This window comes from Thioclava sp. ISO4, from assembly GCF_058105145.1.
Genome location: NZ_CM176571.1, coordinates 383,381 through 438,677, shown reverse-complemented (window position 1 = coordinate 438,677; position 55,297 = coordinate 383,381). Strand labels below are relative to the sequence as shown.

Here is a 55,297-nt window from a genome sequence, read left to right as displayed (position 1 = left end):
AGCCGCGAGAGCGTGTGGACGCTGCTAGTCTACCTGACGGGCGCGGGCGCGCTGCTGAGTGCGCTGATCGTGCCCTTCGTCTGGATTCCGGTCCGGTCCGAAGACCTCTGGCTTTTCGTCGGGCTCGCGATTTTCGGCACCGCGGGGATGACGATGATGACGCAGGCATTCCGCCTCGCCCCGGCGGTCGTGGTGGCGCCGCTGGACTACACCGGCCTGCTCTGGGCCACGCTCTTTGGCTGGCTCATCTGGCGCGAGAGCCCGGATGCGATGACGATCGTCGGTGCGGCGATCATCATCGCGAGCGGCGTATTCACGATCTTTCGCGAGCAGAGGCAGGCGCGCGCCTGACTCTCGATGGGGGCACGAAGACGCAGGGCGTTCCGGATGGTCTGATGGTCCGAAACGCCAATGCCGGCCGAGAGTCAGCGTGCGATGGCCCTTAATCGTCGGGGTGGAACAGATGCGTCCGTGCGGGGTCGAACGCCAGATCGATCCGTTCGCCGCGTTCGAATTGCTTGTCCTCGCTGAAGGCGGCGATCAGGCTCGTGCCGTCCGCCATCGCCAGATCGACGACCGTTTCACTGCCCAGCCGTTCGACCAGAGACACCTGACCGTGCAGGACGCCCTCATCGGGCGTGCTGGGGGTGACGTATTGCGGGCGCAGACCCAGCAGGGCGGTGTCGCCGGGGGCGAATTTACGACCGCGCACGGGCACGACGATCGGGTCCATCGAGTGCCGCGCGACCTTGGCGTTTTCGCTGTCGGCTTCCAGGACTTCGACCTCGAGGAAATTCATCGACGGCGCGCCGAGGAAGCCTGCGACGAAGCGGTTGGCCGGGTTGTGATAGAGCTCCATCGGCGAGCCCGACTGCATCACCAGCCCGTCACGCAGCACGACGATCTTGTCGGCGAGCGTCATCGCCTCGACCTGATCGTGGGTGACGTAGATCATCGTCGCGCCCAGCTGCTTGTGGAGCTTGCCGATCTCCATGCGCATGTCCATCCGAAGCGCCGCGTCGAGGTTCGAGAGCGGCTCGTCGAAGAGGAAGACCGAGGGGTTGCGGGTGATCGCGCGCCCGATCGCGACGCGCTGGCGCTGGCCGCCCGAGAGCTGGCTGGGGCGACGGTCGAGCAGATGCTCCATCTGCAGGATCTCGGCGGCGCGCTGCACTTTCTCCGCCTTCTCGGCTTTTGAGGCGCCCGAGATGGTGAGGCCGAAGGCCATGTTGTCGCGCACGCTCATATGCGGGAAGATCGCGTAGCTCTGGAACACCATCGCCACGCCGCGTTCGCGGGGCTGCACGTCATTGACGCGCTCGCCGTCGATCTCCAGCGTGCCGCCCGAGATGTCCTCGAGCCCTGCAATCATCCGCAGCAGCGTGGATTTCCCGCAGCCCGAGGGGCCCACGAAGACGCAGAACTCGCCATCGGCCACGTCGATATCGACGCCGCGGATGACCTCATGCGCACCATAGTTCTTGCGCAGTCCGCGCAGCTTGATGTCTGCCATGTCACTTCCCTCCCTGCTCGGCATCCGGGTCGATGTGCAGATAGCCCTCCGCATCCACGAGAACGGGTTCCGGGTCGCGAATCTGGCCGACGAAATGATCGTGGCCATTGTCGTCGAACCCCATGATCACCAGACCCTCGGCGGTCTTGAGGATGCGTGCGGCATAGCGCCGGCACGGGTTCGCGCCATCGAGGAAGCCGGGGGCGATCCGCCACGGCCCGCGCGGGTCGTCTGCGATCAGGTAGTGGTTGCCGGTCACCGGGGTCATGCCGGTTTCCGCGATGCGCGCGCGGCTCCAGTGCTCGGCGGCGGTGCAGAACAGGCAATACCAGCGCCCGTTCTCCTCGAAGACCTGCGGCACTTCGAGCTGACCGAACCCGCCGACGAAGACCGGCGGCTGCAATTCCCAGTGGATCAGGTCGGGCGAAGTGGCGAAGCCGATGGCCCCGGCCGCGTTCGCCTCTTCGATGCCGGGGGCGCGGGCGGTGAAATACATCAGCCAGCCGTCGCCTGCCGGGTCGCGCATCACCCAAGGGTCGCGCATCGCCCGGTCGTGCCAGTGGCCGACCATGTGTTCGGCCTCGTAATGCGCAGCATTGGGGCCGGTCAGGTCGAGGCAGAGCCCGTCGCCCACGCGGTCCCAGTTGTGCAAGTCGTGCGAGGTCGCGTGACCGATGCGCTGATAGAGCCCGTCTTCGGACTGCCGCCCGCCCGTGTAGAACAGGTGCCACAGCCCGTCATCGTCGCGCAGCACCGAGCCGGTCCAGGTGACCAGATCGTCCCAAGCCGGGGCCGGGGCGGGCGTCAGCGACGTTCCCAGATGGTGCCAGCTTATCAGGTCGTCCGAGACCGCGTGGCCCTGGCTCACGTTGAAGTGGCGCAGGTCCGGATCGCCGAGCGACTTGTCGGCCTTGAGGAACCAGGCATGCCAGCGTTCGCCGTCATGGGCATACCAGCTGTCCCAGACCCATTGCTTGTCGAGTGCGAGAACCATGTCGGATTATCCTTTCACGCCGGTGGAGGCGATGGAGGCGATGAACGCCTTTTGAAGCACGAGATAGAAGGCGAGAACCGGCACCGTGATCAGCGTCAGGTAAGCCATGATCTCCCCCCATGCGGGGTTGAGTTGGAAGAAATACTGCAGGCCGACCATCACCGGGCGATACTGCTCTTGCTGGACCACGATCAGCGGCCAGAGATACTGGTTGTACATGATCAGGAATTTCAGGATCGCAGCGGTCGCGATGACGGGCCCCGAGAGCGGGATCACCACGCGGCGATAGATCTGGAACCAGCTTGCGCCCTCGACGCGGGCCGCTTCGATCAGCTCGCCGGGCAGGCCTTTGAAATACTGCACGAAGAGGAAGATCGTCAGCCCGTCCGCGATCCACGGGATGATCTGCACGCGGTAGCTGTCGAGCCAGCCCCAGCTGAGCCCGTCCAGCCCCAGCCAGGGAAGTTTCGACACTTCCAGCAGAAGCGGGATCGCGATGGTCTCGAACGGCACGATGAAGGTCGCGAGAATGATCGAGAGCATCACGTCGCGCCCGCGCCATTGCAGGAAGACGAAGGAGAACCCCGCGAGCGAACAGATCACCAGCGACAGCAGCACGGTCGTCCCGGTCACGAAGATCGAGTTGAAGACGAAAAGCCCGACCGGGGCGCGCTCGAAGGCGCCGGTGTAATTGTCGAGGCTGAGCTGGCCCACCGGCAGGAAGGCGCGCAGGCTCGACGTGTCGCGCAGCAGCTCGTCGCTGGGCTTGAAGCTGGACATCACCATGAACAGCAGCGGCAGCACGAAGATCAGCGCGATCAGGATCAGGACGAGATAGCGCACACCCAGCCGCAGATTGCGGTTATCGGAACCAATGACACTCATTTCAGCGCTCCCTCGTCAGCCAGCGTTGGATCATCGAAATCACCAGAACGATCAGGAACAGGATCACCGAGATCGCCGAGCCGCCCGCGATGTTCTGCATCCCGTAGCCGCGTTGTACGGCCTGGAAGACCAGCGTCTGGGTGGAGTCCAGCGGACCGCCCTTCGTCATGACGTCGATCTGGGCGAAGATCGCGAAGGCCTGCATGGTGATCACGATCAGCACGAGCACCGCGGTGTGGCGCAGCCCCGGCCAGGTGACATAGCGGAAGGTCTGCCATTTCGACGAGCCTTCGATCGCGGCGGCCTCGTAAAGCGTGGGCGGGATCGTCTGCAGCCCGGAGAGCCAGATCACCATGTGGAAGCCCACCGCCTGCCAGATCGACATCGTGATGATCGCGCCAAGCGCGGTATGTGGGTTGCCCAGCCAGTCGACGGGCTGGAAATGCCCGAAGCTCAGGAAGGACAGCATGTTGTTCAAGAGCCCGTTCTGCCCCGAATAGATGAAACGCCAGAGCAGCGAGACGACGACGATCGAGACCACCACGGGCATGAAATAGATCGTGCGGAAGATCGTGATCCCGCGCAGTTTCTGATTGATCAGCAACGCGAGACCCAGCGCGATCGCGGCCTGGATCGGTGCGACCATCAGCACGAAGATGCAGGTGTTGAGCAGCGCTTTCCAGAACACGACGTCGCTTGCGATCACCACATGCGCCGTGTCGCCCGAGACCCAGCGGAACCATTCCTGCATGCCGTGATATTGCGGCGTGTCGGGGTTGCGCGTGATGGAGCGCAAGCGGGGAAATTCGGCCTGCCCAGCGGCATCGGTGACGGTCTTGCCCGCGCTATCGGTCTTGGCCTGCAGGTCGACCACCGCGATGTTGAGCATTTCCCGGTAGTTCTCGAGACCGACGAAACGCGTGGCATTGGGCGAGATCAGCCGCTGGTTGGTCAGCGAGAAGCCGACGCCCAGAAAGAAAGGCGTGATGATGAAGGCGAGGATCAGCACGATGCCCGGCAGGGCAAAGGCCCATCCCGCCCGATTGGCGGAAGTCAGTGACGAGCGCATGGCGCGGTCTCCCGGTCTGAAGTTGGAGGTGGGGGCGCGGCAATCGCGCGCCCCCGCGGCACAGCGGCTCAGTTCTTCTTGTAGCCGTCGTTGCGCTTGATATCGGCGTTGATCTGGTCGGTGGCGGAATCGAGCGTGTCGATCACGTCAGCCCCGTCCGCGATATCCGCGGCGGCCTTCTGGAACACCTTGGAGTCGACGACGTAGCCGGGCGTCACCGGACGTTTCTCGGCTTGCGCCTCGGACAGGCCGTAGAACACTGCGAGCGGACCGCCCGTCTTGTAGTTCTTGGTCATCTGCGCGGCCGACTTGGTGGCCGGGATCAGGCCGAGCGCATCCGAGAACTCTGCCAGATACTTGTCCTGCGTCGCGAACTTGATGAACTCCGCCGCACCTTCGGGAGCCTTGGAGCTGGCCGAGATGCCGAACTGCCAGGATGCGCCGCCGATCTTGGAGCCGTTGCCGAAGTCAGGCGCGGGCAGGAACTCGACATCGTCGACCTTGTCCATCGTCTTGACCGCATTCCAGTTGCCGTTCCACGAGAAGGCGTATTTGCCGTCGATGAAGCCGGTTTCATGGGCTGCCGGGTCCTGGCTGGTGCCGGGCGCCAGCTTGTCGGCAAACAGCGACTGCCACCAGTTGCCCCAGGCGATCGCGGCATCGCCGTTGAGCACACCCTCTGCGGTGTCATAGGTCTTGCGGTTGACCAGCCCGCCGCCGAAGCTCTGCAGGAAGGGCAGGAACGCATAGGGATACCACTCGCCCTTGTCCGACATGCCCAGATCGATCGCGTAGTCGAACTTGCCGCTCTTCTTCGCGGCCTCGAGCGCGTTCACGAACTCGTCTTTGGTCCAGGGCTTGTCGAGCGTGGGCGTGCGCAGCCCCAGCTCTTTCATCGTGGACTTGCGCGCATAAAGCGCGACCGCCGCGTCCCAGAGCCCGATCGAGTAGAGCTTGCCGTCATAGACACCCTTGGTGCCGGGCAGGAAATCCTTGAAGTGATCTTCCGGGATCGGCAGCGGCTGCAGATAGCCCGACCAGGCCCAGTTCGGCATGATCGGCCCGTCCATGTCGAGAATGTCGGGCAAGTTCCCCGCCAGCGCGGCTGCCGTCACCGAGTCATTGTAGCTGTTTTGCGGGAAGCTCTGCAGCGCGACCTTGTAGTCCGACTGGCTCTTGTTGAAGTCGTCGATGATCTGGTTGACGATCTTGCCTTCCACCTTGTTGCCCGCGCCGTGATACCACATCGTCAGATCGGTGGTCGCGAAGGCAGCACTGCAGAACCCGGTGGCGGCAATGACCGCCCCGGCTGTCACGTTCAATAGTTTCATGTCATCCTCCCTTGGATGTCTGGCTTTCGAGTTCGAGGTCGGTCACGGAAGAGCGCCAGAATACGCGTCCCGCCACCCGCACGGGGTCGTGCGGACGGGATGCCTCCTCCGAGATCATGGAAAGCAAAAGCTCGGCCGCCTGCCTGCCCATCTCGGCATAGGGCAGTTCGACCGTGCTCAGCGGCGGGTAGAGGGTCTCTGCGATCGCGCGGTAATTGTCGAAACCGGCGATGGAGATATCCTCCGGGACACGGATGCCGCGGGTGCGCAGCAATCCGTAAAGCTGCATCGCCATCTCGTCATTGCCGCAGCAGATCACGGTTGGCGGTTCCGGCAGGGCGAGGATCCGATCAAGCGCCTCGTCGAGCCACTGGTGCAGAAATTCGGTGTTGATCGGGTAACCTGTCGATACGAGCGCGGGGTCGTAGGCGACCCCTGCAGCCTCAAGCGCTTCGCGATACCCCTCGATGCGCAGCGGCACCGCATCCATCGCGGGATCGAATGTCAGATAGGCAATGCGCCTGTGGCCATGCGCGGTCAGACGCTCGACGAGACGTTTCTCACAGGCCTTGTCGTCGGGCACGATCGCCGGGGTGCCATGGGCGTCGTAGCAGTTTGCGAGCACCAGCGGGCACGCCGGTGTCGCGGTCTCGAAGGCCACCCGCTTGTGATAGTCGGCGACATAGATCAGCCCCTCGACCCGATGCTCCTGAAACGTGCGCAGGAGTGCGGGAACCTTGTCGATCTGTCCGGCCGTATCCGCGATCATCAAGGTCAGATCGCGCTCGGCGACGACCTGCTGAATGCCCTGAAGGATGAACAGGTCGGGCAGGCCCTTGGGGTCGGACAGCTCGGCCGTGCGCGAAATCGCCCCCGTCACGACGCCGATCAGCCCCGACCGGTTCGAGCGCATCATGCGTGCCGCGCTCGAGGGGACATATTTCAACTCGCGAATGGCGGTTTCTACCTTCTCGCGGGTCTTTTTGCCGACCGGCGCATCCCCGTTCACGACGCGCGAGACCGTTTTCGGCGAAACGCCGGCCAGCTTTGCTACATCGTAAATCGTCGACACGACGGCCCCTCCAACGCGGAAAATACTCCGCGACTCCCAAAAGACATCGATGTCATAATCAGAAATGTCATCGATGTCAAATTGCGTTGAGCAGCGCCGATCGGATGCTCGCCGCGCCACCCTTCATTTAGAGAAATCGGCCCTCAGCGACCACGGGCCGCGTTGTTTCGAGCCGCACGGCAGCGCGCACCAGCCAGCGCGCATCGGGGGAAGGCGTTAGGCCTCAGTCCTGTCGACGACCCCGATCCGCCTATAGGGATCGCTGCGCTTCGGGATAATAGGTCCAGGCTATGAACCGGCTCGTCTTCTGCCCTTGTCCCATTTCGACGACCTTGAACTCGGCCACCCGCGCTTTCCGGAGCAGTCTGGAGAGTGGCTGCAGATTGTCCTTCTTGGACACCAGAGAGGTAAACCACAGGCATTGATCGGCGAAGTCCATGCTCTGCTCGATCATTCTGGCGATGAAGCCGATCTCGCCACCTGGGCACCAAAGTTCGGCGTTCTGGCCTCCGAAATTGAGCTTCTTCGAATGGCCCTTTCCCAAGTTCCGCCACTTGCGCTGGGTGCCTTTGTTCGCCTGTTCGCGAGACGCATGAAACGGCGGATTGCACATGGTGACGTGAAAGAGGTCACGAGGCCCGATCACGCCTTCGAAGATATCCTCGGGGTTGGTCTGGCGTATGAGACCGATGTTCAACCCGTTGCGCTGGCAAATCTGCTGCGCGGATTCGATCGAGACCGGATCGATATCGACACCGGTGAAACTCCAGCCATATTCACGCTGCCCCGTCAGAGGGTACACGAGGCTGGCGCCGGTCCCGATGTCCAACACCTGAATGTCGGGCCCACGCGGAATCTCTTGGCCGTTACTCTCGGCCAGCAGATCCGCAAGATAGTGGATGTAATCGACGCGTCCGGGAATCGGGGGGCAGAGGTATGCTGGGGGAATATCCCAGAAATCGATGTCGTAATGCGTCAGCAAGAGCGCCCGGTTGAGCATCCGGACCGCGTCCACGTCCGAAAAATCGATCGACATCCGACCGCGCGGATTTCTTATCGTGAATGCTTCCAGCTCTGGTGACTGCAAGATCAGACGTTCGAAGTCATACCCCTCCCGGTGTTGATTGCGCGGGTGCAGCATGGGTTTGATGGCCATGGAAAAACCTTCGTGCATTTCGGTGAAGACCGCTCGTCCGACAGGTCCGACCTTAGAACTTCATGGCGGCTTGAGGAATGGCTGAACGGCCCGGAGCGGACATCTCTACTACCCGCACCAGTGGCCATCGCTCCAGCCAACCTTTGCTCTGAACTCTGCTCCGGAAGGCTTCGCGTTTATGTGGCAGGCTCGATGTTGGGCGCAAAATCAGTGAACAGAGGTCGTTGAGCGTGAAGGGTGCAAGGATCCGACAATCTGACCCTGACCTTTGGGCCGCGACTGCCGTCGCCGTTTCTGGCCAGTAGCGCATTGCATCTGCCACTGAACGATACGGTGAATCTCCGTTTCGAAGGTGCATTCTCGCCTGGTTTTTTACCGACCATTGATACCCCGGCGCTGCTTGCTGAAGCCAATGCTCAAAAGCTTCGTCCGACGCTGGATCGAGGTCTTTATCGTCGAAGTAGAGAACGTCTATGTCCTCATCTTTGCAATCCGAAGCCCGACCGTGAAGGGCGTCCCACACGAAGTTTCGGACAAAGCCCGCACCGATGCTTCCCTGACGCAGATTGAGCGATTCAACCAACTCAAGAAGCTCCCATCGCTGCCGGTTCTCGCGCAGGAGAGAAGCGATGTCGTCGGACTGAAGCACTGATGCCCTCGCGGTATTCCGGCCCACTCGGCCAAGTTAGGCCAAGATTGATGACGCTCCAACCTTCGCAACAGGATGCGATGTCCGTAGTGGGCTCGAACCGGACTCGCAACACTGGGGCGCGAGACCTCTGACAGCAGCCGAACACAAGATATGTCAGGTATCTCAATTCCGCGCCCACGGTCATCGCGCGGCGGGGCAGCGGGGGACCAGGCCCCTGCGCCCCTCATTCCATTGCGGGGGTGCCACGAGGCAACGCATCACGGACATACCAGACGTCGTCGGCGTATATGTCCACAACGCGCTCAGCCCACTCGAACTCAGCAGCCCGGGCGGAGGACCAGTCGATTCTGGCCCTGCCGGTCAGCATGATTGCTTCGCCAGTGGCGAAATCAGGAATGAACAATCCGGCGCGGCCGCAAACCTCAATGTTGCCGAGCGTGTTGAAGTATCGATTGCCGGCATAATCCGGAAAGGAAAGCGAGCCGTCCGCATTCTGGCGGAGGACGCCAGGCAAACCGCCGCGGTGGGAGACATCTGCACCACCTTCCGCATAGGTCGCGATGAAGAACGTGTCCGCCGAAGAGAGGAGTCGCTGTGCTGCTGCGTCGCCGATTGCGACGCGCTGGCCCTCGGCGGGCGGGAACGGCGCGGGGGGCGTCCGGATATCGCGCGTCCGGATGTATTTCGGACAGTTGCCGTAGCTTTGCTCGACCGCGATCGACAGAACATCCTCCGCTGCGGCAGTAACCGCGCCATTCATGCGGTTGCGCCGCCGGGTCGCGAAGTCCAGCCCAAGCACCGCCGCCTTGCTGCCCGGCCGCAGATCCAGGCCGAGCGATTGCGAAAGCAGCGGGCGCGTGCGGGCCGTCAGCCGGGTACGCGTTGCCTGTGCGCCCGTCGGGAGCGGGCAGACCGTGGCCCAAGGTCGGCCCTGCATATCCCGCAACCCGACAAACAGCACCGGAAGGCTTTCGAAGAAGGCCTGCTGCTGCGCGGACATCTCCGCCCGGATGGCGCGGGCGGCGCGTTGACGCCAGTTTGCCGGAACACCGACGCGATCCTGCACCGCGCGTTCACCGGCGTGGAATATCTGGTCGGAACAGGGCATGGGACTGTCCGTCATGGCTCAGAGACCAAGATCAGACAGGCCCGGGTGAGCGTCAGGTCGCCGGCCCAATGGCCAATGAAGCCTGCGCTCCTCGGCGCCGATCGGGTGTTCGTTGATGCTCGCGTGACGGTGCGCCATCAAACCGTCCTTGGCGAACTCCCAGTTCTCGTTTCCATAGGCCCGGAACCATTGCCCGCTGTCGTCGTGGTATTCATAGGCGTAGCGCACGGCGATCCGGTTGCCCGCAAAGGCCCAGAGCTCCTTGACCAGCCGATACTCCAGCTCGCGGGCCCATTTGCGGGTCAGGAAGGCCTCGATTTCGGCGCGACCCACCGGGAATTCGACGCGGTTGCGCCAGCGGCTGTCGGGCGTATAGGCCAGCGCCACCTTGGCCGGATCGCGGGAATTCCAGCCGTCCTCGGCCAGGCGGACCTTTTCATGAGCGCTGTCTTCGGTGAATGGGGGAAGCGGGGGGCGGATCATCGGTGCGTCCTTTGCGGCCGAGGGCAGGGATCGGAGGCGGACGGCCGGGAAAGGGGGACAAGACCCGGCCGCCGCTCCGGGGTCATGCGGCGAGAGCGCCGGCATCGACCATGGGGAAGTCGATCTCGGTCTGGGCGAGTTCGTTGAGGTAGTTGGTCCAGACATTCAGGGCGACGTGCTGCACGATCTCGATGATCTGGCCGTCGTCGTAGCCGGCGTCGCGAATATCACGAAGATCTTCGCCCGCGACGCGACCACGCGCTTCGACGACCTTGACCGCGAACCGCACGGCGGCGTCGGCCTTGGCGTCGTTCGAACGCCCGCCCCGGTTCGCGGCGATCTCGGCGTCGTCGAGCTTGGCGAGGTTCTTGCCGAGATAGGTGTGGGCCGAAAGGCAGTAGTTGCAGCCGTTCGCTTGCGCCACGGCCAGGGCGACGCGTTCGCGGGTCGCCGCCGGCAGGCGGCCTTTGCCCAGGGCGCCGGAAAGACCGAGATACCCTTCGAGCGCGGCCGGGCTGACGCTGGCGAGACGGAACAGGTTGGGGACGGTGCCCAGCTGCTTCTCGACGGCTTGCAACAGCGGTTGCGACGCCGCGGGCGCGCTCTCGATAGTGGCGGGGTAGGTGATGCGGGACATGTGAAAGCTCCTCTGCTTGCTGTGTGAGGCAGAGTTAGGGCTTTCTATAAATCGGGAGTAGATTGTATATTCGAGATGTAGTCTCTCAAAAATTGGAAAGAGCTTGACCGACCGCCTAGAGACCATGTCCCTTTTCGTGCGCGTCGTGGACGAAGGCAGCCTGACCGCCGGCGCCCGAGCGTTGGGGATGCCGATCGCCACGGTCAGCCGCCGGATTTCCGAACTGGAGGATAAGCTCGGGGCCGAGCTGTTGCTGCGGTCTCCCCGGGGGCTGAAACTGACGGATACCGGCCAGACCTATCTCATGGCCTGCCGCAGGATCCTCGAAGAAGTGGCGGAAGCAGAGCGCAACGCCCGCGGTGAATTTGCTGCGCCGCGGGGAACGCTGACAATGACCGCCCCCATCGTCTTTGGCCGGATGCACGTCCTGCCCGCGGTGAGCGCGTTCCTGAGAGCCTTCCCAGATGTGGACATACGGATGGAGCTGACGGACCGTCCGGTCAATCTGCACGAGGAACATCTCGATCTGGCGGTGCGCATCGGCCCGCTATCGGACAGTGTGTTCATTGCGCGCAAAACCGGCGAGGTGCGCCGTATCGTCTGCGCCAGCCCCTCCTATCTCGAGAAACACCAAATGCCCGAGAAGCCTGAAGATCTGGCGAAGCTGGATGCCATTACCTTCGAAAGCCTCATGTCGCCATCGAACTGGCAGTTCGGATCCGAGCGGCCGCAGAAAGTGATGCCGATGCGCTCGCGCCTGATCGTCAATACGGCCGAAGCGGCGATCGATGCCGCCATCGACGGGCTGGGGTTCACACGCGTTCTGTCTTACCAAGCCGCCGCGGCGATCAAGGCTGGGAAGCTCGTGCCGCTTTTGCAGGCGTTCGAGCCGCCCCCCTGGCCGGTCCACCTTCTATATGAGCCGCGCGTCTTGATCCCCCAGAAGCTCCGCGCCTTCCTCGATTTTGCAGCACCGAGGATCGTCGCCAGTATGGCCTGAGACTCCGTGAATAAGCTGCCACCACGCTGTCGCTTCTGTCTTCCAGAAAACGGATGCGTTTATTTCTTGTACCGCATCGATTTAATCGCTTCTTCTGCCGTTCTCTGGAAAATTTTGGGTGGGGTCGATGTGGTCGAAACAAATGCAGTCGCTTGAATTGCGACTTCTTCGATAGCTTTGCCGCTTTTTGACAAACGGGCGCATCTCATTCCAATTGCTTCCGCCTTGAGCGCGTATTGGGAATGTTTCGAAACATGTGTGTACCGCGCGCAGACGTAGGGCCCTCTACTGAGAGAGCCTTTGAAGATATTTTGCAGCTTTGCCCTTGCAGTAGACCAATTTGCAGTTCTCTGGCGTTCGCTCAAATTCGATTTGAGCCAGTTAGAAAGAAGTTCCTGCAGCTGACTATCTGTGAGGCCGCCAACTTCAGCAATCGACAGGGATCGGAATGTGGGAACCGAGGTGATGGGCGCGATGCCTTCCGTCAGCTGAATCCCGATATCCCAACCCTCGCCCGCAATAAGACAGTTACTTTCTGATCTACGAAAGCTACCGAATTGCTTGATAGGATTGACCTTCGCTTTGCCGCATTTTTCGACGGTCACCACGGAGAGCCCCAGCTTTGTCTCAAGTCTGACTTGCTGGGCCGCCGCTTCGTTGCCGAGCAGACACGTCACTGCAGCTATCGAAAACAGAACGGTTCGAAATCCCATAGATACCTCCACGCGTGAGTGTCGCTGTTCTTGAGCCTTCAGTCTCGCAACTATGCAGACCGGCGGTTTGCTGCATATTTCGCTCTCCCCTCGATACAGTCCCAACGGATAGGCTCGAAGTCAGCGGCACTCGCTGCTCGCTTAATTCGGCGCGCTGTCTGGGCCCGAGATCGGGCTGGCTCGGAAGGGGTAGTTCTTGAGACGCGTGTCACTACGGCCATGCGGTTCGCCAACCACTTTCGCGGGGTTGATCCACTCCCCCCATTCGAAATCTTCCAACACTTGCGCTTGATAGCTGTCTGCAAGAGGGCGGGACAGAATATCGTTCACATGCTTCCACTGCAGGAAGCGCAGACGATCCACCTGATAGGGGGTCGGGGTTCCTCCGGCAGCCTTCACGTCGGCCTTCAACGCCATGACGCTTTCGGGATCGACAGCGGGCGTCCAGTCAATCGCCTCCGGCAGCATCACCGGCTCCCCGGGAATGTTGTTGATGCCGTTTTTCCATGTGGCGAGAACTGCAACCTCCGTGTCTTCGCGGTAGAGGATGATCGCGTGTGAGTATCGCGCGTCGTTGAAGAAACCGAGGTTGCCGTATTGCATCCGCGCGCCCGTCAGGAATGCAACCGCATCCGACCAGCAGGGCGACGTCCCGGAAATCCCCCAGAGAACGCTGCGATCGATTATGCCATCTGGGAACAGGATATCGAACGCCACTCGCGCACTTGCCGCCGCGTGGATCGTTCCCTCGCAATCGTGGCCGTGGAAGCGGATCATGTCCTTCAGGCTCACCGGATAGGTATAGGGATAATAGCGCCCCTGCGTTCCCCGCGTGGCGAGCATCTCAAAAACTGGGGCGTAAGGCTGAGCTGCCATCGGTGCATACCAGGTCGGAGCCCGATCCGGAGCTTCAACACCGGTTTCGATGAAGATGTTCTCTCCTTGGAGATAGGTTGGGTCGCCAGCCTCGGCTTCCCTCCAACCAACCGTCGCGAAAAGCAACAAGAAGAGTGTCATTTGCAACTTCTGTGAAAACGACTTCATTTCTCGTCCTCCGGAAAGCGCCGGGCGGCGCGGGGCTCGGCTCTGGCAGGGTGATCTGCCGCTCCTACTGGCTATGAGTGGTAACATTTTCGGGAGCATGCAGAATTGACGCAGGTCAAGCGCGGACGCGAGGGTCAACCTGAACAGCCCCACGGCGCGCGGTCGCCGCAATGACCCGTTTGCTGAGTGACCATGACCTTCCGTGCGGGAGGAAACCTTTGATCGAAAGGCGTCAGGGACCACACACGAGCCACGTCGCGATCCACAATGGCATGCCTGTCTCTCAAGGCTGACCGCGGGCGACCTGTCGCAGGATGTTGCAGCTCAATCTCGAGACGTCCTCGCCAAGGCGTCGGCGGAATGCCTGCTTGCAGACCCTGATATTCTCGTAGAGGTCTTCTCTACCGCATCCATCGCGGCGCGGTGACGACTGGCGGAGCAGGAGACAGCCATGCAGCAATTGACAGCCTTTGGACCGGATTTCCCCTTCTCCTACGAGGACTGGATCAGTCACTCTGCGGGTCTCGGCACGATTCCCAAAGACATGCTTGGCGCGCCAGTCGCCATCATCGGGGCCGGAGCGGCCGGGGTGATCGCAGCCTACGAATTGATGAAGCTCGGGCTGCGGCCGGTGGTTTACGAGTCCTCTCAGTTCGGCGGGCGGTTGCGCTCGCAGAGCTTCGAAGGAACGGATGGGGTCGTGGCGGAGCTTGGCGGGATGCGCTTCCCCGTCTCCTCGCGCGGGTTTTATCACTATGTCGATCTTGTCGGATGCGAGAGCCTGCCCTTTCCGAACCCGCTGACCCCCGCCGCCGGGTCGACTGTCATCGAACTCGAAGGTCAACGGCATTTCGCCCGCAGCCTCGAAGACCTGCCCGAGCAATACCATCAGATCGCAGAGGCCTACGATGAGGCACTGCGCTGTCAGGCGGCTTTCCCCGATCTGCAAGCCGCGGTGCGTGCCAAGGATGTGGAGGCCATCAAGGCGATCTGGGATCCGCTTGTCCAAGACTGGGACGAGCGCACCTTCTACGATTTCGTGGCCCATTCCGACGCGTTCCAGAAGCTCGATTTCTCGCACCGGGAGATTTTCGGTCAGGTCGGCTTCGGCACCGGCGGTTGGGATTCGGATTTCCCGAACTCGATGCTGGAGATCCTGCGGGTGAACCTGCTCGGGCTCGACGACGATCAGCGCTACATCGTGGGCGGGGTGGAGGCTGTCCTGCATCGTCTCTGGAACGCGGCGCCTGCCTGCGCGCATTGGCCTGAGGGCACGACGCTCGCGAGCCTGCATGGCGGTGCGACGCGCAGCCGGGCGACCGCCCTGAGCCGCGCAGGCGAGATGATCCGGCTTAGGGACCAATGGGGCAACGAGGACGACTATGCCGCGGTCCTCGCGACCTGCCAGACGCACCTGCTGACGACGGCGATCGAGACCGAAGAGGATCTGTTCGATCAGAAGATGTGGATGGCGCTCGACCGGACCCGCTACATGCAGGCCGCGAAAACCTTCGTCATGACCGACCGGCCGTTCTGGAACGACATCGACCCGGAAACCGGCGAGCCGCTGATGTCGATGACGCTCACCGACCGGCTGACTCGGGGCACCTATTTCTTCGATAACGGACCCGACCGGCCTGGTGTGATCTGTCTCAGCTACGCTTGGATGAGCGATGCGCTCAAGGTGCTGCCGCTCAGTGCGGAGCGCCGGGTCGAGCTGTCGCTGCAGGCGCTGGGAAAAATCTACCCCGGCGTCGACATTGCCTCGCATATCCGCGGCCAGCCGATCTGCGTGAGCTGGGAGGCGGACGAAAACTTCCTCGGGGCCTTCAAGGGCGCCCTGCCGGGTCACTATCGCTACAACCACCGCATCTACGGCCACTTCATGCAGCAAGGCATGGCCGCAAGCCAGAAGGGCGTTTTCCTCGCCGGGGACGGTGTGAGCTGGACCCCCGCCTGGGTCGAAGGTGCGGTGCAGACGTCGCTCAATGCGGTGTGGGGGATCATGACGCATCTCGGCGGACGCAGCCCCGAGGCAAACCCCGGTCCCGGCGACCTCTATCCCGAACGCGGGCCGATCAGGCTGGCCGATTGATCCAAACGGCACGCGCGGCAGGAGTGTCATGCCGCGCGTGGGTCAGGTTTCCTGTTCTCGGCATAATAATGTCGTCGGACCGCACGCCTCGAGCGCAACATGTCGTTGACCTCCCAGCCCGCATCTCTCAGCAGAGCCGCGATCCGACGATAGCCGTAGCGACCAAACTGGCGAGCAAGCTCGATCATGTCAGCGACCAGGCACTCTTCAACAGCGTGACCCCTCGGTGGTCTGCACTGCGTCGAGCGATGCTGGTGTCGCACTCGGCAAGCCCGACGTTCCGAGATGCCCAACTCGTTGCGAACATGGTCGACACAGGCACGACGACGAGCGGGGTTCAGTAGTCTCGCTGACACGGACCTTCGGTTCCCTTTGCGGCCTCCGCCAGGATCAACTTGTCCAGCGTCAGATCCGATATGGCTTGCCGCAGCTTCGTGACAATCTCTTCCGGCTTGTGTCGCTTCGCAGCCATTCTGATCCTCCGTTTTCCCAAACATACCGGCGGACCACTTCATTGGGGGAGGATCACAGGACGCATTCGCGCTGTTCCAAACCGCCCCGCCCATGCGATGCTGATGCCAAGATGCGGATCGCGAGCCTCAACACCCAAAACATGCGCCTGCTGCCGAACCGGGAGCTGGGGCGGCTGCATGGGGCTTGGGACAGCGACGACCCCGAAGACCCGCGCCTCGATCCGATCGACCGGCGGCTGACGGCGGAACTGCTCGCCGGGATCGACGCCGATCTGGTCGCGTTGCAGGAGGTGTTCGACCTCGCGACGCTGGAGCATTTCCACGCGCGCTACCTGCTGCCCACCGGCACGCGGCCCTATCCCGAGCGGGTCTGCCTGCCGGGCAATGACGGGCGCGGGCTCGATTTGGCGGTGCTGTCGCGCCGCGCGCTGGGAGCGGTGCGCAGCCATGCCGCGCTGACGCCGGGCGATCTGGGGCTGGAGTTGCCCGAGGGCGTCGACCCCGAGATGCCGGTCTTCCGGCGCGATTGCCTGATGGTCGAAGTGGGCGCACTGACGCTGTTCGTGACGCATTTCAAATCGCCCTACCCCGACGAGGCCGCCGCCTGGCGCACCCGGCACCTTGAGGCACTGGCGACGCGGGCGCTGATCGAGCGGCACTTCGACGATCCGGCCGAAGCGCTCTGGCTGATCCTTGGCGATCTGAACGAGCCCGACGACCCCGAGCTGCCGCTGCCCCGCGCGACGGCGCCGCTTGAACACGGGTTCAGCGTGAATCTGATGGCGCGGATGCCGCGCCCCGAGCGCTGGACCTATTACGATCCGCATTCGGGGCGCTACCATTGCCCCGATGTGCTGCTCGCCTCGCCCGCGCTCGCCGCGCGCTATCCCGATGCGGTGCCGCGCATCCTGCGCAAGGGTCTGGGCACCGAGGCCGCCCGCTACGCCGGCGAGCACCTGCCCGGCATCGGCCGCCACCGCCCCCATGCAAGCGATCACGCGGCCGTCGCGATCGACCTGCCGGGGCTGTGAAGCGCGGCTAGAGCTCGAAGCTCTGATGCAGCTCGGGCATCACGACCTTCGCCGGATCGAGCCCTTTCGCGAAAGCCTCCATCGACTTTTTCTCGCCATGCACGAGGAAGATCTTTTCCGGGTGGCGGGTGCGGGCCAGCCAGCGTTTCAGATCGCTCTGATCGGCATGGGCGGAGAAGCCGTTGATCGTGTGGATCTGCGCGCGCACCGGGATTTCCTCGCCGAAAAGCTTCACGTGCTTCGCCCCGTCCACGATGATCCGCGCCAGCGTCCCTTCGGCGGCATAGCCCACGAAGATCACAGCGCTTTCTTGCCGCGCGAGGTGGTGGCGCAGGTGATGGCGCACCCGCCCGCCCGTGCACATCCCCGAGCCCGCCATGATCACCGCCCCCGAGCGGATCTCGTTGAGCGCGATCGAGTCCTGCGTCTCGCGGGTGAAATGCAGCTCGGGCAACTGGAACGGATCGTGCCCCTTGCGAATGATCTTGGCCAGTTCCGGGCGCAGCGCCTCGTCATGGCGCGCGAAGATCCGGGTCGCGGAGATCGCCATCGGGGAGTCGAGGAACACCCGCAGCGTTTTCTCGATCTCGCCCGAGGCCATCCCCTCGCGCAGGAACCACAGCAACTCCTGCGCGCGCTCCAGCGCGAAGGTCGGGATGATGACATTGCCACCCCGCCCCGTGGTCGCGCGGATCGCGGCGAGGAATTCCGAGATCGAGGCCTCGAGCCCGCGATGGTCGCGCTCGCCATAGGTGGTTTCCATCACCACGACATCCGCATCCTCGGGCGGGTCGGCATCGTTGAGAAGCGGGCGATTGTCGGGGCCCAGATCGCCCGAGAACAGAACCTTTCGGGTGCGGCCATGCTCGGTCAGGTCAAGCCGGATCGAAGCCGAGCCGAGGATATGGCCCGCGTCGAAAAAGGTCGCCTCGATCCCGTCGAAGAGCGAGAGCGTCTTGCGATAGGTGGCGTTGCGCCCGAACCGATCGACCGCGTCGAGCGCATCCATCGTGTCGTAAAGCGCCTCACGCGACCCGCCGCGCCGCCCATGGCGGTGATGATGGCGCGCCTCTTCCTCTTGCAGATGCGCCGCGTCGAGCATCACCAGTCGCGCCAGATCGCGCGTGGCCGAGGTCGTGATGATCTCGCCCTTGAAGCCGCGCTTGACCAGAAGCGGCAGCCGCCCGCAGTGATCGAGATGGGCATGGGTCAGCAGCACCATGTCGATCTCGGAGGGCTCGAAGCCGAATTTCGCGGCATTGTCCTCGGTCAGTTCCGAGCGGCCCTGGAACATGCCGCAATCGATCAGGATCTTGCGCCCCGCGCATTCGACGAGATGGCAGGACCCCGTCACCTCATGCGCGGCACCGTGAAATGAAATCTTCATCCTCTCCTCCCATTGGTTCGTCGATGTCGCGCCCGAACTGCGCATACCAACGCCCGATATCCTCCCAGATCTCTTCGGCAGTTTCGGCATACCAGAACAGGTCGCGGTCCTCGGGGTCGATCACCCCTTCCTCCACAAGGAATTCCGGATCGAAGACCCGGCTCCAATACTCACGCCCGACCAAGATCACCGGCAGTGGGCGGATCTTGCGGGTCTGGATCAGCGTGAGCGTCTCGAACAGCTCGTCGAGCGTGCCATAGCCGCCCGGAAACACCACCAGCGCCCGCGCGCGCATCAGGAAGTGCAGCTTGCGCAGGGCGAAATAGCGGAAGCGGAAACACAGGCCGGGCGTGATGTAGGGGTTGGGGAATTGCTCGTGCGGGAGCGTGATATTGAGCCCCACCGTGCGCGCACCCGCATCATGGGCGCCGCGATTGGCGGCCTCCATCATCCCCGGCCCGCCGCCGGTGACAATCACCAGCCGGTTGCCATGCGTGCCCTCGCGTGCGCCGACGATCCGGCCGAAGGCGCGGGCGACGTCGTAATAGGCGCTTTTCGCGACGACGCGCTTCGCGATCTCGATGCGGCGGGTCAGATCGTCATTGCTCGGATCAGCGGCGCTGCGCGCTTCCAGCTCGGCCAGCTTTTCGCGCGCGGCCTGCGGCTCGGGGATGCGGGTGCCGCCGAAGACCACGATGGAATGGGCGATACCCTGTTCGCGCAGCAGCGTCTCGGCCTTCTGGTAATCGAGCTGCAGGCGCGGGCCGCGCATGTCGTCGCGGTTGAGGAAATCGATATCCTCATCGGCCTGCAGGTAGTTCGGATGCGCCATGATCTCGCGGATCAGATCGGGGGCGCGGACATCCTCGTGGCCGGGCTTGGGCTGGCACCACGGCAGATCGACCTCGCGCGCCACGTCATCGGCGGGCTGGGGCTTGGCGCTTTCCTCTTCGATTGTCTCCGACATCGGCTCCTCCTCGATTACCGAACCGGCAGGCTTGCGGTGGCAAGTTCCACGATCTCCTCGGTGATTTCCTCCTGCCGCAGGCTGCGCGGGGTTTGGATCAGCTCGGTCAGCGTGTCGGCGGTATTGTCCTGGGCGGCGATCATCGCGCGCATCTGGGCCTTGTCAACGGCGGAGCAATAGTCGGCCACGGTAGCGGCGGGATGCTCCTGCTACGGGCGGCGTAAAAGTGTTCCTTCAGCCATGTCCGCGTCCTGCGCATAGCTGCCGTTCATCCAAGACGCAGCGATCGTCGGCTCTCTGCCCGAACCACCTGACTCGTCGGTTTCGGCCCTTTGCGGTCATTCATCCTGCCGAGTGCCCGTTGCAGTGCGGCCCGCCCAAACGGACATTCGCCGCTCGCGCATGATCCAAATTGATTTGAACTCGCTGCCGCTGATCGCGCTGTAAGTGGCGGCGGTTTTATCGACCGAGCATCGGCGCGTTTCCCAGCAACACCTCGCCTCGCTTGAGGAATACATCAAACCCGCGACGAAACCGGGCCGTATGCAGTCAAGAAACCTACTTCGTCGTGCTCAGGATTTCTCCAATTTTGAGCGCTTTCATAGGATTCCCGTCAACTTTTAGCTGGCGCATCATAAACGCCTTTGCGGGATTCTTTACTCCCATTGCTATGTCGTAGAACACGCTAGCGTCCGCCGTCAGAGTTATGTCAGCGGCCTGATCACTCTCAGTTGCTCCAGTTTCGTCCACATAGAGCGTCGCAGTGCCCGGCATCTCTAGCCGCACGCTACCCTTTATCCGATTTTTTGCGCGTTCGCTCACGAGGTATATGATTTCAGCCTTACTTGGTTTGGTCACGTTGGTCTCCTTCGCCCTGCATGGACACCGTTTTCGATTGCTCTGTCCAGTTTGACGCTGGGTCGGGGCTGGAGAATTGCGCTCTCGGCCCAATCCCGACCTTCGTCAGGTTTGGCCTTGCCGCGGCGCAGCTTCCCAAACCGGCCATCAGCGGCATTGTGCAGCATGATCTGGCAGGTCAAGTGAGCTACCCCCTGAAATTCGGACACTGACATAAGCTACGATTTGCAGTCTGCTGATCTTCGACGAGAAGGAGATCAGAGATGTCGAAACGCAAGCAGCACGCGCCCGAGTTCAAGGCAAAGGTCGCGCTGGAAGCCCTGAAGGGTGAAGAGACAGCGGCCGAACTGGCGAGCCGGTTCGGGGTGCATCCGACGATGATCCATCAATGGAAGCGGGCCCTGCTCGAAGGCGCGTCCGGCGTGTTCGAGCGCGGGGGCCGCAAGAAGCCCGAGATCGACGAGGAGCAGGTGAAGGAGCTCCACGCCAAGATCGGGGAGCTGGCGGTGGCCAACTCTTTTTTGGAACGAAAGCTGAAGCCCTGGGGCGGGAAGTGAGGCGCGGCATGATCGAGCCTCACCACCCGGACCTGTCGATCGGCCAGCAGTGCAAGCTGCTGTCGATCGCGCGCTCGTCTTTCTACTACACCCCCAAGGGCGAGACCGAACAGAACCTCGGCCTGATGCGACGGATCGACGAGCAGTTCCTGGAGACCCCGTTCTTCGGCGTCCGGCAAATGACCTGGCATCTGCGTAACGACGGACACTTGGTGAACGAGAAGCGGATACGGCGACTGATGCGCCTGATGGGGCTGATGCCGATTTACCAGAAGCCCAACACCAGCAGGCCCGCAAAGGGCCACAAGACCTATCCCTACCTGCTGCGAGGTCTGCGAGTGGATCGCCCGAACCAAGTCTGGTGCTCGGATATCACCTACCTGCCCATGAGGCGCGGATTTCTATACCTCGTTGCGATCATGGACTGGCACACGCGAAAGGTCTTGGCCTGGCGGATCTCGAACACGCTGGAGGCCGACTTCTGCGTCGAAGCGCTGAACGAAGCCGTCCACAAGTTCGGCCCGCCCGAGATCATGAATACCGATCAAGGGTCTCAGTTCACGTCCTTCGCCTGGACGGACACGCTGCGTCGATCCGGCGTGCGCATATCGATGGATGGGAAAGGCCGCTTCCTGGACAACATCTTCATCGAGAGGCTGTGGCGCACCCTGAAATACGAGTGCGTCTACCTGCACGCTTGGGAGACAGGATCGGAGACGAAGGCGGCCATCCGGAAATGGATGACCTTCTACAACCACCAGCGCCCTCACTCAGCCCTCGGCGGCAAGCCACCGGCGCTGGTGTATTGGCAGAGAAATGATATCAACCAACCCGGTCAGCAGGTGCAACGAGTAGCTTAATTTACGTCAGATCCTGTCCAAGAGATGGGGAGTAGCTCACCAGACGCGCCATCTGCGCATCGCTCAGCCAGAATAGATCAGACATGTCACCGCTCTGTTTTCGTGCGGTGAATCATGCCCTTCTGCTGAAATCAATGGGTCCTGACCCTAGTGAAGGCATGGCCTATCTCTCCATAACCCAGTCTATCGCCTTCCCAAACTTCTTCCGGGGATGCAAATACTTCATTCAAAGCAGATTTCCTCAGCCGTCTTTAGGAGACAAAAGCAAATCAGGTGATACTCGTAAACCTTGAACCTTGTGCGAGATGACGGATTTGTGTCTCTGTACGTGCTCGCCGGCCCGGCTGAAACGGCGGTGTTCAACGGGGAAATTCTGCAAGCGGCCCTTCGAAGAGCCTTGAGTGGAAGTCGGCTCTGGGGCGAATAGCGACAAACTTCCGGGGCCAACAATGTGACAGCGTCCCCATCACGCTTGATGAACGACCGGAATCGACGCGAGCTCTGCCGCTTGAGCTTTGGGCTATGCCGGGAGGAAAAATTCTCCGACCGCCAACCGGAAACATCGAAAAAATTCCGACTGACGCTTCACAGCGTTTTTTGCGACCGCGCAAACTTATGCGCAAATCGCGCAAACCTTTGGGTGGAATGCAAAGCTTTGCGCAAACCTACAGAGCCTCAGAAGTCGAGGTTTTCCACCGTCAGGGCGTTTTGCTGGATGAATTCGCGGCGCGGTTCGACGACGTCGCCCATCAGCTTCGAGAAGATATCCTCGGCCTCGGCCACGTCTTCGATGCGGACCTGCAAGAGCGTGCGCGCAGACGGGTCGAGCGTGGTTTCCCAAAGTTGCTCGGGGTTCATCTCGCCCAGACCCTTGTAGCGCTGCAGGCTCAGGCCCTTTTCGCCTTCCTTGAGGATCGCGTCGAGCAGTTCCAGCGGACCGTGAATGAGGATTTCACGCTCTTTGCGCACCAGTTTCGCCGGGCGGTCATAGACCTCCTGCAGCTGTTCGGTCTGGCTGCCCAGACGACGTGCCTCGCCCGAGCGCAGCACAGCGCCGTCGAGCGTGCGGACCTCTTCCACGCCGCGCAGAACGCGGGCGAGGCGGATGCCGTGATCCTGCGTCGGACGGCCCTGCCAGCCGCGCTCGTATTCCAGCGCGACGAGGTCGAGACGTTCGGCCACCGAGTTCGCGACGCCCTGCGCATCGCCGTCGATCTTGCCCGGCACCATCGCGCCTGCGATCGCCGCCTGCTCGAGGATGTGATGCGGATAATGGGTCGGGAAGGTCGCGAGGATGCGCTTGATCAGGCGCGCCTCTTCGACGACGCGCTTGAGATCCTGACCGGAGATTTCCTCGCCGGTGTTGAGCCGCAGAATGGCGCCTTCGACACCCATGTCGATCAGGTAATCCTCCAGCGCGGTCTGGTCCTTAAGGTAAACCTCGGACTTGCCGCGCGCGACTTTGTAGAGCGGCGGCTGCGCGATGTAGAGGTAACCATGCTCGATGATCTCGGGCATCTGGCGGAAGAAGAAAGTCAGCAGCAGCGTCCGGATGTGCGCACCGTCGACATCCGCATCGGTCATGATGACGATCTTGTGGTAGCGCAGCTTGTCGATGTTGAACTCGTCGCGGCCGATGCCGGTGCCGAGCGCGGTGATCAGCGTGCCGATCTGATCCGAGCTGAGCATCCGGTCGAAACGCGCGCGCTCGACGTTGAGGATCTTACCGCGCAGCGGCAGCACCGCCTGGTTCTTACGCTCGCGGCCCTGTTTGGCCGAACCGCCTGCGGAGTCGCCCTCGACGAGGAAGACTTCCGACAGCGACGGATCTTTCTCCTGACAGTCGGCGAGCTTGCCGGGCAGGGAGGCCACATCCATCACCGTCTTGCGGCGCGTCAGTTCGCGCGCCTTGCGGGCAGCCTCACGCGCCAGTGCGGCCTCGATGATCTTGCCGACGATTTGCTTGGCCTCGTTCGGGTTTTCCTCGAACCATTCGGCGAGCTTCTCGTTCACGAGGTTCTCGACCGCCGGGCGGACCTCGGAGGAGACCAGCTTGTCTTTGGTTTGGCTGGAGAATTTCGGATCGGGCACTTTCACCGAGAGCACGCAGGTCAGGCCTTCGCGCGCGTCGTCACCGGTGAAGTCGACTTTCTCGCGCTTGGCGATACCGCTCTCCTGCGCGTATTTCGTGATCGTGCGGGTCAGCGCGCCACGCAGGCCCGCCATATGCGTGCCGCCGTCGCGCTGCGGGATGTTGTTGGTGAAGGGCAGCACGGTTTCATGGTAGCTGTCGTTCCACCACATCGCGCATTCGACGCCGATGCCGCGGACCTCGCCGACCATGTAGATCGGGTCCTCCATCACGGCGTTTTTCGAGCGATCCAGATATTTCACAAATTCCCGAACGCCGCCTTCGTAGTGCAGCTCGGTCTTGATCGGCTCGGCGGGTCGCTCGTCTTCGATGATGACACGGACGCCGGAGTTCAGGAAGGCCAGTTCGCGCAGACGCTTTTCCAGCGTGGCGAAGACGAACTCGCGGTTCGAGAAGGTGCCTTCGGGATCGTCTTCCTTGCTCGACGCGAGGAAGCGCACCTCGGTGCCGCTCTCGTTCGGGGCCTCGCCCACAACATGCACATGCTCGACGCATTCGCCATGCTCGAAGCGCGCCTTGTGGATCTTGCCGTCACGCCAGACCGTCAGTTCCAGCCAATCCGACAGCGCGTTCACCACCGAGACGCCCACGCCGTGCAGACCGCCCGACACCTTATAGGCGTTGCCGTCATCGTCGGTGTTGTTGAACTTCCCGCCAGCGTGCAGCTGGGTCATGATGACCTCGGCTGCGGAGACGCCTTCCTCGGCGTGGATATCGACCGGAATCCCGCGCCCGTTATCGCGCACGGAGACCGAAGAATCCGCGTGAATTTTCACGGCGACGTAGTCGGCGTGACCCGCGAGAGCCTCGTCGATCCCGTTATCGACGACCTCATAGACCATGTGGTGCAGGCCCGAGCCGTCATCGGTATCGCCGATATACATGCCGGGCCGTTTTCTCACGGCTTCCAAGCCTTTGAGAACCTTGATGGAATCGGCGCCGTATGCGTTCTTCTTCGGGGTGTCGTCGGTCATGCCTGCCCGTCCTTTATCTGTTGCCGGTTTTATATCGGCTGGGCAGAGGAATGTCACGTGTCAGACACAAGATTTAGGGGGTCACGTCACGGCGATAAGAAGGCCTACAAGGATCATCAGCCCGCCCGCGATCCGGTTCAGCTTTGCGAGCTTGCCGCGGCTTTGCACGAAGTTGCGGATGCGGTCGACGAAGGCGGCGAGGATCAGGTTGCCGGTCAGCGGCACGATGGCCGAAATCAGGCTGACCGTGGCGATGTCGACCCATGTCATCGTGGCGATCGGGAAGAAGCCCGGCAGGATGCCCATGTAGAACAGGATCGCCTTGGGATTGCCGATGATCACGATGAGTCCGGCGACGAAGCCCGCCCACATGCCGGGGCGCGTCAGGCGGCTGTCGGAGCTGATCTGGTGATCGGCATGGCGGATCAGCAACGCGCCCATTCCGACGAACATCGCGACCGCGACCCAGCGCAGGGCTTCGAGGAACCAGCTGAATTCGCCGACCAGCCACGACACGCCGAGAATGGCGAGCGCGGGCCAGATCATATCGCCAACGGTGACCCCGAAGGCGAGCGGCCAGGCGGCGGCAAACCCGCCCGACATGGCGCGGGCGAGAAGGGCGAGCCAGACCGGCCCGGGGGTGAGGAAGAGAACGAGCAGCGCTCCGGAATAGAGCGCGATCTGCGAGAGTGTAAGGGTCATGGGAGGGTCAGGCTTCCGTCGTCGGCCAGCGGCCAGAAGGGGTTATGGGCGAGTTCCCAGACATGGTGGTCGGGATCGGCGTAATAGCCCGAATAGCCGCCCCAGAAGGTCTTTTCCGGGGCTTTCAATTCGGTGGCGCCCGCTTTGAGCGCGGCGGCGAAGGCGGCATCCACCGCCTCGGGGCTGTCGAAATTCTGCGCCAGCGTCATCGCTCCGGTCCCCAGCCTTGCGCGGGGGCGGCCCTGATCGGCAGCCAGCGCAGGCAGCGAGAACAGACCCAAGGCCATCCCGTGCAACTGGTAGAAGGCGACGTCTTTCTGCGCAGAATGGGGTTCCCAGCCGAGGGCGGCATAGAAGGCCTTGGACTGATCGAGATCGGCGACGCCCAGCGTGATCAGTGTCACGCGTTGCTGCGGATAGCTCATGGCGTTGCCTCCCTCACCTCGGAGCCCTGCGGCCCCTCGATCACTTCAAGATATTGACCGCGGTCCCCGAGCGCCTCGAACAGCTCCGCGCCGGTCCCGGTCATCATCACCTGCGCGCCCATCGCGCAGATTTCGTCATAAAGCGCCGCGCGCCGGCCGGAGTCCAGATGGGCCGCGACCTCGTCGAGCAGAAGCACCACATCCTCGCCCGCAAGCGCGCGGGCATTGGCGAGGATCAGCGAGATCAGCAGCGCTTTCTGCTCGCCGGTGGAGCATTGCGCGGCGGGCGCATCCTTCTCGACGTAAGTGGCCAGCAGATCGGCCCGGTGCGGCCCCTCCAGCGTGCGCCCTGCCGCCATGTCGCGGGGACGATTGGAGTCGAGCGCTGCAGCCAGATCCTCGGGGCCCTCATCCTCGAGGACCAGATGCGCTGCCGGAAACGCCGTCGCCGCATCGGCCTGCGCCTGCATGATCCGCGTCAGCGCTTCGGCCCGGTTCGCCCGGATCGCAGCACCGGCTTCGGCCATCTGCGCCTCCAGCGCGTGATACCAGTTCGGATCGCGGACCATGTCTTTCAGCAGTCGGTTACGCTCGCGCATCGCCTTTTCATAGGCGAGCGTCACCTCGGCATGGGCGGGGGTGAAGCTCATCACCATCCGATCGAGAAACCGCCTGCGCCCCTCCGCCCCTTCGATCCAGAGCCGGTCCATTGAGGGCACCAGCCACAGCACGCGCAGAATCTGCGCCAGTGCCACCTGCGGCGCGGCCTTACCGTCGATCTCGACCCGGCGCGACTCGCCGGGCAGGGCGGAGGTCTCGATTTCATGGGTGTCGGTGACGGCGCGCAGCTTCCAGCCCACAGCCTCGGCGCGGCGCATCAACTCGTCGGCCTGCGCCCGGCGCAGCCCGCGCCCGGGCGAGAGCAGCGAGACCGCCTCGAGGATATTCGTCTTGCCCGCGCCGTTCGGCCCGTAGATCGCCACGGGCCGCCCATCGAGCGCAATCTCGGCACGGCGATGCGAGCGGAACTGCAATATCTTCAGCTCACGCAGCATCGCGCCTCTTCGTGTTGGTAAAAATATCCCCGCCGGAGGCGTCCGTCAGGCGTCACACGCGCATCGGCATGACCACATAGACCGCCGAGGTGTCGCCACCTTCGCGCATCAGGGTCGGATCGCCCGAGGAGTTGAACAGGAAGACGGCATTCTCGCGATCGACCTGGCTCGCGATTTCGAGCAGATATTTCGCGTTGAAACCGATCTCCAGCGGCTCGTCGGCATAGGCCACGACCAACTCTTCTTCCGCAGCACCGGCATCGGGCGCGTTGACCGACAGCACCAGCTTGTCCGCGTCGAGCGCCAGTTTCACCGCGCGCGAACGCTCCGACGAGACGGTGGCCACACGGTCCACCGCTTTCGCGAATTCGGAGGCGTCGACTTCGAGCTGGCGGGTGTTCCCGGTCGGGATGACGCGGGTGTAATCGGGGAAGGTGCCGTCGATGACCTTCGAGGTCAGCGTGATCACCGGGGTCGCGAAACGGACCTTGGTTTCCGAGACCGACACGGCGATTTCCTGATCGTCATCTTCCAGCAGCTTGCGCAGCTCGTTCACCGTTTTGCGCGGCACGATCACGCCGGGCATGCCCGAGGCGCCGTCCGGCAGGCCGGAATCGATGCGCGCCAGACGGTGACCGTCGGTTGCGACGCAGCGCAGCACCTGACCGTCTTCGCCGGTCGCGATATGCATATAGACGCCGTTGAGGTAATAGCGGGTCTCTTCGGTCGAGATCGCGAATTTCGACTTGTCGAACAGGCGCTTGAGCACCCCGGCCTTGGCCGTGAAATTCGCGGTGTATTCCGAGGAGGCCATCACCGGGAAGTCTTCCTTCGGCAGCGTGGCGAGGTTGAAGCTCGACCGGCCGGCCTGCACGTTCAGACGTCCGGCGGTCGGATCGTCCGAGATCGAGACCAGCGCGCCATCGGGCAATTTGCGCACGATTTCATGCAGCATGACCGCCGAGACGGTCGTGGCCCCGGCCTGTTCGACCTGTGCGGGCGCTTTGTCGACCACCTCGATATCGAGGTCGGTCGCGCGGAACTGGACGGTGTCGCCTTCGGCTTCGATCAGGACGTTTGCAAGGATCGGGATCGTGTTGCGGCGTTCCACAACGGATTGCGCTTGCGAGACGGCCTTGAGCAGAGCGGCGCGTTCGATGCTGAATTTCATGTCGATCCCTCACGACTTTCCGGGGCTGGCAAGGTAGCACCTCGCGCCGCCGGCACAACGGTTTTCGCAGACCTTCGGCCGCTTTGCCCGGAGCGTCAAGCCCGGCGGGCCAGATCAGCTTTCAAGGAGGCGGCGGAGCAACTCGATATCTTCGGCGAGCTGCGAATCCGTGCCGCGCAGCTCTTCGATCTTGCGGATGCCATGCATGATCGTGGTGTGATCGCGCCCACCGAAGCGGCGCCCGATATCGGGAAGCGAACGGGTGGTCAGCGATTTCGCGAGGAACATCGCGACCTGACGCGGCCGTGCGATGGCACGCAGGCGTTTGGGGCCCACGAGATCCGAGAGGCGGACGTTGTAATGTTCCGCCACCTTGCGCTGGATTTCCTCGACAGTGACCTTGCGCTCGGATTGGCGCAGCTGGTCCTTGAGGCATTCCTGGGCCAGATCCATCGTGATCTCGCGCCCGATCAGCGAGCCATAGGCGAAGAGGCGGGTCAGCGCGCCTTCGAGGATACGCACGTTCGACGTGATCCGGTGCGCCACGAATTCCAGAACGCCGGGGGCGATCTTCAGATCGGGATACTCGCTCTTATAGGCTTCGGTCTTGGTCTGCAGAATACCAAGGCGCAGTTCGTAATCGGTCGGGTGCAGGTCGACGACGAGGCCGCAGGACAGGCGCGACTTGATGCGCTCTTCGAGGTCCTTGATCTCACCGGGCGCACGATCTGCCGAGATGACGATCTGTTTGCCCTGATCGACCAGCGCGTTGAACGTGTGGAAGAACTCTTCCTGCGTGGAATCCTTGCCGGCGATGAACTGCACGTCATCGACCATGAGAACGTCGATCGAGCGGAACATCTCTTTGAAGTCCATGATCTGCTTTTCGCGCAGCGCCTGCACGAAGCGATACATGAATTGCTCGGCCGAGAGGTAGAGCACACGAAGATCGGGGCGCTGATGCTGCAGGTCATGGGCGATGGCGTGCATGAGGTGCGTCTTACCAAGGCCGACGCCGCCATAGAGGAACAGCGGGTTGAAGGTGACGGGGCCGCCTTCGGCGACGCGCTTGGCGGCGGCATGGGCCAGCTCGTTCGGCTTGCCGACGACGAAGCTGTCGAAGGTGAAGCGCGAATCCAGCGGCGCGCCGGGAAGCGGCTCGTCGGGGCGCGGGGTCTTGCGCGGCTTGGCGACAGGAGCGGCCGGGGCAGGGGCCGGAACCGTCGGACGCGTGGCGCCATTCGCAGAGCCGTTCATGGGGCGGCGCGACGGGACCGAGATGTTGACGCGCTCGGCGGAGACACCGGCCCGGCGCAATTCGCTCAGGATCGGTTCCGCGAAGTTGCGCGAGACCCAGTCGCACATGAATTTCGTCGGTGCTTGGAACGAGGCGATGCCGTCCTCGAGGTCGATCAGCTCGAGCGGAGCGATCCAGGTCGTGTAGTTGTTTTGCCCAACCGCTTTTTGAAGCTCATTGCAAACCTGCCCCCAAGTGTCGTCCGTCATTTTTCCGCCCATCGCCAAACACAAATCAGGTGCGTCTTTGTCCCTTGGCATTGCGGAAAGTCCGGCTGACAGGCCGGTTTCAATCACAAAACAGACACGACCTACCCGCCGGGATTAACACCCGGTTTCAGGCAGATTTGCCGAAAGTGAGGGGTTATACCCCCTCGAGAATCGGAATCGCATTTCGCTGGTCGCCGCCAGGCTTTTTCATTTGTCGTGGCAGACTTATTTGCCCTCGACGGCCAGATAAATGCGTCATGTCCCCCAAGGCCACGTGAATCGCAGGTAGAAGCTAGCAAGGGGTTGAGCCAGCAGGCAACCGACCTTTGCGCTTGACGGGAGATTCCCCGAAACGAATCTTAGAGGGCTGCGCAAAACTGCAACAGTTTCGTGTCAACGCATTGATTGTTCAGAAAAAAGCGCGCCCACCAGATAGGCGGACGCGTTTTTCGTAAGGAATCCAGCATATTCCCGAGCCGGATGGGCTCAGGACGCAGATCAGGCGTTGAGAGCCTTCACGCGCGAAGCGAGGCGCGAAACTTTGCGCGATGCGGTATTCTTGTGCAGAACGCCTTTGGTGACGCCACGAGCCAGTTCGGGCTGGGCAGCGCGCAGGGCGTTGGTCGCCGCTTCGTAGTCGCCCGAAGCGATTGCTTCTTCGACTTTGCGGATGAAGGTACGGATGCGCGAACGGCGTGCTTTGTTGACGTCTTGGCGGCGCTCGTTCTGACGGGCGCGTTTCTTGGACTGGGGCGTGTTGGCCATGTGTATCTTCCCACTTTCCGGGTCTGTTCAAATCTTTCAATCGCACGACAGACCCCGGGCTCCAGCGAACCTAGATGATTCTAGCCTAAGCGGGCTCCACGCGCATGTGAGGCGGCCTCATAAGCCAAAATGCGTGAAAGGGAAAGGGAATAATGAAAAGCGGGGCCGAAGCCCCGCCATCTGCTGTCGCGTTGGTGGCCCGAAAGGGCTCACTTGTCGCGGAACTGCGGCTCGCGCTTTTCGAGGAAGGCGGCCATGCCCTCTTTCTGGTCATCGGTCGCAAACAGCCCGTGGAACAGACGACGCTCGAACAGGATGCCCTCGTTCATCGTCGTCTCGTAGGAGCGGTTGACCGCTTCTTTCGCCGCGCGGGTCGCGAGCATCGACTTCTCGGCGATCTTCTGCGCCGCGGCCATCGTCTCTGGGATCAGCTTGGCGTTCGGAACGACCCGGCTGACGAGCCCCGACCGTTCCGCCTCGCCCGCATCCATGAAACGGCCCGTGAGGTGCATGTCCATCGCCTTGGACTTGCCCACGAAGCGCGTCAGGCGCTGGGTGCCGCCGATCCCGGCAATCACGCCGAGATTGATCTCGGGCTGGCCGAACTTGGCGTTCTCCGCGCAGATGATGAAATCGCACATCATTGCCAGTTCGCAACCGCCGCCGAGCGCGTAGCCCGCGACTGCCGCGATGATCGGTTTGCGGATGCGGTTGATGGCATCCGCTTCCTTGCCGAAGAAGTCGCTCGTGAACATGTCCACGAAGCTCTTTTCCGACATTTCCTTGATGTCTGCGCCAGCCGCGAAGGCCTTTTCCGAACCGGTGATGACGATGCAACGCACCTTGTCATTCTCTTCCGCCGATTTCAGCGCCTCGGCCAGTTCCCCCAGCAATTGGGAGTTCAGGGCGTTCAGTGCGTCGGGGCGGTTGAGCCGGATCAGGGCAACGTAATCCTCGATCTCGACGATCAGGGTCTGGTAGGCCATTCGGTCTTGCCTTTCCTTGTCTCTGAACGGGACTCCTAGCAGAGCATCAAATCAGATCAAGCGTCTTATGACGCGAGGGCGCTGCGTCATTTCTGGCAAGACGGGCAGAAAAAGGTCGATCGTCCCGACTGAACGATGCGCCGGATCGGGGTGGCGCAGGTGGTGCAGGGCGTGTCCTCGCGGTCGTAGACATGGAAGCTGTGCTGGAAATACCCCAGCTCCCCATCCGCCTGACGATGGTCGCGCAGGGACGAGCCGCCGGCCGAGATCGCGTCGGTCAGCACCTCGCGGATAATCGGCACGAGCGAGGCGAGCCGCAGGTTCGAAATCCGCTTGGCCTGACGGCGCGGATCGATACCTGCCCGGTGCAGCACTTCACAGACATAGATGTTGCCCAGACCCGCCACGACATGCTGATCGAGCAGCGCCGATTTGATCGGGGTTGCGCGGCGTTTGAGCGCCTCGATCAGATAGTCTTCGTGGAAGTCGTTGCCGAAGGGTTCGGGGCCCAGCCCCGCCAGCAGCCAATGGGCCTGCTCGCGCTCGGTCAGCACCAGATCCATCGCCCCGAAACGGCGCGCGTCGTTGAAGGTCACGCGCCCGCCGCCGGACATGTGCAAAACAACGTGATCGTGCTTGGCAGGCGCCGGATGATCGAGGTGAAATTCGCCGAGCGTCACGCCCGACACCAGCATCCGCCCGGACATGCCCAGATGGATCAGCAGGCTCTCCCCGCTGTCGAGATCGGCGAGGATGTATTTCGACCGTCGCCGCAGTCGGTCGATGCGGGCACCTTGCAACCGCTCCGCCATCCGCTCGGGCAGGGGCCAGCGCAGGTCGGGCCGATTGACTTCGGCGCGCTCGATCCGATGGCCTTCCATGGCCGGGACCAACCCGCGACGAACCGTCTCGACCTCGGGCAATTCGGGCATTGTTCCTCCTCATCGCATTGTCTTGGGGCAAAGGGCCCCTATAAGAAGGGGGTGAAATGAGGAACGGCAAGGGCCCATGAGCGCAGAGCAATCAAAGACCACGCATTTCGGTTTTCAGACCGTGGACGAAGATGCCAAGGCTGGCATGGTTCACGGCGTGTTTTCGCGGGTGGCATCGAAATACGACATCATGAACGACCTGATGAGCATGGGCATCCACCGCGTCTGGAAAGATGCGATGATGGATTGGCTCGCGCCGCGGCCGGGGCAAAAGCTGCTCGATGTGGCGGGCGGCACGGGCGACGTGTCCTTCCGCTTCCTCAAACGCGCAGGCTCGGGCCACGCGACGGTCTGCGATATGACCGAATCGATGCTGGTCGAAGGCCGCAAACGCGCCGAGGCCGAAAGCATGGCCGACAGTCTCGACTGGGTCGTGGGCGATGCGATGGCGCTGCCCTTCGCGGATAACTCCTTCGACGTCTACACGATCTCTTTCGGCATCCGGAACGTGACGCGCATTCCTGATGCGCTTTCGGAGGCCTACCGGGTGCTTAAACCCGGCGGGCGGATCATGGTGCTCGAGTTCAGCCAGATCCCGAACGAGATGATGCAGAAGGCCTATGATCTCTATTCCTTCAACGTGATCCCGAAGATGGGCGAGATCGTCGCGAATGACCGCGACAGCTATCAGTATCTGGTGGAATCGATCCGCAAATTCCCGACGCAGGAGACATTCGCGCAGATGATCCGCGAGGCCGGGTTCGAGAATGTCTCTTACCGGAACCTCTCGATGGGGATCGCGGCGCTGCATTCGGGCTGGAAACTTTAACCGATGCGCGGACCCCATAATATCTGGCGCCTGATCCGGACGGGCGCGACCTTCATCCGCACGGGTGCGATGCATCAGGCGCTCGAAGCGATGGAAGCGCCGCCGCGGCTGCGCGCCGTGGCCTATGCGATCAGCGCGCCCTTCGCGTGGCTCGGCTACAAGGGCGATCCGGACCTGCCGCCGGTGACGCGCGCGATCACCGCGCTGGGCCCGGCCTATATCAAGTTCGGTCAGGTCCTCTCGACACGGCCCGATGTGGTCGGCTCGGAGCTCGCCGATCAGCTGCGCGTGCTGCAGGACAAGCTGCCGCCCTTCGAGACTTCCGTGGCCAAACGCATGGTCGAGGAAGAACTGGGCGCGCCCGCCGATCAGCTGTTCATGGAGTTTTCCGAGCCCGTCGCCGCCGCTTCGATCGCGCAGGTCCATTCCGCGCGCCGCGCCGATACGGGCGAGCGCGTCGCGGTGAAGGTGCTGCGTCCGGGGATCGAGCGCGCCTTCCGCCGCGATCTCGACGCGTTCCATTTCGCGGCCGCTATGATCGAACGGATTTCGCCCGCCTCGCGCCGCTTGCGCCCGAGCGATGTTATCAAGCATTTCGAATCCGTGGTGATGGGCGAGCTGGACCTGCGCCTGGAGGCGGCCTCTGCCTCGCAATTCGGCGCGAATACCGAAGGCGATGCTGGCTTCCTCGTGCCGCAGCCGGTGTGGAACCTTTCGGCCAAGCGGGTGATGGTGCTCGACTGGGCCGAGGGTCTGCCGATGGGCGACCCGGACGGGCTGCGCGCGGCGGGCCATGACCTCAAGGCCACCGGCGAGCGCGTCTTGCAGCTGTTTCTCAGCCATGCGCTGCGCGACGGTTTTTTCCATGCCGACATGCATCACGGCAATCTCAAAGTGGCCGCGAACGGCGATATTCTCGCCTATGATTTCGGGATCATGGGGCAGATCGACGAATATACCCGCCGGGTCTATGCCGAGATTCTCATGGGTTTCATCCAGCGCGACTATAAGCGCGTGGCGGAGGTGCATTTCGAGGCCGGTTACGTCCCCGCCGATCGCGATGTCGACGAGTTCGCTCTGGCGCTGCGCGCTGTCGGCGAGCCGATCTTCGGGATGGATGCCGCGCATATCTCGATGGCGCGGCTTCTGGCCTATCTCTTCGAGGTGACCGAGCGGTTTGGGATGCAGACCCAGACACAGCTGATTCTGCTGCAGCGCACGATGGTGGTCGTCGAGGGCGTCGCGCGCTCTCTGCATCCGTCTTTGAACATGTGGGAAGTCGCGAAGCCGGTCGTGGAGAAATATATCCGCGAAAGCCTCGGTCCGCGCGCCATCGCGAATGACCTGCGCAAGACGGTGCAGGTTCTGGGCCGCTTCGGGCCGGAACTCCCCGATCTGGTGAAGGCGGCGATCCGCAAGCAGACCGAACCGACGCCGCCCCCCGTGACGGTAACCCGCTGGCGCTATGCGGCACTGATCTCTGCCGGGACGGCCCTGCTGCTGCTGGGCGTCGTGCTGGGTCGGTTGCTTTAACCCTCTCGCAACGCACTGACCGTGTCCGCGGCGATCGTGGCGCCGCCTTCAAGCGTCAGCAGCGCGCCCTCCGCGCCTGATTGCACCTCGGTCACGCGTGTGTAGGCCGCAACCGGGTCGGTGCCGATCAAGTTTCCAGAGGCGTAGCTTTGCAGCGCGAAACTGTATTGCCCTGCGCCCAGTAGCTGACCTGCGTCGTTTGTGCCGTCCCAGGCATAGCTGTCGAGCGCGGGCGAGATCGGTTTCTGCGCGACCTGACGCCCGGCGGAATCCGTGACCACGAGAACCGCGGCATCGGCCCCCGATTGTGCGGCCGGCGCGAGATCCACGGGCGTCGCGCCGTCGAAGTAGCTCGGGGCTTCTGCACGCGCCTGCATTCCGACCCAGCCAGCCAGTTCGCTCAATCCGCCGAGCCCGATCTGACCGGACAGAGCGGTCAGCAGGTCGTTGGTCTTCACCTGCTGTTCGACGCCCGAAAAGGTAGCGAGCTGCACCGCGAAATCCGCGCTTTCGATCGGGTTGAGCGGGTCCTGGTTCTTCATCTGAACGGTCAGCATCGTCAAAAAGGTCTCGAAATCCGAACTCAGCGCCGAGGGGGCTTTGCTGCCGGTGCCGTTCTCCGTGGCGGTAACGGCCGACGTGGCGGTGGCAGGTGAGGTGATGGGGGAAGTGGTGGTCATGGTCGTCTCCTACATCCGCAGATCGAGCCCGCTTTGCGGGGGGGCGAGGCGCGCGGTTGCGCGTGGGGCCGGGGAAATTGGCGTCTCAATTGTGTCCAGGCCCGGACCTGCGCCCAAGCCGTCGAGCATGTCGGGCTGTTGCTGCGGACGCTCGTCGCGCTGGCTGAACTGAAAATCGAGCGTGCCATAGCCCATGTCGTGCATCTCGCGCGCGAGCGTGTCGATATGGCGGCGCATGAGGTCGAGCGTCTCGGCACGGTCAGCCTGAATCGCCACCGTCATGCCATGCTGGCTCGCATGGAGGGTCATGCGAACATGGCCCAGTTCCTCTGGCGAGAGCGCGATTTCCACCGGCCGGTCGGGCATCCGCGGCAGTGAGATCCCGATCTGATGGGCGATCGACTGCGCGATCGATGCGGGAGTGGGTGTTGCCCCCGAATGTGCCAGCCCCGTCACCCCCGTTGCCGCGGCCTGCGGAGCAATATGCGCAGCCCACGACTCGGGCGTATCAATAGCACCGGGCTTTGGGATCAGACCGGGGTCGTTTGCGTCGGCCTGCGCCGCCCCCAATGCAGCCGACGTCAGATAGATGGCTTGGGCATGATCCACGCGCGCGGGCGGTGCTTGGGGGGCGTCTCCGACCAGCTGGCCGAGCAAGGGGCCAACCCGGGTCGCCCTCTCGCGCTCCACGACCTTCGCATTTTTCGGAGCACCGCTTTCTATGCCAATCGAGATTGGCGGCGGAGACGGGCGCCTCTCCGCCCCGGAAGCTTGGATATCTGACATGCCGCTGGGAGCGTTTTGGATCGTCAGCCCGTCAGGTGGGCCTTCCATTTTTGCGGCGTGCCGGGACCTTGGGGATACGATGTCCGTCTCACCGGTCTGACGGACTTCGCTCGCGGCGAATGGCTTTGTCGTAGCGCCGGAATTTTGCGTCGTCGCAAGGGGTGGTTCGACCGGTATCGCTGACTGTGACATGCGCGCCGAAGCCGCAGCCTCGCCTGCCTTCCTGGTCGCGGGTGTTTCTGCAGGCTCCGTCTCGGGCGCTTGTGGGGGCACAAGCTCTGTCGGCGCCAAGATCGAAGGCGTTTCGGTCCGAGAAGCCGCCTGAGAAAGCCCCCCAGCCAGCGGTGCTTGGGAAGACGGCGTCGTGTTCGGAACGCGTGTTGGCGCGGCTTCGGGGGAGAAAGGGCTCGAGCCGGTCGCTCCTCCATGCCGCCTGTTCCTTGTTTCAACGTGCTCAGCTTCCGCTCGCGCCCTATCGGATGCCCCGGGTCGCGGTGGCACGGCCGCCGCCGATGCTTCATGAGCTTCAGCAGGCGTCTGTATCTGAGCGTGCGCGTCGCGCGGCACGACAGGTCCCGCAACTCTCGTAGGAGATATTGTGGCTATCCCATTTTGACCCTCTCCCCCGTTTTGCGCGCCGATCTGTGGTTGCATCGACGTTCCGTTCGAGAGTGGAGCAGAAGGCAATGTTCTGCCCGAGGGGGGCTTTCCTATCTGAGTTGGTTCCTCGTCTGCATTTGTCTTTTTCAACGCGTCTTGCCCACTTAGTCTAGGCGATGCGCTTCCTTCATTCGATGCGGCGATCTCGGGCGGCTTCCTCCCGGTATCGGACCCATTGGGCAGATCTGGTCCGGTCGCGGACTCAGTCGAAGCCGGACCAAGTCGGTTTAGAGACCCGGGCGGCAGGAGGCCCGCGGCGCTGTCAGGGGTTTCATGCGAGCCCGGCTCGCTCGGGGGCGAGGTCTGCGTTTCGTCAGACTCGGGCTGCGCATCCTTTTTGGTCTTGAGCTCAGCCTGACCCTCGCGCGTCCCGGACAACTCTGCGCCCCGCGGCGCGGGCTCTGCCTCAAGCGAAAACCCACCGCTTGGTGGCTCTGTCGCCTCAGGATGCGCGGCTGCAGTCTTGAGATGGCCGCCCCAGCCTTTCGGCGTTTCTGGCATCGGAAAGGGAATCATGGTCCTCACGACTTCTGTCTGTGTCGAGGCCACTATTGCCGCAGGAACTTACTGATTCTTTACGCCCGACTGGCAGAGTGCAGAAAATTATCCGCAACCGGAGAGTTCGATGCACAGCCCGACCGTATCGCCGCTGCCACGCGCCGCTGGCGTCTCGCCGCAAGAGGCCAAACTGTTCGAGCAAGCGAAGGCGCTCGAGGCCGGTTTCCTTTCGGAAATGCTCAAAGAGGCCGGTTTGACGGCTGCAAGCGGCGCTTTCGGCGGGGGGATCGGAGAAGAGCAATTCTCCTCCTTCCTAAGGGCCGAACAGTCAAAGGCCATGGTCGAGGCCGGCGGAATTGGCCTCGCAGAAACCATCTTCGAATCGCTCAAGAACGGGGGGCAGGATGCCTGAAAGCAATGCTGCGGAAGAGCTGTTGTCGCTGTTGCGCCTTGAGCGGGAAGCGATTCGATCTGCGGATTTCGCCGACCTCGTCGGTTTGAGCGATCGAAAGGAGCGCGCGATGGCGTCGCTGGCGGATCTTGATCGCGACACAGTCGAACGAATTCGGGCGCTTGCCCGCGAGAATCAGGCGTTGTTGGCCGCGGCCTTGGCAGGGGTTCGCGCGGCGCAGGCCCGCCTGAAGACGATCGTGACGGCGGCGAAAGGGTTCGATTCCTACGACAAGGAAGGCCGTGCGCAGCCGATCCGTCGCGGCAGTGGTGATTTCGAGCGGCGTGCATAAGCTGTTAATCATGAACGGAATTTGCCGGGAGATCACGGGGGAGACTTAGCAGATTGTTAGCCTTTGCAGAGCCATGGTGGCGACGCATCCAAGCGATGGCGCGCTTCACGACTCAGGAGGCGCATTGGTCAGAAAGCCTTGAGTGCCGCGACGAACACGCGGCTTTGCAATCGAGTGACGCAAAGCGTCGACACTAAGAGGATAAATCATGTCCAGCATTCTGACGAATACCAGCGCGATGGTCGCGCTGCAGACCCTGAAAGGGATCAATTCCGGCCTCGCCACCACGCAGTCCGAAATCTCGACCGGCAAATCCGTCGGCTCGGCGAAAGACAACGCGGCCGTGTGGGCGATTTCGAAAGTGATGGAATCCGATGTGAAGGGCTTCTCGGGGATCTCCGACAGCCTCGCGCTCGGCGAATCGACGGTCGCCGTGGCGCGCCAGGCAGCGGAAACCGTGACCGACCTGCTGACCGAGATGAAGGGCAAGATCGTCGCCGCGCAAGAGCAGAACGTCGATCAGACCAAGCTTCAGACCGATGTCGACGCGCTGCGCGAGCAGATCAAATCAGTGGTTGGCGCGGCGCAGTTCAACGGCCTCAACCTCGTAGACGGCTCAACCTCCTCGACCGTGAACGTTCTGTCCTCGCTCGATCGGGCGTCGAACGGGACGGTCGCGGCCAAATTCATCGGCGTTTCTTCGCAGGATCTCTCCGTCGGCGGCTATGTGGGCGCGGACGTGTTCACCGGCACCGATGGTGTGACCGCAACGACGGACGACGCCTTCTCGTTCTCCCGCGATGCGAATGGCGGCGCCGATGACGACGGGACCATTGTGATCGTCGACACCAACCTCGCGGCTGGTGATAAGATCAACATGAGCATCGGAGATTTGTCGGTGTCCTATGTCGTGACCGCAGAGGATATCGCATCCACGACCACCGCGGATGTCGTGGCGGTCGGGCTGAAATCCGCGATCGAGAACTCGGGCGCGAATGTCACCGTCGATTACAACAGCGGTACCGCCGGCACGCTCACCATCACGAATGACGGGGCCGATTCTCTGACCATCACCGGTCAGTATGAGAATGCCGGCTCGGGCGGTCTCGGTCTGCTGAGCGCGATCAATGTTGACGACGGCGCCGGCGGGAATGCGGCGAGTGCGCTCGGCAGCATCGAAACGCTCATCCAGACCGCAACCGATGCGGCTTCGGCCTTCGGCTCCGCCGAGGGGCGTATCCAGACACAGGCCGAGTTCATCTCGAAGCTGAGCGACTCGCTCAAGGCGGGGATCGGCACGCTTGTCGATGCCGACATGGAGGAGGCCTCGGCCCGTCTTCAGGCGCTGCAGACACAGCAGCAGCTGGGCATCCAGGCGCTCTCGATCGCCAACCAGCAGCCGCAGAACATCCTCTCGCTGTTCCGCTAAGGCTCAAGTAGGGGCGCCTGACTTGGCGCCCCCGCTTCCCTCATGTGCCTCGCGCATGATCAGTTTCAGTCACCGGAAGGATTTCCCGTGTACGCGACGACTTTGGCCAAAACGGCCTATTCCAATCCCAGCCAACCGATGCGCACACCGCGCGGCCTCGAATTCGAGCTATTCGCCCGCATCACGCGCCGCCTCAAACAGGTTTCTTCGCAAGATGCCCCTTTTGCCGCACTGGCCGAAGCGATCTTCGAAAACCGCCGTCTCTGGACCGCGCTTGCGGCGGATGTCGCCGATCCGGAGAATGGCTTGCCGCAAGAACTCCGCGCCCGCATCTTTTTCCTGCACGAGTTCACGCAGGCGCATAGCCGCCTCGTGCTTTCGCAAAAGCGGTCGGTCGATGCGCTGATCGACGTGAACACCGCCATCATGCGCGGGTTGCGACAAGAAGGGGCAAAGCAATGAGCGGCCTCGTTCTGAAACTCGCCCCGAAAGAGAGAGTGCTGATCAACGGTGCCGTCATCGAAAACGGAGATCGCCGATCGCGGCTCGCGATCATGACGCCGAACGCGAATATCCTGCGGCTGCGCGATGCGATACATCCCGAAGAGGTCAACACCCCGGTCCGTCGGGTTTGCTATATCGCGCAGCTCGTGCTCTCCGGTGACACCGACCCGCAAGAGGCGAAGATGCAGTTGCTTCGGGGGATCGAGCAGCTCAGTCAAGTTCTCAAGGATCAAGATAGCCGTGCGCAACTCAATGCAGCCACGCTCGCCGTGATCGAGAACCAGCATTACCAAGCATTGAAAGCGCTGCGCACGCTTCTTCCGCGGGAGGAACGTCTCCTCGCCGCAGGCGCGTCATGACCTATCAGCCGGTCGTCCCCTTTTCCGGGTTTGCGGGGTGGCGATTTCTCTCACGCACGATGGAGACGCAGCAGGCCGCTTTCGCGGCGTCGACGGAAAACCAACGCCTCGATACATATTTCCGGGAGACGATCGGACAGATCGATACGGCGAAGGCTTTGGTAGACGATCGGCGTCTGCTCGGTGTGGCGCTCGGTGCATTCGGTCTCGATGCGGATATCGACAATAAATACTTCATCCGAAAAGTGCTCGAGGAAGGCACTTTGGACAGAACGGCGCTGGCCAACAAGCTGTCGGATAAGAGCTATCTCGCGCTGACCACGGCCTTCGGTTTCGGGGATTACTCCGTTCCGCGAACGCAGCTTTCGACTTTTGCGGATGAGATTTTGACGAAATTTCAAACCCGAGAATTCGAGGTCGCGGTTGGCGAAGTCGATAATGACCTGCGCATGGCGATGTCGTTGCAGCGCGACCTACCTGAGCTCGCGGCGAAGGATATGTCCGAGACTGCGAAGTGGTACACGATTATCGGATCGCCATCCCTGAGCCGTGTGTTCCGGACCGCGCTCAACCTGCCACCCAGCGTCGGCGCGCTGAATGTCGATCAGCAACGCGAAATCTATATGTCGAAGGCGCAACGCGTCTATGGCACCTCCGACCCCGCGGAGCTTTCCACGCCCGAGAAACTGGAGGTCCTGACGCGGGATTATTTGCTTCGTGCGCAGCTCTCGAGCATGACCAGCGTCTCGTCGCAGAATGTCGCGCTCAGCCTTTTGCAAAACGCGGGGGCGCAGGGCCTGTCCCTTCGGCTCTAGGCCTTAGGGAAACTGCACGGCACGGCGCAGCTCGCCCGTTTTCAGGCCGCGCCAATTGGTGATTGGGCCGGTCAATCTGCGATGCACCACGGGCGCGTTGGCATCGAGCTCACCGAGACGGATCAGCAGTGCGATCATCGCCGCTTCCGAGGCCCGGGTCGCGCCATCAGTGATCTTCAGGGCGACGCCGCGCTTCTGATCCGGAAGCATGGCGACATAGACGCCTTCCGCACCAGTTTTAACGGCGACGCGTCCGTTCGCCTCTCGCATGATCTCGGTGCAGGCGCGGCCTTCGCCCGCGACGAGCTCCGGATGCTCCATCATCGCGTCGACCAGACGGGTCGCAGCGCGCGCCCGCAAATCGCCGTCGGAGGTCGCCGCAGCGAAGAATTGCATGGCGCGACCGAGACCGGCGAGGCTGGTCGCGAAATTCGGGGCCGAGCATCCGTCGATCCCGTAGCGCGGCGAAGTCTCCTCGGTCACCTCTTCAAAGGCGGATTTCACGGCCCGCTGCACGGGGTGATCGATCTCCACATAGTCAGGGCCGCCGCCCAGATGCCGGTTCAGTGTCAGGAACCCGGCATGTTTTCCCGAGCAATTGTTATGCGCTTGGCAAGGCGCGTGATCCGAGCAGATCAGATGTTTCTTCTCGGCCTTGTCGCGCGGCAGATGCGCCCCGCAGCGCAGGTCGTCATCGCCCAGCCCAAGCGTCGCGAGCCAGTCTTCGATCGCCACGCGGTGCATCTGCGCGCCGGAATGGCTCGCGCAGGAGAGGGCCAGCTGACGCGTCGTCAGCCCGGCAGCCTCCGCCGCGCCGCTTTCCAGCAGCGGCAGGGCCTGGATCATCTTCACGGATGAGCGCGGAAAAATAACGGCTTCGGGATCGCCCCAAGAGGCTTCGATCCCCTCCGGGCCGAAGATCACCGCATGGCCGTGATGGACGGATTCACACATCCCCCCGCGCCAGAGCTCGATCATTGCCTTCGGTGCCGTCATCGCCTGCCTCCTATGCGCGAAATCTCGCCATCGCGGGGTTTTACCCCTAGGCTTTTTTAGGTTAAATGAGTGTTATCGAGAGGAAAACGCATTCGCCACCGAAAACAGGGTGACCGGCCCGGGCGATGCAGAGGCAACCTGACAGCTGGAGGCTGTAAGCATGATGATGAAGGGTCTGCGGATCGCGGCGGTCGCCGCGCTCATGATCGGGGCGGGGCATGGCGCAATGGCGCAGGAAAGCACCAACCGCGTCGCGGCGAATACCGATTGGAGCGTCTTCGTCGATAACGATCCGAAAGAGTGCTGGGGCGTGTCGAAACCGAAGAAGACGGTCAACACCAAAGGCGGCAAGGTCGTGCAGGTGAACCGCGGGGATATCCTGCTGTTCGTGACCTACCGTCCGGGCAAGAAGCCCGAGATTTCGTTCATGGGCGGCTATCCTTTCGCGGATGGCTCGACGGTCGATCTCGAGGTCGGCGGTCAGAAATACACGCTCTTCACCGATGGTGGCGGCGCGTGGGCCGGATCGCCGGAAGAAGACGCGAAGATTATCGACGCCCTCAAGGCTGGCGCAGACGTGAAACTGACCGGTCGTTCGAGCCGTGGCACCCAGACCGAGGACACGTTCTCGCTGATGGGCTTCACCGCCGCGACCACCGAAGCCGAGCAGCGCTGCCAGTAAGCGACCCTCGCGCCTGACATTGGAGCCCCGGCCATGCGCCGGGGTTTTCGCGTTCGAGCCAAAAGCGCGACGCCCCCTGTTAATGCAGGGGCGAATCCCCTATATGAGGCGCCTCATTTCAAGGAAACATGCGATGACCCAGTCTCAGGCTCCGATCACGCAAGACGTGCACACGATCCCGCGCAAGCTGCCCGAAGGCGGCAAGGTGAACCTCATCGGCCTCACCCGTGACCAGCTGCGCGCGGCGCTGATCGAGGCGGGCACGCCCGAGAAGCAGGCGAAGATGCGCGTCGGCCAGATCTGGCAGTGGCTCTACTACTGGGGCGTGCGCGATTTCGCGGCGATGACCAACCTCGCCAAGGATTACCGGGCGATGCTGGACGAGAAATTTGAGATTTCCCTGCCCGAGATCGTCTCGAAGCAGGTGTCCGAGGACGGCACGCGGAAATACCTCCTGAAGATCGCGGGCGGCCACGAGGTCGAGGCGGTCTATATCCCCGAGGAAAGCCGCGGCACGCTGTGTATCTCGAGCCAGGTGGGCTGCACGCTGACCTGTTCGTTCTGCCACACCGGCACGCAGAAACTCGTGCGCAACCTGACGCCCGGCGAGATCGTCGGACAGGTCATGCTCGCACGCGACGATCTTGGCGAATGGCCCGAGAAGAACAGCCCGAAGAACGAGACCCGTCTGGTGTCGAATGTCGTTCTGATGGGCATGGGCGAGCCGCTTTATAATTTCGAGAATGTCCGCGACGCGATGCAGGTCGTGATGGATGGTGAAGGCATCAGCCTCAGCCGCCGCCGGATCACGCTGTCGACCTCGGGCGTCGTGCCGGAGATCGCGAAGACCGCCGAGGAGATCGGCTGTCTTCTGGCGGTGTCCTTCCACGCCACGACCGACGAGGTGCGCGACAAGCTGGTGCCGATCAACAAGCGCTGGAATATCGAGACGCTGCTGAACGCGCTGCGGGAATATCCGCGCCTGTCGAACTCCGAGCGGATCACGTTCGAATACGTCATGCTCAAGGGCGTGAACGACAGCGACGAGGACGCGCGCCGTCTGGTGAAGCTGATCCGCGGCATCCCCGCGAAGATCAACCTGATCCCGTTCAACGAATGGCCCGGCGCGCCCTATGAGCGCAGCGATTGGGAGCGGATCGAGAGCTTCGCTGACATCATCTACAAGGCGGGTTATGCCTCGCCGATCCGCACGCCGCGCGGCGAGGACATCATGGCCGCCTGCGGTCAGTTGAAATCGGCGACCGAGCGGGCGCGCAAATCGCGGGCGCAAATTCAGGCGGAAGCGGGGCTTTAAGGGAACCCGCTTCGCCGCTTCTGCATTGACTCTGCGTGTGGGAAGTAACCGGAGACGTCATGACGCGAGAGGCCATCGCCTCGCTGCCAAAGCCCTGTAATGCCGAGGGAAAGCCGCGCCGCACTGGCGTGGAGATCGAGTTTGCCGGGCTGACCGAGGCGCGCATCGCGCAGATCGCCGCGCAGGCCCTTGGGGGCGAGGCGCGGCGTAGCGACGGTCAGGACTGGGAGGTCACCGGCACGAAGATCGGCGATCTGCAGGTCTATCTGGATATCTCGCTGCGCAAGCAAGCCGATAGCTCGCTCAAGGAACTGGGTCTGCGCATCGGGCGCGAGGTCATTCCGGTCGAGATCGTGACCGAGCCGCTGGACCGCGAAGGCCTCTTGCAACTCTCTGATTTCATTGATTTGCTGCGCAGCGAAGGTGCGCAGGGAACGGGGCGGTCTCTGCTCTATGGGTTCGGCCTTCACCTCAATCCCGAGATCGCATCGCGCAAGGCCGAGGATATCGTTCGCCCGCTTCTGGCCTTCGCGCTGATCGAGGAGTGGATGCGCGAGACATGGCCGATCGAGACCACGCGCGAGGTGCTCCCTTTCACCGCGCCCTATCCGAAAAAGCTGATCGAGGATCTGGCGCGGCTCGGCCCGGATGCTGCGCTCGACGAGGTGATCGTCACCTATCGCAGGCACACGCTGTCGCGGAACCACGGGCTCGATATGCTGCCGATCTTCTGCGAGCTGCGGCCCGATCTGATCGCGCCGGAGGAAGGGAAGGGTGGCACCGTTTCGCCGCGTCCTGCCTTCCATTTCCGTCTGCCCGATTGCCGCATCGACGATGAGACCTGGTCGCTCGACAGCGAATGGCGGCGCTGGTGGTTCGTGGAGACGCTCGCGGCGGATCCCGAGCTTCTTGGCCTGATGTGCCGCGAATGGTTGACGGCGAAGACCGAATTCCATCTGCTGGGCGGGAAATGGGTCGAGAGCTGCGAGAAAATTCTGAGGCTTGCCGGGCATAGATGAAGCCCCTGATCGGCATATCGACGTCGCGTCGCACCGGGTGGCGGGTCTACCCCTTCATCGCCTTCGGCGTCTGGCTGGCGGGCGGTCGCTCGGTCCGCTGGGTCGCGGGTAAACGCGCCGAGGTGCAGCATGTCGACGGCGTGATCGTTGGCGGCGGCGATGACATTTCACCCGAACTCTACGGCGGCGATCTGATCGCGAGCGCGGTGCTCGACCCTGCGCGCGACGAGCTGGAGAAATGCCTCGTCGAGGAGGCGATGGCGCAGAACAAACCGGTGCTGGGAATTTGCCGCGGCGCGCAGATGATCAATGTCGCGCTCGGGGGCGATCTGCATCAGGACGCCTACGATCATTACAACGCGCATAAACATACGACGCTTCTGCCGAAAAAGGACGTTCGCGTCGAACCCGGCTCGCGGCTCGGTGCGCTGGCGGGGCTGGAGCCGATGCGGGTCAACGCGCTGCACAGTCAGGCCGTGGATCGCTTGGGCGATGGGCTACGGGTCGCGGCGCGCGACGGCTCGGGGATGGTTCAGGCGGTCGAGCGGGTCGAGGAGCCTTTCGCCCTCGGCGTTCAGTGGCACCCGGAATACCTGACCTATGCCCACCGGCAGCGTGCGCTGTTCCGGGCACTGGTGGCGGCAGCGCGTGCGAGCCATGAGCACCGCGCGCAATTGCCCGAGGTCAGCGCCGAGGCGAAGGCCTGAGCGCCGCGCCTCAGCAGTTCTCGTAATTCCAATTGTCGATGATCGCGACCGCGTCCTTGGCGCTCTCGACGAAGCTGACCAGATCGAGATCCTCGGGCGAGATCGTCCCGGCCTCGGCCAGCCGATCCCAGTTGATGATCTCTTCCCAGAACTGCCGCCCGAACAGGATGAAGGGGATTCTCGACATCCGGCCCGTCTGGATCAGGGTCAGCGCTTCGAACATCTCGTCGAGCGTGCCGAAGCCGCCGGGGAAGACGCACACGGCGCGGGCGCGCATCAGGAAATGCATCTTCCGGATCGCGAAGTAGTGGAAGTTGAAGGTCAGATCGGGCGTGACGTATTCGTTCGGGGCCTGCTCGTGCGGCAGCACGACATTGAGGCCGATCGACTGACCGCCCGCCTCATGCGCACCGCGATTGCCCGCCTCCATCACGCCGGGGCCGCCGCCGGTGCAGATCACGTTCTCCCGGCCGTATTCCTGCATTGAGCGTTCGGTCATCTCGCGCGCGAAGAGGCGGGCCTCTTCGTAGTAACCCGACAGTTCCGCGAGATATTCGGTTTTCGCGTTGGCCTTGTTCTCGGGCGCGGGGATGCGCGCGCCGCCGAACATGACGATGGTCGACTCGATGCCGCGCTCGTCCATGATCAGCTGCGGTTTGAGCAATTCGAGCTGCAACCGAACCGGGCGCAGCTCGTCGCGCATCATGAAATCCACGTCCGTATAGGCCAGCCGATAGGCGGGCGCGCGGGTCTGTGGCGTGTCGGGAATGTTCTGTGCAGCCTTCGCGTCATCCCGCGAGTGGCGGAACGAATGCGTCGTGTCGTCCTTCATGGGGCACCTGCTCATTGCGCGTTTCGCTTTGACCAACTATAGCGTGAACGCTGTAAAGGCCACCTGAAAGAGGATTTGCCCATGTCGAACGCCGCGCTCGAAACTGCAATCGAAGCCGCTTGGGAAGCCCGCGACACCATCACGCCCTCGACCGGCGGTGAAACCCGCGAGGCCATCGAAGATACGCTCAACGCGCTGGATCGCGGCGAACTGCGTGTTGCGGAGAAACGCGAGAACGGCGACTGGCATGTGAACCAATGGGCCAAGAAGGCGGTTCTGCTGGGCTTCCGCCTGAAGGACATGGAGCAGCAGGATGGCGGCCCGCAGGGCGGCCACTGGTGGGACAAGGTCGACAGCAAGTTCAAAGGCTGGGGCGACAAAGAGTGGAAAGCCGGCGGCTTCCGCGCCGTGCCGAACTGCATCGTGCGCAAATCGGCCTATATCGCGCCGGGCGTGGTGCTGATGCCCTCCTTCGTGAACCTCGGCGCCTATGTCGACGAGGGCACGATGGTCGACACCTGGGCCACCGTCGGCAGCTGCGCGCAGATCGGCAAGGGCGTGCACCTCTCGGGCGGCGTCGGTATCGGCGGCGTGCTGGAGCCGATGCAGGCCGGCCCGACCATCATCGAAGACAACTGCTTCATCGGCGCGCGTTCGGAAGTCGTCGAGGGCTGCATCGTCCGCGAAGGCTCGGTGCTGGGCATGGGCGTCTATATCGGCAAGTCGACCAAGATCGTCGATCGCGAGACCGGCGACGTGATGTATGGCGAAGTGCCGCCCTATTCGGTCGTCGTGTCGGGCTCGATGCCGTCCAAGAACGGCATCAACCTGTATTGCGCCGTGATCGTGAAGCGCGTCGATGCGCAAACCCGGTCGAAGACCGGCATCAACGAGCTGCTGCGTGACTGAGAAGCCGGAAAAGCCGAAGAAGAAACCCTCGCGCCAGCAGGTCTTTACCCTGCTGGTCGAGGTTGGTCGTTCGCCCAATGACGGTCTGCCGAAAGGCGCGTCCGGGGCGGGGCTGCTGTGCTACGCCTCGGGCGTGGACGAGGCAGAGGCCGTGCGCGAGACCGTGGCGATCCTCAAGCAGGCCGAGATGGCGCCGCTTGACGTCACGGGTTACGGCACGCTCGCGGAACGCGAGAAACAGGGCCATGAGATCGACGATGCGGAGCGTGAATTGATGCAACGCGCGCTCGACGAGAACTCCGTGATCATCGCCCAGATGGAGCCGTTTTTCGGCAACGACAAGAAGCCGCTGCAGTAAGCCATAGAGTGTCTTTTGACGCCCGTTGAAACCTCACGAACCGTTGATACAGTGGTTCAAAGGGCAAAACAGCGAGCAGGCACCATGGCAATTCCCGGCAAGATTATCCCACTGACATTTCTGGCATTTTCTGCGCTTTCGGCCTGTGCGGGGCCTCCCGAATCCTCGCCCCGCCCGCTGGCGCGGGGCAGTGCGCCCGTGGCGGACCCGATCCCGCCGACGGACGCCTTGACCGAGGCCCGCTTCGAGTCCTTCCTCGCGGGGTTCAAATCCCGTGCGCTGGCCAACGGCATCACCGAATACACCTGGAACCGCGCGATGGCCGATGTGCGCTACAATCCCAAGGTGATCGAGCGCGACCGCTACCAATCGGAATTCACCAAGTCGATCTGGGATTACCTCGACAGCGCGGTCTCGGATGAGCGGGTCGCCACCGGCAAGCAGATGCTGCGCCAGTACGGCCCGCAGCTGAATGCGATCGAACGCAAATACGGCGTCGACAAAGAGGTCGTCGTCGCGATCTGGGGCATGGAGAGCCGCTACGGTGCCTATCGCGGCAGGACGGCGATCATTCCCGCACTCGCGACGCTGGCCTATGACGGGCGGCGCGGCGAGTTCTTCGCCAAGCAGCTGATCGCGGCGCTCAAGATCATCCAGTCGGGCGACGTGGACGAGCGGCACATGACCGGCTCCTGGGCCGGGGCGATGGGCCACACGCAATTCATCCCGACTTCCTATCTCGCCTATGCGGTCGATTTCACCGGCGATGGCAGGCGCGACATCTGGTCGGAGAATCCGACCGACGCGCTGGCCTCCACGGCGGCTTATCTGGCGCGCTCGGGCTGGTCGAAGGGGCAGCCCTGGGGCGTTGAGGTCATTCTGCCCTCTGGCTTCAACTACGGCCTCACCGGCAAGGGCACGAAGAAGAGCCCCGCCGACTGGGCGGCGCTTGGCGTGCGCTCGGCCACCGGCGGCACGGTGCCGAATTACGGCTCGGCGTCGATACTCGTGCCTGCGGGCGCGAAGGGGCCGGCCTTCATGATTTTCGGCAATTTCCGCGCCATCTCGCGCTACAACTCCGCCGACAGCTACGTGATCGGCGTGGGGCATCTGTCGGATCGTCTGAAAGGGAAGGGGCCTTTCGTGCAGGACTGGCCGCGCACGGGCAAGCCGCTCAATTCCAAGCAGAAGGTCGAACTGCAGGAACGCCTGACCGCGGCGGGCTTCGATACCGAGGGGACCGATGGCAAGATCGGCGCGAATACGTCGAAGGCGATCGTGGCCTTCCAGAAGTCGCGCGGTCTGCCGCCCGATGGTTACGCGACGCTGGAGCTGCTGCAGGTTCTGCGTGGCACTTAAGGCCGCGGGCTGACGCCTATCACCGGCGCATGCAGGTGATAGAGCGCGGCCCAGACCAGCAGCGCCATTCCCAGCCGGATCAGTGAGGGTCGCGCGCGCGGCTTCCAACGACCGGAAAGAAACGCCGCGCCGGGAATGAGCGCTGTATGGGCGCTCAGCCGCTGCCAATCGGCCTCGCCCATCTGCTGCCGCTTGCGCGCTTCGAGCGCGCGCATCCCCAGCGTCGTGAAGAGGGCGAAGGCACCGAAGAGGATCACGTGCGCCAGATCGCCATTGGCGATCAGATGCGCGCTGGCCCAGATCAGGATCGCCCAGAGGAGCGGTTGCCGCGTAAGCCCGACAATGCCGGGGCGGTCAGGGTCGAACCCGGTCGCGCGGCCTTCGAAGGCGAAAGGATTGGGGGCACCCAGCCCGAAACTGCCCATCAGGATCGCGAGAGGCATCGCCAGATTGACCAGCCAGCGCGCCCAGATCTCTTGCGGCCAGAGCGCCACGTAGGGCGCGCGCCCGGCGGCGAAGATCATCCAGAACAGAAGCACGGTGGAGAGAAGCGCGAAGCCGATCGTCCAGCCGCGTGGCCCGAGAAGCGCCACGAAGCGCGCCTTCAACCGGGGCATCGAGGGGATCGCATGCGAGGCAAGGAACAGAAATCCCGCAAGCAGGAATTCCGTCCAGCCACTCACCGCCGCGCCTCTTGCTTCGATATCTGCACCGCGAGAATGCCGCCCGCGATCACCAGCACGCCAAGCGCGTCGTGCCAGTCGACATGCTCGCCCAGCACCGCCCAGGCGATGGCGACGCCGAAGACCGGCGTCAGGAAGTGGAAGGTCGCCGCACGCACCGCGCCGATGCGGCCCACCAGCCGGAACCAGACCCAGGTCGCCATCAGCCCCGGCACGATCACCGTATAGGTGAAAGCGAAGGCTAGTGTCGGCGTCACCTCGACGGAGAGATGCTCGGTGAAGGCGGAGACCACGGCGAGGCTCACGGAGCCTACCAGCATCTGCAGGCCGACGATCATCAGCACGCCGCCCCCGCCGCCGCTCGCGCCGCGCACGGTGAGCGTCGCCACCGCCAGTGCCAGTGCGCCCGCGACGCAGAGGCCCAGCCCGAACGGGTCGATCCCGCCCTGCAGTCGTGCACCCATGATGATGCCGACGCCCGCGAAGCCTGCCACCAGCCCGGCGATGCCGAGGGGCGGAATCCGGTCGCGAAAGACGATCCAGCCGAGCGCGCCGACGATCAGCGGCATGGTCGAGGCGATGATCGCCGCGACCGAGGCTTCAACCGTGGTCATCGCGACCCAGTTAAACCCTAGGTAGAGCGCGTTTTGGCAAATTCCGAAAATGATCGTGGCGCGCCATTGCGCCCGGCTCAGCCGCCAGCTTTGGCCGAAGGCCAGTGCCAGCACGATGCCGATCCCCCCGGACAGCGCGAAGCGCAGGGCAAGGGCTGCAAGGGGCGGTGCATCTGCCACGATGATATGCGTGGATGTGAAAGCCGAAGACCACATAAGGGCAAAGGCGAGCCCCATTCCGATCGCGCGCAGATCCATCTTTCCTCCGGGCCTGAAAAAGGGCGCCCCGATTGCTCGCGGGCGCCCTAAAAACTTGGCTGTCCCTCTCTTGAGAGAGTGGTGCGATCAGGAGTTGACGCTGTCCTTGAGCGCTTTCGCCACGGTCACTTTGACCTGCTTGTCAGCCGGCTTCTGCATCTGCTCGCCGGTGGCCGGGTTGCGGACCATGCGCTCGGGGCGCTCGCGGCAGTAGACTTTGCCAATGCCCGGCAGGGTAACGGCGCCGCCGTTCGACACTTCTTTGGTGACGACGTCGGTGATCGCGTCGAGTGCGGCCGAAGCCGTCTTCTTGTCGGCGTCCATCGCCTCGGCGAGGGCTGCCACCAGCTGGGTCTTGGTCATCGGTTTCGACATATTCGTTCCTCTCTCCGCCCCGGTAATCCAGGGTCAATTTCGTCCGCGTTGCACGGTTGGTGGGCCATGTTCCACACGTTTTTATTGAGCATGGCAAGCCCTTTTCCCAGATTACACGGGTTTTTCCCACGTCACAGAAAAGCTGTTTCCTCGAAGCTACGCAATTTCCGGCTATGAATACGATCCAGAGGCATCTCGCGAAGTTTCTCCATTGCGAGGATGCCGATGAGCAAATGGCTCGCAACCTGGGTGCGGTAGAATTCGGTCGCCATGCCCGGCAGCTTCAGCTCGCCATGCAGCGGTTTGTCGGACACGCATAGAAGCGTGCCGTAGGGCACCCGGAAGCGGAAGCCATTCGCCGCGATCGTGGCGCTTTCCATATCGAGCGCAACCGCGCGCGACTGGCTCAGGCGGTGGACCGGGCCGGATTGGTCTCTCAACTCCCAGTTGCGGTTGTCGATGGTCGCGACAGTGCCGGTCCGCATGATCCGCTTCAGCTCGTAGCCTTCCAGCTTCGTCACTTCGGCCACCGCTTCCTGCAGCGCGATCTGGATCTCGGCCAGCGCCGGGATCGGCACCCAGACGGGCAGATCGTCGTCGAGCACATGGTCTTCGCGCAGATAGGCATGCGCGAGGACGAAGTCGCCAAGCTGCTGCGAATTGCGCAGACCCGCGCAGTGCCCGACCATCAGCCAGGCATGCGGGCGCAGCACGGCGATATGGTCCGTCGCGGTCTTTGCGTTGGACGGGCCGACGCCGATATTGACCAGCGTGATCCCGCCGCCATCGGCGCGCTTGAGGTGATAGGCGGGCATCTGCGGCAGTTTCGCGAGGCCCGGGATCTCATCCTGCGGGTCGGTGATCTCCTGATTGCCGGGAGCCACGAAGCTCGTGTAGCCCGAGTTCTTGTCGCCCAGCAGGCGCCGCGCGACGGCCTCGAACTCGTCGACATAGAACTGGTAGTTCGTGAACAGCACATGGTTCTGGAAATGCTCGGCCTTGGTCGCGGTGTAATGCGACAGGCGCGCCAGCGAGTAATCCACCCGCTGCGCGGTGAAGGGCGCGAGGTGGCCCGAGCCATCCGGGTTCGGCCCGGCCATGCCGTTGACGATATCGTCGTTCATCCCCGCAAGGTCCGGCACGTCGAACACGTCGCGCAGGCTGAAATCGAGAACGCCTTCCTGCGGCACCGTCACTTCCGGATGCGCGGCCACGGCGAAATGGACCGGGATCGGGGTATCCGAGGGGCCGATCGTGACCGGAATGTTGTGGTTCTTGATCAGGAGGCCCAGCTGCTGCGTCAGGTAATTGCGGAACAGATCGGGCCGCGTGATCGTCGCCGTGTAGGTGCCCGGCAGCGCCACATGACCGAAGCTCAAGCGGCTATCGGCCTTGATATGCGACGAGACGGAGATGCGCACCTCCGGGTAGAAGGCGCGAAAGCGGTTCCGCGCGGTTTTGCTCTCCAGCGTCTCGTTGAATTTCTCGAGCAGGAAGGCGGTCGCCTCGTCATAGAGCGCCTCGAGCCGGGCGACGGCCTCGGCGGCATCGGTGAAGGTCTCCGCAGCTGCGGTTTCCGGCGTGATGAGTTCAAGAGTTTCGTTCATTCAAAAAGATCCGTCAGTTCAAAACGCGTCACGTCGACTAGGCCCAGATCCGAAATGCGGATCTCGGGAATGACGACGAGCGCGAGCAGCGAATGCTGCATGTAAGCGTTATTCAAAGTGCAGCCGCAGGCGCCCATCGCCTCGACCATCTTGGCGGCGCGCGCGGCCACCGTTTGTGCCGGGTCATCCGACATCAGCCCTGCGATCGGCAGCGGCACGGCGGCGATCTCTTCCCCGTCCTTCCAGACGGAGACCCCGCCGCCCATCTCGCCAAGCGCGTTGGCGCAGGCGGCCATCATCTCGCGGTCGGTGCCGACGACGATCATGTGGTGGCTGTCATGGGCCACGGTCGAGCCCATCGCCATGCGGCCTTTGTAGCCGAAGCCCGAGACGAAGCCGTTGGTGACGCCGCCGGTGCCTTGATGGCGCTCCACCAGCGCAATCTGCGCGATGTCCTTGCCGGTGTCGGGCTGGGCGAGCCCGTCGGTCACGTCCAGCTCCGCCGTCAGCGCCTTGGTCGGCGCCTGGTTCTCGACGACGCCGATCACGCGGGCGGTGACCGTGTTGGCCCCCTCAGGGGCCTCGATCTCGAAATCCGCCGCCGTCAGGGTCTTGCCCAGATGCACGGTGTTGCGGGCGCTGTCGGGCCAGTCGTAATGCGGGCAGTCCGCCAGCAGCTCGCCATCCTTCGCGACCGTGCGCCCACGCGCGATGACCTGCTCGACCGGCAGGGTCGCGAGGTCCGAGGTCAGGATCACATCGGCTCGGCGGCCCGGCGTGATCGAGCCCAGCTCGCGCTCCAGCCCGAAATGGGTCGCGGTGTTGAGCGTGCACATCTGCAGCGCGACCAGAGGATCGGCCCCGCACGCCACCGCATGGCGGAAGACGCGGTTCATATGCCCGTCATTCACCAGCGTGCCGGAATGGCAGTCGTCGGTGCACAGGATGAAGTTGCGCGGATCGAGACCCTTCTCGGTGACGGCAGTAATCTGCGTCTCCACGTCATACCAAGCCGAGCCGAGCCGCATCATCGAGCGCATCCCGTTGCGCACCCGCGCGATCGCATCGGCCTCGCAGGTGCCCTCGTGATCGTCGGCGGGCCCGCCCGCGACATAGGCGCGGAACGGCGCGCCCAGATCGGGGGAGGCGTAATGCCCGCCCACGGTCTTATGCGCGTTCTGCGTCGCCGCGATCTCGGCCAGCATCTTCGGATCGGCATTGATCACGCCGGGGAAGTTCATCATCTCGCCCAGACCGATGATGCCGGGCCATGTCATCGCCTCGGCCACGTCCTCGGGGGTGATCTCGAAACCGGTGGTCTCCAGCCCCGGCGCGGAGGGCGCGCAGGAGGGCATCTGGGTGAAGATGTTGACCGGCTGCATCAGCGCCTCGTCATGCATCATCCGCACGCCGTCGAGCCCGAGCACATTCGCGATCTCATGCGGATCGGTGAACATGCTCGTCGTGCCATGCGGGATCACGGCGGCGGCGAATTCGGCGGGCGTGAGCATGCCGCTCTCGATATGCATATGCGCGTCGCACAGGCCCGGCACCATGTAGCGCCCCTCGGCCTCGATCACTTCGGTGTCGGGTCCGATACTGTCCGACAGATCGGGGGCCACGGCGGCAAATCGCCCCTCGGCCACGGAAATATCGTAGCCCTCGAGAACCTCACGCGTGTGGACATTGACCCATTTGCCACCCCGGATCACGAGGTCGGCGGGTTCGCGCCCGGCAGCCACGGCAATCAATCGCGGTGCGGCTTCGGGCCAGGATTTAATCTTGTTCTTCTGTTCCATGTCCAAGCCTGTCATTGCGTGCGGGAAGGTTCAAGAGACGTTGTTATGCCTTCACACAGCCTCTACCTATGACGGATGACAGAAACGCAAAGGGGGCCGTGATGCCGACGCTTCTTTCCATCGGACATGGCTATTCGGCCCGTGCGCTTGCGCCGCTTCTTCTGGCGCGTGGCTGGCGGGTGATCGGCACCACGCGCAGCGCCGAGAAGGCGGAAATGCTGCGCAGCGAAGGTGTGGAGCCGCTGGCCTGGGAAGGCGGGCCTCTGCCGCTCGATCAGGCGACGCATCTGCTGAGTTCCGTGGCGCCGGGGCCGGAAGGAGACCCGGTTCTCGCTGCGCAGCATTCCGAAATTGCTGCAGCGCAGCATCTGGAGTGGATCGGCTATCTTTCGACG

General features: G+C 63.0%; 56 protein-coding genes and 1 pseudogene (2 of these 57 cut by a window edge). 21 read left to right on the top strand and 36 right to left on the bottom strand.

The genetic code is table 11. From position 1 onward, the window contains the following. Positions 1-351, top strand: the final stretch of a protein-coding gene (locus AC2TZ7_RS02250) for a DMT family transporter (protein ID WP_489865747.1). It extends 534 nt beyond the left edge of the window; 351 of the gene's 885 nt are visible here — the last part of the coding sequence; its start codon lies off the left edge, out of view; it ends in the stop codon at positions 349-351. Positions 352-442: 91 nt separating this feature from the next. Here AC2TZ7_RS02250 and AC2TZ7_RS02245 read toward each other — a convergent pair whose 3' ends face one another. The 11 genes from AC2TZ7_RS02245 to AC2TZ7_RS02195 form a co-directional block, all read right to left on the bottom strand. Beyond that, the gene (locus tag AC2TZ7_RS02245) at positions 443-1,513 is read right to left on the bottom strand and encodes an ABC transporter ATP-binding protein (protein ID WP_489865746.1); all 1,071 of its coding nucleotides are present in this window, start codon (positions 1,511-1,513) and stop codon (positions 443-445) included. Between the two features lies 1 nt (position 1,514). Then, positions 1,515-2,507, bottom strand: coding sequence for a levansucrase (locus tag AC2TZ7_RS02240; protein WP_489865745.1), 993 nt, complete (start codon positions 2,505-2,507; stop codon positions 1,515-1,517). Positions 2,508-2,513: 6 nt separating this feature from the next. Beyond that, positions 2,514-3,392, bottom strand: a complete 879-nt coding sequence (locus AC2TZ7_RS02235; protein WP_078519936.1) for a carbohydrate ABC transporter permease — start codon at positions 3,390-3,392, stop codon at positions 2,514-2,516. Position 3,393: 1 nt separating this feature from the next. Beyond that, entirely contained in the window at positions 3,394-4,461 is a 1,068-nt protein-coding gene (locus tag AC2TZ7_RS02230) for a carbohydrate ABC transporter permease (RefSeq protein WP_489865744.1), read from the bottom strand. Between the two features lie 68 nt (positions 4,462-4,529). Then, positions 4,530-5,792, bottom strand: a complete 1,263-nt coding sequence (locus AC2TZ7_RS02225; RefSeq protein WP_489865743.1) for an ABC transporter substrate-binding protein — start codon at positions 5,790-5,792, stop codon at positions 4,530-4,532. 1 nt (position 5,793) lies between these two features. Beyond that, positions 5,794-6,864: a LacI family DNA-binding transcriptional regulator gene (locus tag AC2TZ7_RS02220; RefSeq protein WP_489865742.1), complete on the bottom strand. Its 1,071-nt coding sequence runs from the start codon at positions 6,862-6,864 to the stop codon at positions 5,794-5,796. A gap of 250 nt (positions 6,865-7,114) precedes the next feature. Further along, positions 7,115-8,020, bottom strand: coding sequence for a 23S rRNA (adenine(1618)-N(6))-methyltransferase RlmF (gene rlmF / locus AC2TZ7_RS02215; RefSeq protein WP_489865741.1), 906 nt, complete (start codon positions 8,018-8,020; stop codon positions 7,115-7,117). 52 nt (positions 8,021-8,072) lie between these two features. Then, entirely contained in the window at positions 8,073-8,669 is a 597-nt protein-coding gene (locus tag AC2TZ7_RS02210; protein ID WP_489865740.1) for a nucleotidyltransferase family protein, read from the bottom strand. A 226-nt stretch (positions 8,670-8,895) separates the two neighbouring features. Further along, on the bottom strand, positions 8,896-9,780 hold the full coding sequence (locus AC2TZ7_RS02205) for a pyridoxamine 5'-phosphate oxidase family protein (RefSeq protein ID WP_489865739.1): 885 nt from the start codon (positions 9,778-9,780) through the stop codon (positions 8,896-8,898). A gap of 18 nt (positions 9,781-9,798) precedes the next feature. After that, entirely contained in the window at positions 9,799-10,263 is a 465-nt protein-coding gene (locus AC2TZ7_RS02200; protein ID WP_489865738.1) for a nuclear transport factor 2 family protein, read from the bottom strand. 82 nt (positions 10,264-10,345) lie between these two features. Continuing rightward, positions 10,346-10,900, bottom strand: coding sequence for a carboxymuconolactone decarboxylase family protein (locus tag AC2TZ7_RS02195; RefSeq protein ID WP_489865737.1), 555 nt, complete (start codon positions 10,898-10,900; stop codon positions 10,346-10,348). 124 nt (positions 10,901-11,024) lie between these two features. Between AC2TZ7_RS02195 and AC2TZ7_RS02190 the strand changes: the two genes are divergently transcribed. Next, positions 11,025-11,900, top strand: coding sequence for a LysR family transcriptional regulator (locus AC2TZ7_RS02190; protein ID WP_489865736.1), 876 nt, complete (start codon positions 11,025-11,027; stop codon positions 11,898-11,900). A 59-nt stretch (positions 11,901-11,959) separates the two neighbouring features. Here the strand turns inward: AC2TZ7_RS02190 and AC2TZ7_RS02185 are convergent, their stop codons facing one another. Both AC2TZ7_RS02185 and AC2TZ7_RS02180 read right to left on the bottom strand, forming a co-directional pair. After that, entirely contained in the window at positions 11,960-12,613 is a 654-nt protein-coding gene (locus AC2TZ7_RS02185) for a hypothetical protein (RefSeq protein WP_489865735.1), read from the bottom strand. Between the two features lie 141 nt (positions 12,614-12,754). Continuing rightward, positions 12,755-13,657: a formylmethanofuran dehydrogenase subunit E family protein gene (locus AC2TZ7_RS02180; protein WP_489865734.1), complete on the bottom strand. Its 903-nt coding sequence runs from the start codon at positions 13,655-13,657 to the stop codon at positions 12,755-12,757. Positions 13,658-14,108: 451 nt separating this feature from the next. Between AC2TZ7_RS02180 and AC2TZ7_RS02175 the strand changes: the two genes are divergently transcribed. Next, positions 14,109-15,752 carry a flavin monoamine oxidase family protein gene (locus AC2TZ7_RS02175; protein ID WP_489865733.1) on the top strand — a complete coding sequence of 548 codons (1,644 nt, stop codon included), beginning with the start codon at positions 14,109-14,111 and terminating at the stop codon, positions 15,750-15,752. 71 nt (positions 15,753-15,823) lie between these two features. Here AC2TZ7_RS02175 and AC2TZ7_RS02170 read toward each other — a convergent pair. Beyond that, positions 15,824-16,185: pseudogene (locus AC2TZ7_RS02170) on the bottom strand (IS3 family transposase); the annotation flags it as partial. A 150-nt stretch (positions 16,186-16,335) separates the two neighbouring features. Here AC2TZ7_RS02170 and AC2TZ7_RS02165 point away from each other — a divergent pair. Then, positions 16,336-17,256: an endonuclease/exonuclease/phosphatase family protein gene (locus AC2TZ7_RS02165; protein WP_489865732.1), complete on the top strand. Its 921-nt coding sequence runs from the start codon at positions 16,336-16,338 to the stop codon at positions 17,254-17,256. Positions 17,257-17,263: 7 nt separating this feature from the next. Here AC2TZ7_RS02165 and AC2TZ7_RS02160 read toward each other — a convergent pair whose 3' ends face one another. The 4 genes from AC2TZ7_RS02160 to AC2TZ7_RS02145 all read right to left on the bottom strand — a co-directional run bounded on the left by AC2TZ7_RS02160 (position 17,264) and on the right by AC2TZ7_RS02145 (position 20,468). Further along, positions 17,264-18,643, bottom strand: a complete 1,380-nt coding sequence (locus AC2TZ7_RS02160; RefSeq protein ID WP_489865731.1) for an MBL fold metallo-hydrolase RNA specificity domain-containing protein — start codon at positions 18,641-18,643, stop codon at positions 17,264-17,266. Further along, positions 18,612-19,610: an LOG family protein gene (locus AC2TZ7_RS02155; RefSeq protein WP_489865730.1), complete on the bottom strand. Its 999-nt coding sequence runs from the start codon at positions 19,608-19,610 to the stop codon at positions 18,612-18,614. Before AC2TZ7_RS02155 ends, AC2TZ7_RS02160 begins: the two co-directional genes overlap by 32 nt. A gap of 14 nt (positions 19,611-19,624) precedes the next feature. Then, a complete protein-coding gene (locus AC2TZ7_RS02150; RefSeq protein WP_489865729.1) occupies positions 19,625-19,798 on the bottom strand; it encodes a hypothetical protein in 174 nt (57 codons plus the stop codon). A 370-nt stretch (positions 19,799-20,168) separates the two neighbouring features. Beyond that, entirely contained in the window at positions 20,169-20,468 is a 300-nt protein-coding gene (locus tag AC2TZ7_RS02145) for an SCP2 sterol-binding domain-containing protein (RefSeq protein ID WP_489865728.1), read from the bottom strand. A gap of 263 nt (positions 20,469-20,731) precedes the next feature. On the opposite strand from AC2TZ7_RS02145, the gene AC2TZ7_RS02140 reads away from it, so the two are divergent. Continuing rightward, positions 20,732-21,885, top strand: a protein-coding gene (locus tag AC2TZ7_RS02140) for an IS3 family transposase (RefSeq protein WP_489864349.1) whose coding sequence is annotated in 2 segments (ribosomal slippage) — positions 20,732-20,984 and positions 20,984-21,885 — 1,155 coding nt in all. Because the reading frame shifts where the segments join, the coding sequence is not laid out codon by codon here. A 675-nt stretch (positions 21,886-22,560) separates the two neighbouring features. On the opposite strand, the gene gyrB is transcribed toward AC2TZ7_RS02140, so the two are convergent. The 9 genes from gyrB to mutM all read right to left on the bottom strand — a co-directional run bounded on the left by gyrB (position 22,561) and on the right by mutM (position 32,553). Continuing rightward, the gene (gyrB, locus tag AC2TZ7_RS02135; RefSeq protein ID WP_489865727.1) at positions 22,561-25,011 is read right to left on the bottom strand and encodes a DNA topoisomerase (ATP-hydrolyzing) subunit B; all 2,451 of its coding nucleotides are present in this window, start codon (positions 25,009-25,011) and stop codon (positions 22,561-22,563) included. Between the two features lie 81 nt (positions 25,012-25,092). Further along, positions 25,093-25,713 (bottom strand): LysE family translocator, encoded by a 621-nt coding sequence (locus AC2TZ7_RS02130; protein ID WP_489865726.1) that lies wholly within the window; start codon positions 25,711-25,713, stop codon positions 25,093-25,095. Continuing rightward, the gene (locus tag AC2TZ7_RS02125) at positions 25,710-26,138 is read right to left on the bottom strand and encodes a VOC family protein (RefSeq protein ID WP_489865725.1); all 429 of its coding nucleotides are present in this window, start codon (positions 26,136-26,138) and stop codon (positions 25,710-25,712) included. Before AC2TZ7_RS02125 ends, AC2TZ7_RS02130 begins: the two co-directional genes overlap by 4 nt. Next, a complete protein-coding gene (gene recF / locus AC2TZ7_RS02120) occupies positions 26,135-27,193 on the bottom strand; it encodes a DNA replication/repair protein RecF (RefSeq protein WP_489865724.1) in 1,059 nt (352 codons plus the stop codon). The genes AC2TZ7_RS02125 and recF overlap by 4 nt, the downstream gene beginning before the upstream one ends. A gap of 52 nt (positions 27,194-27,245) precedes the next feature. Further along, complete coding sequence (gene dnaN / locus AC2TZ7_RS02115; protein ID WP_098412231.1) at positions 27,246-28,364, bottom strand: DNA polymerase III subunit beta; 1,119 nt, start codon at positions 28,362-28,364, stop codon at positions 27,246-27,248. 114 nt (positions 28,365-28,478) lie between these two features. Then, the gene (gene dnaA / locus AC2TZ7_RS02110) at positions 28,479-29,870 is read right to left on the bottom strand and encodes a chromosomal replication initiator protein DnaA (RefSeq protein WP_078521686.1); all 1,392 of its coding nucleotides are present in this window, start codon (positions 29,868-29,870) and stop codon (positions 28,479-28,481) included. 498 nt (positions 29,871-30,368) lie between these two features. Further along, positions 30,369-30,635: a 30S ribosomal protein S20 gene (gene rpsT, locus AC2TZ7_RS02105; protein WP_075776775.1), complete on the bottom strand. Its 267-nt coding sequence runs from the start codon at positions 30,633-30,635 to the stop codon at positions 30,369-30,371. 209 nt (positions 30,636-30,844) lie between these two features. Then, positions 30,845-31,621 (bottom strand): enoyl-CoA hydratase, encoded by a 777-nt coding sequence (locus AC2TZ7_RS02100; protein ID WP_075776776.1) that lies wholly within the window; start codon positions 31,619-31,621, stop codon positions 30,845-30,847. 86 nt (positions 31,622-31,707) lie between these two features. After that, positions 31,708-32,553 carry a bifunctional DNA-formamidopyrimidine glycosylase/DNA-(apurinic or apyrimidinic site) lyase gene (gene mutM / locus AC2TZ7_RS02095; protein WP_489865723.1) on the bottom strand — a complete coding sequence of 282 codons (846 nt, stop codon included), beginning with the start codon at positions 32,551-32,553 and terminating at the stop codon, positions 31,708-31,710. A gap of 76 nt (positions 32,554-32,629) precedes the next feature. Here mutM and ubiE point away from each other — a divergent pair, with 76 nt between their 5' ends. After that, the gene (gene ubiE, locus AC2TZ7_RS02090) at positions 32,630-33,382 is read left to right on the top strand and encodes a bifunctional demethylmenaquinone methyltransferase/2-methoxy-6-polyprenyl-1,4-benzoquinol methylase UbiE (protein WP_078521607.1); all 753 of its coding nucleotides are present in this window, start codon (positions 32,630-32,632) and stop codon (positions 33,380-33,382) included. Between the two features lie 3 nt (positions 33,383-33,385). Continuing rightward, positions 33,386-34,915 (top strand): 2-polyprenylphenol 6-hydroxylase, encoded by a 1,530-nt coding sequence (gene ubiB, locus AC2TZ7_RS02085; RefSeq protein WP_489865722.1) that lies wholly within the window; start codon positions 33,386-33,388, stop codon positions 34,913-34,915. On the opposite strand, the gene AC2TZ7_RS02080 is transcribed toward ubiB, so the two are convergent. Continuing rightward, positions 34,912-35,595 carry a flagellar hook capping FlgD N-terminal domain-containing protein gene (locus tag AC2TZ7_RS02080; protein ID WP_489865721.1) on the bottom strand — a complete coding sequence of 228 codons (684 nt, stop codon included), beginning with the start codon at positions 35,593-35,595 and terminating at the stop codon, positions 34,912-34,914. The two genes, ubiB and AC2TZ7_RS02080, sit on opposite strands and share 4 nt — an antisense overlap. A gap of 9 nt (positions 35,596-35,604) precedes the next feature. Then, positions 35,605-36,252 (bottom strand): flagellar hook-length control protein FliK, encoded by a 648-nt coding sequence (gene fliK, locus AC2TZ7_RS02075; RefSeq protein WP_489865720.1) that lies wholly within the window; start codon positions 36,250-36,252, stop codon positions 35,605-35,607. Positions 36,253-37,666: 1,414 nt separating this feature from the next. Here fliK and AC2TZ7_RS02070 point away from each other — a divergent pair. The 6 genes from AC2TZ7_RS02070 to AC2TZ7_RS02045 all read left to right on the top strand — a co-directional run bounded on the left by AC2TZ7_RS02070 (position 37,667) and on the right by AC2TZ7_RS02045 (position 41,389). Beyond that, positions 37,667-37,951 carry a rod-binding protein gene (locus tag AC2TZ7_RS02070; protein ID WP_489865719.1) on the top strand — a complete coding sequence of 95 codons (285 nt, stop codon included), beginning with the start codon at positions 37,667-37,669 and terminating at the stop codon, positions 37,949-37,951. Beyond that, positions 37,944-38,282, top strand: coding sequence for a flagellar export chaperone FlgN (flgN, locus tag AC2TZ7_RS02065; protein ID WP_489865718.1), 339 nt, complete (start codon positions 37,944-37,946; stop codon positions 38,280-38,282). The genes AC2TZ7_RS02070 and flgN overlap by 8 nt, the downstream gene beginning before the upstream one ends. Before the next feature lie 208 nt (positions 38,283-38,490). Continuing rightward, complete coding sequence (locus AC2TZ7_RS02060) at positions 38,491-39,711, top strand: flagellin N-terminal helical domain-containing protein (protein WP_489865717.1); 1,221 nt, start codon at positions 38,491-38,493, stop codon at positions 39,709-39,711. 42 nt (positions 39,712-39,753) lie between these two features. Beyond that, on the top strand, positions 39,754-40,173 hold the full coding sequence (gene flaF, locus AC2TZ7_RS02055; RefSeq protein ID WP_489865716.1) for a flagellar biosynthesis regulator FlaF: 420 nt from the start codon (positions 39,754-39,756) through the stop codon (positions 40,171-40,173). Then, positions 40,170-40,574, top strand: a complete 405-nt coding sequence (gene flbT / locus AC2TZ7_RS02050) for a flagellar biosynthesis repressor FlbT (protein WP_078542484.1) — start codon at positions 40,170-40,172, stop codon at positions 40,572-40,574. Before flaF ends, flbT begins: the two co-directional genes overlap by 4 nt. Then, a complete protein-coding gene (locus AC2TZ7_RS02045; RefSeq protein WP_489865715.1) occupies positions 40,571-41,389 on the top strand; it encodes a DUF1217 domain-containing protein in 819 nt (272 codons plus the stop codon). The genes flbT and AC2TZ7_RS02045 overlap by 4 nt, the downstream gene beginning before the upstream one ends. A gap of 3 nt (positions 41,390-41,392) precedes the next feature. On the opposite strand, the gene AC2TZ7_RS02040 is transcribed toward AC2TZ7_RS02045, so the two are convergent. Continuing rightward, positions 41,393-42,385 (bottom strand): asparaginase, encoded by a 993-nt coding sequence (locus tag AC2TZ7_RS02040; RefSeq protein ID WP_489865714.1) that lies wholly within the window; start codon positions 42,383-42,385, stop codon positions 41,393-41,395. 166 nt (positions 42,386-42,551) lie between these two features. On the opposite strand from AC2TZ7_RS02040, the gene AC2TZ7_RS02035 reads away from it, so the two are divergent. From AC2TZ7_RS02035 to AC2TZ7_RS02020, 4 genes are all read left to right on the top strand, one after another. Beyond that, a complete protein-coding gene (locus AC2TZ7_RS02035) occupies positions 42,552-43,067 on the top strand; it encodes an invasion associated locus B family protein (RefSeq protein WP_489866776.1) in 516 nt (171 codons plus the stop codon). Positions 43,068-43,200: 133 nt separating this feature from the next. Then, positions 43,201-44,382, top strand: a complete 1,182-nt coding sequence (rlmN, locus tag AC2TZ7_RS02030) for a dual-specificity RNA methyltransferase RlmN (protein WP_083078043.1) — start codon at positions 43,201-43,203, stop codon at positions 44,380-44,382. Positions 44,383-44,441: 59 nt separating this feature from the next. Further along, positions 44,442-45,401: an amidoligase family protein gene (locus tag AC2TZ7_RS02025; protein WP_489865713.1), complete on the top strand. Its 960-nt coding sequence runs from the start codon at positions 44,442-44,444 to the stop codon at positions 45,399-45,401. Further along, complete coding sequence (locus AC2TZ7_RS02020) at positions 45,398-46,108, top strand: gamma-glutamyl-gamma-aminobutyrate hydrolase family protein (protein ID WP_489865712.1); 711 nt, start codon at positions 45,398-45,400, stop codon at positions 46,106-46,108. The genes AC2TZ7_RS02025 and AC2TZ7_RS02020 overlap by 4 nt, the downstream gene beginning before the upstream one ends. Before the next feature lie 10 nt (positions 46,109-46,118). On the opposite strand, the gene AC2TZ7_RS02015 is transcribed toward AC2TZ7_RS02020, so the two are convergent. Next, positions 46,119-46,940 (bottom strand): LOG family protein, encoded by an 822-nt coding sequence (locus tag AC2TZ7_RS02015; RefSeq protein ID WP_098412217.1) that lies wholly within the window; start codon positions 46,938-46,940, stop codon positions 46,119-46,121. 81 nt (positions 46,941-47,021) lie between these two features. Here AC2TZ7_RS02015 and dapD point away from each other — a divergent pair, with 81 nt between their 5' ends. From dapD to AC2TZ7_RS02000, 3 genes are all read left to right on the top strand, one after another. Next, on the top strand, positions 47,022-47,849 hold the full coding sequence (gene dapD / locus AC2TZ7_RS02010) for a 2,3,4,5-tetrahydropyridine-2,6-dicarboxylate N-succinyltransferase (protein WP_078521584.1): 828 nt from the start codon (positions 47,022-47,024) through the stop codon (positions 47,847-47,849). Continuing rightward, positions 47,842-48,207 (top strand): DUF8846 family protein, encoded by a 366-nt coding sequence (locus tag AC2TZ7_RS02005; RefSeq protein ID WP_078521582.1) that lies wholly within the window; start codon positions 47,842-47,844, stop codon positions 48,205-48,207. Before dapD ends, AC2TZ7_RS02005 begins: the two co-directional genes overlap by 8 nt. 198 nt (positions 48,208-48,405) lie before the next feature. After that, on the top strand, positions 48,406-49,566 hold the full coding sequence (locus tag AC2TZ7_RS02000; RefSeq protein ID WP_489865711.1) for a lytic murein transglycosylase: 1,161 nt from the start codon (positions 48,406-48,408) through the stop codon (positions 49,564-49,566). Here AC2TZ7_RS02000 and AC2TZ7_RS01995 read toward each other — a convergent pair. The 5 genes from AC2TZ7_RS01995 to ade all read right to left on the bottom strand — a co-directional run bounded on the left by AC2TZ7_RS01995 (position 49,563) and on the right by ade (position 54,902). Then, positions 49,563-50,249 (bottom strand): NnrU family protein, encoded by a 687-nt coding sequence (locus tag AC2TZ7_RS01995; RefSeq protein WP_489865710.1) that lies wholly within the window; start codon positions 50,247-50,249, stop codon positions 49,563-49,565. The two genes, AC2TZ7_RS02000 and AC2TZ7_RS01995, sit on opposite strands and share 4 nt — an antisense overlap. Continuing rightward, positions 50,246-51,121, bottom strand: coding sequence for a DMT family transporter (locus AC2TZ7_RS01990; protein ID WP_098412214.1), 876 nt, complete (start codon positions 51,119-51,121; stop codon positions 50,246-50,248). Before AC2TZ7_RS01990 ends, AC2TZ7_RS01995 begins: the two co-directional genes overlap by 4 nt. A gap of 87 nt (positions 51,122-51,208) precedes the next feature. After that, complete coding sequence (locus AC2TZ7_RS01985; RefSeq protein WP_075776797.1) at positions 51,209-51,496, bottom strand: HU family DNA-binding protein; 288 nt, start codon at positions 51,494-51,496, stop codon at positions 51,209-51,211. A gap of 131 nt (positions 51,497-51,627) precedes the next feature. After that, on the bottom strand, positions 51,628-53,103 hold the full coding sequence (locus AC2TZ7_RS01980; protein WP_489865709.1) for an AMP nucleosidase: 1,476 nt from the start codon (positions 53,101-53,103) through the stop codon (positions 51,628-51,630). Continuing rightward, positions 53,100-54,902, bottom strand: a complete 1,803-nt coding sequence (ade, locus tag AC2TZ7_RS01975) for an adenine deaminase (protein ID WP_489865708.1) — start codon at positions 54,900-54,902, stop codon at positions 53,100-53,102. Before ade ends, AC2TZ7_RS01980 begins: the two co-directional genes overlap by 4 nt. 101 nt (positions 54,903-55,003) lie before the next feature. Between ade and AC2TZ7_RS01970 the strand changes: the two genes are divergently transcribed. Next, positions 55,004-55,297, top strand: the beginning of a protein-coding gene (locus AC2TZ7_RS01970; protein ID WP_489865707.1) for an SDR family oxidoreductase. Its footprint extends 558 nt past the window's final position; the window shows 294 of its 852 coding nt (coding positions 1-294); it begins with the start codon at positions 55,004-55,006; its stop codon lies beyond the right edge, outside the window.

What these genes read in the sequence shown, in the direction of transcription:
- AC2TZ7_RS02245 (WP_489865746.1), bottom strand. Translation starts at nt 1,513, where the DNA reads ATGGCAGACATCAAGCTGCGCGGACTGCGCAAGAACTATGGTGCGCAT.
- AC2TZ7_RS02240 (WP_489865745.1), bottom strand. Translation starts at nt 2,507, where the DNA reads ATGGTTCTCGCACTCGACAAGCAATGGGTCTGGGACAGCTGGTATGCC.
- AC2TZ7_RS02235 (WP_078519936.1), bottom strand. Translation starts at nt 3,392, where the DNA reads ATGAGTGTCATTGGTTCCGATAACCGCAATCTGCGGCTGGGTGTGCGC.
- AC2TZ7_RS02230 (WP_489865744.1), bottom strand. Translation starts at nt 4,461, where the DNA reads ATGCGCTCGTCACTGACTTCCGCCAATCGGGCGGGATGGGCCTTTGCC.
- AC2TZ7_RS02225 (WP_489865743.1), bottom strand. Translation starts at nt 5,792, where the DNA reads ATGAAACTATTGAACGTGACAGCCGGGGCGGTCATTGCCGCCACCGGG.
- rlmF (WP_489865741.1), bottom strand. Translation starts at nt 8,020, where the DNA reads ATGGCCATCAAACCCATGCTGCACCCGCGCAATCAACACCGGGAGGGG.
- AC2TZ7_RS02205 (WP_489865739.1), bottom strand. Translation starts at nt 9,780, where the DNA reads ATGCCCTGTTCCGACCAGATATTCCACGCCGGTGAACGCGCGGTGCAG.
- AC2TZ7_RS02200 (WP_489865738.1), bottom strand. Translation starts at nt 10,263, where the DNA reads ATGATCCGCCCCCCGCTTCCCCCATTCACCGAAGACAGCGCTCATGAA.
- AC2TZ7_RS02195 (WP_489865737.1), bottom strand. Translation starts at nt 10,900, where the DNA reads ATGTCCCGCATCACCTACCCCGCCACTATCGAGAGCGCGCCCGCGGCG.
- AC2TZ7_RS02190 (WP_489865736.1), top strand. Translation starts at nt 11,025, where the DNA reads ATGTCCCTTTTCGTGCGCGTCGTGGACGAAGGCAGCCTGACCGCCGGC.
- AC2TZ7_RS02185 (WP_489865735.1), bottom strand. Translation starts at nt 12,613, where the DNA reads ATGGGATTTCGAACCGTTCTGTTTTCGATAGCTGCAGTGACGTGTCTG.
- AC2TZ7_RS02180 (WP_489865734.1), bottom strand. Translation starts at nt 13,657, where the DNA reads ATGAAGTCGTTTTCACAGAAGTTGCAAATGACACTCTTCTTGTTGCTT.
- AC2TZ7_RS02175 (WP_489865733.1), top strand. Translation starts at nt 14,109, where the DNA reads ATGCAGCAATTGACAGCCTTTGGACCGGATTTCCCCTTCTCCTACGAG.
- AC2TZ7_RS02165 (WP_489865732.1), top strand. Translation starts at nt 16,336, where the DNA reads ATGCGGATCGCGAGCCTCAACACCCAAAACATGCGCCTGCTGCCGAAC.
- AC2TZ7_RS02160 (WP_489865731.1), bottom strand. Translation starts at nt 18,643, where the DNA reads ATGAAGATTTCATTTCACGGTGCCGCGCATGAGGTGACGGGGTCCTGC.
- AC2TZ7_RS02155 (WP_489865730.1), bottom strand. Translation starts at nt 19,610, where the DNA reads ATGTCGGAGACAATCGAAGAGGAAAGCGCCAAGCCCCAGCCCGCCGAT.
- gyrB (WP_489865727.1), bottom strand. Translation starts at nt 25,011, where the DNA reads ATGACCGACGACACCCCGAAGAAGAACGCATACGGCGCCGATTCCATC.
- AC2TZ7_RS02130 (WP_489865726.1), bottom strand. Translation starts at nt 25,713, where the DNA reads ATGACCCTTACACTCTCGCAGATCGCGCTCTATTCCGGAGCGCTGCTC.
- AC2TZ7_RS02125 (WP_489865725.1), bottom strand. Translation starts at nt 26,138, where the DNA reads ATGAGCTATCCGCAGCAACGCGTGACACTGATCACGCTGGGCGTCGCC.
- recF (WP_489865724.1), bottom strand. Translation starts at nt 27,193, where the DNA reads ATGCTGCGTGAGCTGAAGATATTGCAGTTCCGCTCGCATCGCCGTGCC.
- dnaN (WP_098412231.1), bottom strand. Translation starts at nt 28,364, where the DNA reads ATGAAATTCAGCATCGAACGCGCCGCTCTGCTCAAGGCCGTCTCGCAA.
- dnaA (WP_078521686.1), bottom strand. Translation starts at nt 29,870, where the DNA reads ATGACGGACGACACTTGGGGGCAGGTTTGCAATGAGCTTCAAAAAGCG.
- rpsT (WP_075776775.1), bottom strand. Translation starts at nt 30,635, where the DNA reads ATGGCCAACACGCCCCAGTCCAAGAAACGCGCCCGTCAGAACGAGCGC.
- AC2TZ7_RS02100 (WP_075776776.1), bottom strand. Translation starts at nt 31,621, where the DNA reads ATGGCCTACCAGACCCTGATCGTCGAGATCGAGGATTACGTTGCCCTG.
- mutM (WP_489865723.1), bottom strand. Translation starts at nt 32,553, where the DNA reads ATGCCCGAATTGCCCGAGGTCGAGACGGTTCGTCGCGGGTTGGTCCCG.
- ubiE (WP_078521607.1), top strand. Translation starts at nt 32,630, where the DNA reads ATGAGCGCAGAGCAATCAAAGACCACGCATTTCGGTTTTCAGACCGTG.
- ubiB (WP_489865722.1), top strand. Translation starts at nt 33,386, where the DNA reads ATGCGCGGACCCCATAATATCTGGCGCCTGATCCGGACGGGCGCGACC.
- AC2TZ7_RS02080 (WP_489865721.1), bottom strand. Translation starts at nt 35,595, where the DNA reads ATGACCACCACTTCCCCCATCACCTCACCTGCCACCGCCACGTCGGCC.
- AC2TZ7_RS02070 (WP_489865719.1), top strand. Translation starts at nt 37,667, where the DNA reads ATGCACAGCCCGACCGTATCGCCGCTGCCACGCGCCGCTGGCGTCTCG.
- flgN (WP_489865718.1), top strand. Translation starts at nt 37,944, where the DNA reads ATGCCTGAAAGCAATGCTGCGGAAGAGCTGTTGTCGCTGTTGCGCCTT.
- AC2TZ7_RS02060 (WP_489865717.1), top strand. Translation starts at nt 38,491, where the DNA reads ATGTCCAGCATTCTGACGAATACCAGCGCGATGGTCGCGCTGCAGACC.
- flaF (WP_489865716.1), top strand. Translation starts at nt 39,754, where the DNA reads ATGTGCCTCGCGCATGATCAGTTTCAGTCACCGGAAGGATTTCCCGTG.
- flbT (WP_078542484.1), top strand. Translation starts at nt 40,170, where the DNA reads ATGAGCGGCCTCGTTCTGAAACTCGCCCCGAAAGAGAGAGTGCTGATC.
- AC2TZ7_RS02045 (WP_489865715.1), top strand. Translation starts at nt 40,571, where the DNA reads ATGACCTATCAGCCGGTCGTCCCCTTTTCCGGGTTTGCGGGGTGGCGA.
- AC2TZ7_RS02040 (WP_489865714.1), bottom strand. Translation starts at nt 42,385, where the DNA reads ATGACGGCACCGAAGGCAATGATCGAGCTCTGGCGCGGGGGGATGTGT.
- AC2TZ7_RS02035 (WP_489866776.1), top strand. Translation starts at nt 42,552, where the DNA reads ATGAAGGGTCTGCGGATCGCGGCGGTCGCCGCGCTCATGATCGGGGCG.
- rlmN (WP_083078043.1), top strand. Translation starts at nt 43,201, where the DNA reads ATGACCCAGTCTCAGGCTCCGATCACGCAAGACGTGCACACGATCCCG.
- AC2TZ7_RS02025 (WP_489865713.1), top strand. Translation starts at nt 44,442, where the DNA reads ATGACGCGAGAGGCCATCGCCTCGCTGCCAAAGCCCTGTAATGCCGAG.
- AC2TZ7_RS02020 (WP_489865712.1), top strand. Translation starts at nt 45,398, where the DNA reads ATGAAGCCCCTGATCGGCATATCGACGTCGCGTCGCACCGGGTGGCGG.
- AC2TZ7_RS02015 (WP_098412217.1), bottom strand. Translation starts at nt 46,940, where the DNA reads ATGAAGGACGACACGACGCATTCGTTCCGCCACTCGCGGGATGACGCG.
- dapD (WP_078521584.1), top strand. Translation starts at nt 47,022, where the DNA reads ATGTCGAACGCCGCGCTCGAAACTGCAATCGAAGCCGCTTGGGAAGCC.
- AC2TZ7_RS01990 (WP_098412214.1), bottom strand. Translation starts at nt 51,121, where the DNA reads ATGGATCTGCGCGCGATCGGAATGGGGCTCGCCTTTGCCCTTATGTGG.
- AC2TZ7_RS01985 (WP_075776797.1), bottom strand. Translation starts at nt 51,496, where the DNA reads ATGTCGAAACCGATGACCAAGACCCAGCTGGTGGCAGCCCTCGCCGAG.
- AC2TZ7_RS01980 (WP_489865709.1), bottom strand. Translation starts at nt 53,103, where the DNA reads ATGAACGAAACTCTTGAACTCATCACGCCGGAAACCGCAGCTGCGGAG.
- ade (WP_489865708.1), bottom strand. Translation starts at nt 54,902, where the DNA reads ATGGAACAGAAGAACAAGATTAAATCCTGGCCCGAAGCCGCACCGCGA.